Source organism: Rhizobium pisi (assembly GCF_003938655.1).
In the GTDB taxonomy this organism is placed as follows: Bacteria; Pseudomonadota; Alphaproteobacteria; order Rhizobiales; family Rhizobiaceae; genus Rhizobium; species Rhizobium pisi.
Genome location: NZ_RJJT01000004.1, coordinates 172,077 through 228,561, shown reverse-complemented (window position 1 = coordinate 228,561; position 56,485 = coordinate 172,077). Strand labels below are relative to the sequence as shown.

The 56,485-nt window shown below is 62.1% G+C and carries 52 protein-coding genes (2 of these 52 only partly in view); 19 read left to right on the top strand and 33 right to left on the bottom strand.

The window, feature by feature from the left end; genetic code table 11:
* The 3 genes from EFD55_RS07420 to dxs all read left to right on the top strand — a co-directional run.
* Nucleotides 1-186 carry the end of an SDR family NAD(P)-dependent oxidoreductase gene (locus EFD55_RS07420; RefSeq protein ID WP_125843960.1) on the top strand. Its footprint begins 582 nt before the window's first position, so 186 of the gene's 768 nt are visible here — the last part of the coding sequence; its start codon lies off the left edge, out of view; the stop codon is at nt 184-186.
* Between the two features lie 130 nt (nt 187-316).
* A complete protein-coding gene (locus EFD55_RS07415) occupies nt 317-1,240 on the top strand; it encodes a pirin family protein (protein WP_125843959.1) in 924 nt (307 codons plus the stop codon).
* A gap of 165 nt (nt 1,241-1,405) precedes the next feature.
* The gene (dxs, locus tag EFD55_RS07410) at nt 1,406-3,322 is read left to right on the top strand and encodes a 1-deoxy-D-xylulose-5-phosphate synthase (RefSeq protein ID WP_125843958.1); all 1,917 of its coding nucleotides are present in this window, start codon (nt 1,406-1,408) and stop codon (nt 3,320-3,322) included.
* A gap of 187 nt (nt 3,323-3,509) precedes the next feature.
* Here the strand turns inward: dxs and EFD55_RS07405 are convergent, their stop codons facing one another.
* The gene (locus EFD55_RS07405) at nt 3,510-5,447 is read right to left on the bottom strand and encodes a methyl-accepting chemotaxis protein (RefSeq protein ID WP_125843957.1); all 1,938 of its coding nucleotides are present in this window, start codon (nt 5,445-5,447) and stop codon (nt 3,510-3,512) included.
* Nucleotides 5,448-5,664: 217 nt separating this feature from the next.
* Nucleotides 5,665-6,669, bottom strand: coding sequence for a DUF4424 domain-containing protein (locus EFD55_RS07400; protein WP_125843956.1), 1,005 nt, complete (start codon nt 6,667-6,669; stop codon nt 5,665-5,667).
* Between the two features lie 132 nt (nt 6,670-6,801).
* On the opposite strand from EFD55_RS07400, the gene EFD55_RS07395 reads away from it, so the two are divergent.
* Nucleotides 6,802-7,548 carry a TlyA family RNA methyltransferase gene (locus tag EFD55_RS07395; RefSeq protein WP_125843955.1) on the top strand — a complete coding sequence of 249 codons (747 nt, stop codon included), beginning with the start codon at nt 6,802-6,804 and terminating at the stop codon, nt 7,546-7,548.
* Nucleotides 7,545-8,795, top strand: a complete 1,251-nt coding sequence (locus EFD55_RS07390; protein WP_125843954.1) for a class I SAM-dependent RNA methyltransferase — start codon at nt 7,545-7,547, stop codon at nt 8,793-8,795. Before EFD55_RS07395 ends, EFD55_RS07390 begins: the two co-directional genes overlap by 4 nt.
* A 9-nt stretch (nt 8,796-8,804) precedes the next feature.
* On the opposite strand, the gene EFD55_RS07385 is transcribed toward EFD55_RS07390, so the two are convergent.
* From EFD55_RS07385 to EFD55_RS07370, 4 genes are all read right to left on the bottom strand, one after another.
* Nucleotides 8,805-9,278 (bottom strand): SRPBCC family protein, encoded by a 474-nt coding sequence (locus EFD55_RS07385; RefSeq protein ID WP_125843953.1) that lies wholly within the window; start codon nt 9,276-9,278, stop codon nt 8,805-8,807.
* Nucleotides 9,279-9,282: 4 nt separating this feature from the next.
* Complete coding sequence (locus EFD55_RS07380) at nt 9,283-9,618, bottom strand: ArsR/SmtB family transcription factor (protein WP_245438416.1); 336 nt, start codon at nt 9,616-9,618, stop codon at nt 9,283-9,285.
* 126 nt (nt 9,619-9,744) lie between these two features.
* Complete coding sequence (locus tag EFD55_RS07375) at nt 9,745-10,500, bottom strand: crotonase/enoyl-CoA hydratase family protein (RefSeq protein WP_125843951.1); 756 nt, start codon at nt 10,498-10,500, stop codon at nt 9,745-9,747.
* A gap of 10 nt (nt 10,501-10,510) precedes the next feature.
* Nucleotides 10,511-12,289, bottom strand: a complete 1,779-nt coding sequence (locus EFD55_RS07370) for an acyl-CoA dehydrogenase family protein (protein WP_125843950.1) — start codon at nt 12,287-12,289, stop codon at nt 10,511-10,513.
* 262 nt (nt 12,290-12,551) lie between these two features.
* Between EFD55_RS07370 and EFD55_RS07365 the strand changes: the two genes are divergently transcribed.
* A complete protein-coding gene (locus tag EFD55_RS07365; protein WP_125843949.1) occupies nt 12,552-13,547 on the top strand; it encodes a transporter in 996 nt (331 codons plus the stop codon).
* Nucleotides 13,548-13,600: 53 nt separating this feature from the next.
* On the opposite strand, the gene EFD55_RS07360 is transcribed toward EFD55_RS07365, so the two are convergent.
* Together EFD55_RS07360 and EFD55_RS07355 are read right to left on the bottom strand one after the other, a co-directional pair.
* Nucleotides 13,601-14,083: a BA14K family protein gene (locus tag EFD55_RS07360; RefSeq protein WP_125843948.1), complete on the bottom strand. Its 483-nt coding sequence runs from the start codon at nt 14,081-14,083 to the stop codon at nt 13,601-13,603.
* A gap of 144 nt (nt 14,084-14,227) precedes the next feature.
* A complete protein-coding gene (locus EFD55_RS07355) occupies nt 14,228-15,472 on the bottom strand; it encodes an aromatic ring-hydroxylating oxygenase subunit alpha (protein WP_125843947.1) in 1,245 nt (414 codons plus the stop codon).
* 415 nt (nt 15,473-15,887) lie between these two features.
* Here EFD55_RS07355 and EFD55_RS07345 point away from each other — a divergent pair, with 415 nt between their 5' ends.
* The 3 genes from EFD55_RS07345 (at nt 15,888) to EFD55_RS07335 (ending at nt 19,112) form a co-directional block, all read left to right on the top strand.
* Nucleotides 15,888-16,496: a DUF6656 family protein gene (locus EFD55_RS07345; RefSeq protein WP_125843946.1), complete on the top strand. Its 609-nt coding sequence runs from the start codon at nt 15,888-15,890 to the stop codon at nt 16,494-16,496.
* A gap of 170 nt (nt 16,497-16,666) precedes the next feature.
* Nucleotides 16,667-17,641 carry an L-threonylcarbamoyladenylate synthase gene (locus tag EFD55_RS07340; RefSeq protein ID WP_125843945.1) on the top strand — a complete coding sequence of 325 codons (975 nt, stop codon included), beginning with the start codon at nt 16,667-16,669 and terminating at the stop codon, nt 17,639-17,641.
* Between the two features lie 34 nt (nt 17,642-17,675).
* Complete coding sequence (locus EFD55_RS07335; RefSeq protein WP_125843944.1) at nt 17,676-19,112, top strand: FAD-binding oxidoreductase; 1,437 nt, start codon at nt 17,676-17,678, stop codon at nt 19,110-19,112.
* Nucleotides 19,113-19,130: 18 nt separating this feature from the next.
* Here EFD55_RS07335 and EFD55_RS07330 read toward each other — a convergent pair whose 3' ends face one another.
* The gene (locus tag EFD55_RS07330) at nt 19,131-22,466 is read right to left on the bottom strand and encodes a DUF1217 domain-containing protein (RefSeq protein ID WP_125843943.1); all 3,336 of its coding nucleotides are present in this window, start codon (nt 22,464-22,466) and stop codon (nt 19,131-19,133) included.
* Between the two features lie 299 nt (nt 22,467-22,765).
* Here EFD55_RS07330 and EFD55_RS07325 point away from each other — a divergent pair, with 299 nt between their 5' ends.
* Nucleotides 22,766-23,332, top strand: coding sequence for a DUF6101 family protein (locus EFD55_RS07325; protein ID WP_125843942.1), 567 nt, complete (start codon nt 22,766-22,768; stop codon nt 23,330-23,332).
* A 116-nt stretch (nt 23,333-23,448) separates the two neighbouring features.
* Here EFD55_RS07325 and ubiA read toward each other — a convergent pair whose 3' ends face one another.
* From ubiA to EFD55_RS07300, 5 genes are all read right to left on the bottom strand, one after another.
* Nucleotides 23,449-24,408, bottom strand: a complete 960-nt coding sequence (gene ubiA / locus EFD55_RS07320) for a 4-hydroxybenzoate octaprenyltransferase (protein ID WP_125843941.1) — start codon at nt 24,406-24,408, stop codon at nt 23,449-23,451.
* A gap of 162 nt (nt 24,409-24,570) precedes the next feature.
* Nucleotides 24,571-25,383, bottom strand: a complete 813-nt coding sequence (locus EFD55_RS07315; protein WP_125843940.1) for a MipA/OmpV family protein — start codon at nt 25,381-25,383, stop codon at nt 24,571-24,573.
* Between the two features lie 111 nt (nt 25,384-25,494).
* Entirely contained in the window at nt 25,495-26,076 is a 582-nt protein-coding gene (locus EFD55_RS07310) for a histidine phosphatase family protein (protein WP_125843939.1), read from the bottom strand.
* Between the two features lie 49 nt (nt 26,077-26,125).
* Entirely contained in the window at nt 26,126-27,385 is a 1,260-nt protein-coding gene (locus tag EFD55_RS07305) for a cyclopropane fatty acid synthase (protein WP_125843938.1), read from the bottom strand.
* 133 nt (nt 27,386-27,518) lie between these two features.
* On the bottom strand, nt 27,519-29,828 hold the full coding sequence (locus EFD55_RS07300) for a Tex family protein (RefSeq protein ID WP_125843937.1): 2,310 nt from the start codon (nt 29,826-29,828) through the stop codon (nt 27,519-27,521).
* A gap of 218 nt (nt 29,829-30,046) precedes the next feature.
* Here EFD55_RS07300 and glyS point away from each other — a divergent pair, with 218 nt between their 5' ends.
* Nucleotides 30,047-32,230, top strand: a complete 2,184-nt coding sequence (gene glyS / locus EFD55_RS07295; RefSeq protein WP_125843936.1) for a glycine--tRNA ligase subunit beta — start codon at nt 30,047-30,049, stop codon at nt 32,228-32,230.
* Between the two features lie 56 nt (nt 32,231-32,286).
* Nucleotides 32,287-32,775, top strand: a complete 489-nt coding sequence (locus EFD55_RS07290) for a 2-thiouracil desulfurase family protein (protein ID WP_125843935.1) — start codon at nt 32,287-32,289, stop codon at nt 32,773-32,775.
* A gap of 79 nt (nt 32,776-32,854) precedes the next feature.
* Here EFD55_RS07290 and EFD55_RS07285 read toward each other — a convergent pair whose 3' ends face one another.
* The 10 genes from EFD55_RS07285 to EFD55_RS07240 all read right to left on the bottom strand — a co-directional run bounded on the left by EFD55_RS07285 (nt 32,855) and on the right by EFD55_RS07240 (nt 43,760).
* Entirely contained in the window at nt 32,855-34,678 is a 1,824-nt protein-coding gene (locus tag EFD55_RS07285) for a methyl-accepting chemotaxis protein (protein ID WP_125843934.1), read from the bottom strand.
* Nucleotides 34,679-35,115: 437 nt separating this feature from the next.
* A complete protein-coding gene (locus EFD55_RS07280) occupies nt 35,116-35,577 on the bottom strand; it encodes a plant virulence effector HPE1-like domain-containing protein (RefSeq protein ID WP_125843933.1) in 462 nt (153 codons plus the stop codon).
* A gap of 93 nt (nt 35,578-35,670) precedes the next feature.
* Entirely contained in the window at nt 35,671-36,954 is a 1,284-nt protein-coding gene (gene purD, locus EFD55_RS07275; RefSeq protein ID WP_125843932.1) for a phosphoribosylamine--glycine ligase, read from the bottom strand.
* A 79-nt stretch (nt 36,955-37,033) separates the two neighbouring features.
* On the bottom strand, nt 37,034-38,968 hold the full coding sequence (locus EFD55_RS07270) for a DUF2207 domain-containing protein (RefSeq protein WP_125844105.1): 1,935 nt from the start codon (nt 38,966-38,968) through the stop codon (nt 37,034-37,036).
* Nucleotides 38,969-39,006: 38 nt separating this feature from the next.
* The gene (locus EFD55_RS07265) at nt 39,007-40,269 is read right to left on the bottom strand and encodes a 3-phosphoshikimate 1-carboxyvinyltransferase (RefSeq protein ID WP_125843931.1); all 1,263 of its coding nucleotides are present in this window, start codon (nt 40,267-40,269) and stop codon (nt 39,007-39,009) included.
* 194 nt (nt 40,270-40,463) lie between these two features.
* Nucleotides 40,464-41,015, bottom strand: a complete 552-nt coding sequence (locus tag EFD55_RS07260) for a LemA family protein (RefSeq protein WP_125843930.1) — start codon at nt 41,013-41,015, stop codon at nt 40,464-40,466.
* Between the two features lie 61 nt (nt 41,016-41,076).
* On the bottom strand, nt 41,077-41,628 hold the full coding sequence (locus tag EFD55_RS07255) for a P-loop nucleotide/nucleoside kinase family protein (protein ID WP_125843929.1): 552 nt from the start codon (nt 41,626-41,628) through the stop codon (nt 41,077-41,079).
* Complete coding sequence (locus EFD55_RS07250) at nt 41,625-42,581, bottom strand: glycine--tRNA ligase subunit alpha (RefSeq protein WP_125843928.1); 957 nt, start codon at nt 42,579-42,581, stop codon at nt 41,625-41,627. The genes EFD55_RS07255 and EFD55_RS07250 overlap by 4 nt, the downstream gene beginning before the upstream one ends.
* A gap of 108 nt (nt 42,582-42,689) precedes the next feature.
* On the bottom strand, nt 42,690-42,881 hold the full coding sequence (locus tag EFD55_RS07245; RefSeq protein ID WP_125843927.1) for a hypothetical protein: 192 nt from the start codon (nt 42,879-42,881) through the stop codon (nt 42,690-42,692).
* An 18-nt stretch (nt 42,882-42,899) separates the two neighbouring features.
* Nucleotides 42,900-43,760, bottom strand: coding sequence for a S49 family peptidase (locus tag EFD55_RS07240; protein WP_125843926.1), 861 nt, complete (start codon nt 43,758-43,760; stop codon nt 42,900-42,902).
* 170 nt (nt 43,761-43,930) lie between these two features.
* Between EFD55_RS07240 and EFD55_RS07235 the strand changes: the two genes are divergently transcribed.
* Entirely contained in the window at nt 43,931-45,271 is a 1,341-nt protein-coding gene (locus EFD55_RS07235) for an Nramp family divalent metal transporter (protein WP_125843925.1), read from the top strand.
* Nucleotides 45,272-45,283: 12 nt separating this feature from the next.
* On the opposite strand, the gene EFD55_RS07230 is transcribed toward EFD55_RS07235, so the two are convergent.
* On the bottom strand, nt 45,284-46,060 hold the full coding sequence (locus tag EFD55_RS07230; RefSeq protein WP_125843924.1) for a tRNA1(Val) (adenine(37)-N6)-methyltransferase: 777 nt from the start codon (nt 46,058-46,060) through the stop codon (nt 45,284-45,286).
* Nucleotides 46,061-46,067: 7 nt separating this feature from the next.
* Nucleotides 46,068-46,295: a putative signal transducing protein gene (locus tag EFD55_RS07225; protein WP_125843923.1), complete on the bottom strand. Its 228-nt coding sequence runs from the start codon at nt 46,293-46,295 to the stop codon at nt 46,068-46,070.
* Nucleotides 46,296-46,403: 108 nt separating this feature from the next.
* Between EFD55_RS07225 and EFD55_RS07220 the strand changes: the two genes are divergently transcribed.
* The 4 genes from EFD55_RS07220 (at nt 46,404) to moaB (ending at nt 50,893) form a co-directional block, all read left to right on the top strand.
* On the top strand, nt 46,404-47,420 hold the full coding sequence (locus EFD55_RS07220) for a polyprenyl synthetase family protein (protein WP_125843922.1): 1,017 nt from the start codon (nt 46,404-46,406) through the stop codon (nt 47,418-47,420).
* Nucleotides 47,421-47,553: 133 nt separating this feature from the next.
* Nucleotides 47,554-49,386, top strand: coding sequence for a tetratricopeptide repeat protein (locus EFD55_RS07215; protein ID WP_125843921.1), 1,833 nt, complete (start codon nt 47,554-47,556; stop codon nt 49,384-49,386).
* 56 nt (nt 49,387-49,442) lie between these two features.
* Entirely contained in the window at nt 49,443-50,342 is a 900-nt protein-coding gene (locus EFD55_RS07210; RefSeq protein WP_125843920.1) for a 4-(cytidine 5'-diphospho)-2-C-methyl-D-erythritol kinase, read from the top strand.
* Complete coding sequence (gene moaB, locus EFD55_RS07205) at nt 50,342-50,893, top strand: molybdenum cofactor biosynthesis protein B (protein WP_125843919.1); 552 nt, start codon at nt 50,342-50,344, stop codon at nt 50,891-50,893. The genes EFD55_RS07210 and moaB overlap by 1 nt, the downstream gene beginning before the upstream one ends.
* Before the next feature lie 41 nt (nt 50,894-50,934).
* Here moaB and EFD55_RS07200 read toward each other — a convergent pair whose 3' ends face one another.
* Nucleotides 50,935-51,249, bottom strand: a complete 315-nt coding sequence (locus tag EFD55_RS07200; RefSeq protein WP_125843918.1) for a hypothetical protein — start codon at nt 51,247-51,249, stop codon at nt 50,935-50,937.
* 166 nt (nt 51,250-51,415) lie between these two features.
* The gene (locus EFD55_RS07195; RefSeq protein WP_125843917.1) at nt 51,416-51,934 is read right to left on the bottom strand and encodes a glycosyltransferase family 2 protein; all 519 of its coding nucleotides are present in this window, start codon (nt 51,932-51,934) and stop codon (nt 51,416-51,418) included.
* A 140-nt stretch (nt 51,935-52,074) separates the two neighbouring features.
* On the opposite strand from EFD55_RS07195, the gene EFD55_RS07190 reads away from it, so the two are divergent.
* Nucleotides 52,075-53,232 (top strand): PA0069 family radical SAM protein, encoded by a 1,158-nt coding sequence (locus EFD55_RS07190; RefSeq protein WP_125843916.1) that lies wholly within the window; start codon nt 52,075-52,077, stop codon nt 53,230-53,232.
* A 168-nt stretch (nt 53,233-53,400) separates the two neighbouring features.
* Nucleotides 53,401-54,090, top strand: a complete 690-nt coding sequence (rnhB, locus tag EFD55_RS07185; protein ID WP_125843915.1) for a ribonuclease HII — start codon at nt 53,401-53,403, stop codon at nt 54,088-54,090.
* A 63-nt stretch (nt 54,091-54,153) separates the two neighbouring features.
* On the opposite strand, the gene EFD55_RS07180 is transcribed toward rnhB, so the two are convergent.
* The 5 genes from EFD55_RS07180 to EFD55_RS07160 all read right to left on the bottom strand — a co-directional run.
* Nucleotides 54,154-54,645: a F0F1 ATP synthase subunit B gene (locus EFD55_RS07180; RefSeq protein ID WP_125843914.1), complete on the bottom strand. Its 492-nt coding sequence runs from the start codon at nt 54,643-54,645 to the stop codon at nt 54,154-54,156.
* A 3-nt stretch (nt 54,646-54,648) separates the two neighbouring features.
* Nucleotides 54,649-55,272 (bottom strand): F0F1 ATP synthase subunit B, encoded by a 624-nt coding sequence (locus tag EFD55_RS07175; RefSeq protein WP_125843913.1) that lies wholly within the window; start codon nt 55,270-55,272, stop codon nt 54,649-54,651.
* Between the two features lie 78 nt (nt 55,273-55,350).
* On the bottom strand, nt 55,351-55,578 hold the full coding sequence (locus tag EFD55_RS07170) for a F0F1 ATP synthase subunit C (RefSeq protein WP_003545854.1): 228 nt from the start codon (nt 55,576-55,578) through the stop codon (nt 55,351-55,353).
* A 67-nt stretch (nt 55,579-55,645) separates the two neighbouring features.
* Nucleotides 55,646-56,398, bottom strand: a complete 753-nt coding sequence (locus EFD55_RS07165) for a F0F1 ATP synthase subunit A (protein WP_125843912.1) — start codon at nt 56,396-56,398, stop codon at nt 55,646-55,648.
* A 64-nt stretch (nt 56,399-56,462) separates the two neighbouring features.
* Nucleotides 56,463-56,485, bottom strand: partial view of an AtpZ/AtpI family protein gene (locus EFD55_RS07160; protein ID WP_125843911.1) — the end only. It continues 316 nt past the right edge of the window; the window shows 23 of its 339 coding nt (coding positions 317-339); its start codon lies off the right edge, out of view; the stop codon is at nt 56,463-56,465.

Genomic DNA, 56,485 nt, shown 5'->3' with positions numbered 1-56,485 from the left:
CTGCGCGAGGTCGCCGACCTGCAGGCGCTCGGCGTCGATGTTTCCGACGCCGCCATCGCCGCGCAGCAGGGGCGGATCGGCGAACCCGAAGATGTGGCGCGGGCCGCCCTTTATCTGGCAAGCGACGAATCGAACTTCGTCAACGGCGCCCACCTCTTCGTCGACAACGGCTTTACCGCGATCTGAGCCGGCGCTCTTTCGCAATGAACCGCAAGGCGCTATTTCTGATCGATGCGCCTGCTGCGTCATTCAAAATGCTACAGCGTCCTCTGCGCGTCTGAAAGACGCGCGGTGCGATAGCGACAGGAGATCCGTCATGTCCTTCTTTCCTGGTAAAGACCCCCTGCCCGGCGATGCCTTCGCCTGCGACGCGATCGAGAACCTGATCATCCCGCGCACCAGCGACATCGGCGGCTTCCAGGTGCGGCGCGCGCTCCCCAGCAGGCAGCGCCGGCTCGTCGGCCCGTTCATCTTCTTCGACCGCATGGGGCCGGCGATCCTGAAGCCGGACGAGGCGCTCGACGTGAAGCCGCATCCGCATATCGGGCTGTCGACGGTCACCTATCTCTTCGACGGCGAAATCCGCCATCGCGACAGCCTCGGCACCGAAAAAGTCATCCGCCCCGGAGACATCAACCTGATGACGGCGGGGCGCGGCATCGTGCATTCGGAGCGTACACCCGACAATCTTCGCGGTCATCCGCTGCTGATGTCGGGGCTGCAGACATGGCTGGCGCTACCCGACGACAAGGAGGAGATCGATCCCTCCTTCGCCCACACGGAAAAGACCGAAATGCCGCTGATCGAAACAACAGGCGTGCGCGGACGTGTCGTCATCGGCTCGTTCGAAGGCATGACGTCGCCCGTCCGTGTTTTTTCCGACACGCTCTATGTCGATCTTAACCTGCAGCCGGGCACCCGATTTCCCTTCGGCGCGGGCCACGAGGAGCGCGCCGTCTACGTGCTCTCCGGCGATGTCGTCATCTCGGGCGACCGGTTCGCCGCCGACCAGCTGCTGGTCTTCCGGCCGGGCGATGCGATCACGCTCGAAGCCGGCAGCGAGGGTTGCCACCTAATGCTCTTCGGCGGCGCGGCCCTGAATTCGAAGCGTTATATCTGGTGGAATTTCGTTTCTTCCTCGAGGGAACGGATCGAAAAAGCCAAGGAGGAGTGGCGTACCGGCCGCTTCGATATCGTTCCGGGCGACGAAGAGGAATTCGTGCCTTTGCCGGAAAGCTGAACCGCCCCGCGCTGACGAATTAGAGCAGGATATCCTTCGAAAACCGCTCACACTTTTCGTTATCATGCTCTAAGGTGAAAACCTTCGGTTCCTGAAATGCGCTTGTTTTGCCGTATTCTAATCGAATAAAGCGAGACAAGGAAAAGCAAGAAAGAGCGCCCGCCCGTGACACAACTGCCGAAGACCCCCCTGCTCGACCAGGTCAATTATCCCGCCGACCTGCGCAAGCTCGAGGATCGCGACCTGCCGCAGCTTGCACGCGAGGTCCGCGACGAAATGATTGATGCGGTGTCGCGCACCGGCGGTCATCTTGGCGCCGGTCTCGGCGTGGTCGAGCTGACGATCGCCATCCACAGCGTCTTCGACACGCCTGATGATCGGCTGATCTTCGACGTCGGCCATCAATGTTATCCGCACAAGATCCTGACCGGCCGGCGCGATCGCATCCGGACGCTGCGCCAGGAGGACGGGCTTTCCGGCTTCACCCGCCGGGCGGAGAGCGAATATGATCCCTTCGGGGCGGCACATTCTTCGACCTCGATCTCGGCCGGTCTCGGCATGGCGATCGCCGCCGACCTCGACAAGGCGGACCGCCGCGTCATCGCCGTCATCGGCGATGGCGCGATGTCGGCCGGCATGGCCTATGAGGCGCTGAACAATGCCGGCGCGCTCGACGCGCGGCTCATCGTCATTCTCAACGACAATGACATGTCGATCGCGCCGCCGACGGGCGCGATGAGTGCCTATCTCGCCCGCCTCGCCTCGGGTCGCACCTATATGGGCTTCCGCGACTTCGGCAAGAAGCTGACGGCCTATCTCGGCAAGAACATCGACCGGGCGATCACCCGCGCCGTCGAGCATGCGCGCGGTTACGTCACCGGTGGCACGATGTTCGAGGAGATGGGCTTCTATCATATCGGGCCGATCGACGGGCATTCCTTCGATCACCTGCTGCCGGTCTTACGCAACGTGCGCGACAATGCGCGTGGACCGGTGCTGATCCATGTCGTCACGCAGAAGGGCAAGGGCTATCCGCCGGCGGAAGCTGCGGCCGACAAATATCACGGCGTCAACAAGTTCGACGTCATCACCGGCGCCCAGGCACGGGTCAAGCCGAATGCGCCGAGCTATACCAGCGTCTTTGCCGAGGCACTGGTGCAGGAAGCGGCCCTCGACGACAAGATCGTCGGCATCACCGCGGCCATGCCGAACGGCACCGGCCTCGACAAGCTCGCCGAAGCCTTTCCGTCGCGCTGTTTCGACGTCGGCATCGCCGAGCAGCATGCCGTGACCTTCGCCGCCGGCCTTGCGGCGGAAGGCTACAAGCCATTTGCGGCGCTCTATTCCACCTTCCTGCAGCGCGCCTACGACCAGGTCGTGCACGACGTGGCGATCCAGGGCCTGCCGGTGCGTTTTCCGATCGACCGCGCCGGTTTCGTCGGCGCCGACGGGCCGACGCATGCCGGCTCTTTCGACACCGCTTTCCTTACCACCCTGCCCGGCTTCGTGGTCATGGCAGCGGCCGACGAGGCCGAACTCAAGCACATGGTGCGCACGGCGGTGGCCTATGACGCCGGACCGATCTCGTTCCGCTATCCGCGCGGCGAAGGTGTCGGCGTCGATATGCCGGCGCGTGGTGAAATCCTGCAGATCGGCAAGGGCCGGATCGTCAAGGAAGGCACCAAGGTGGCGCTGCTCTCCTTCGGGACACGTCTTGCCGACTGTCTGCTCGCCGCCGAGGATCTCGACGCTGCCGGGCTTTCGACGACGGTCGCCGATGCACGCTTCGCCAAGCCGCTCGACCACGATCTGATCCGCCAGCTCGCCCGCCACCACGAGATGGTGATCACCGTCGAAGAAGGCTCGATCGGCGGCTTTGGCAGCCAAGTGATGCACTTCCTCGCAACCGAAGGCCTGCTCGACAACGGGCTGAAGGTACGCTCGCTCGTGATGCCCGATATCTGGATGGAGCAGGCCAAGCCCGAGGCGATGAATGCCCATGCCGGGCTCGATCGCGCCGGGATCGTCTCGACGGTGTTCCGGGCGCTTGGGCGCGGTGTTGCGGTTGGGGTTGCGGGATAACGCAATTGACGGGCGTGCCGTAAGTGCCCCCCATCCGCCTGTCGGCACCTCTCCCCCTAAACGGGGAGAGGGTTAGGGTGAGAGGCAGTTCTTGCCCCCGAGTGCGCCGTTTCGCCCAATAAAAAAGGGCGACGCATCGCTGCCCCGCCCTTCCATTTAACGTCCCTTTCCCTAAACAGACGCGCCGTCAGAACTCTGTCCAGTCTTCCTGGACCGCAGCCGCAGCACTTGCCTGCCTGCCGCCGAAGGCCTTGGCGACGGTGCGGGTCAGTGCGCGGGCCGGAGAGGCGACCGGGCGGGCGTTCGTGCCGGCGACGGCTGCGCGGGTTGCTGAGGCGATCTGGCCGAGCTTGAACTGATGCAGCAACTCGTCGAGAGCGTTTGCCTCCTGGGCGAGCGCATGGCTTGCCGCGGTCTGCTCCTCGACCATCGCAGCGTTCTGCTGCGTGCCCTGGTCCATGTTGTTGACGGCGGTGTTGATCTCCTGCAGCCCGATTGATTGTTCGCGCGAAGCGGTGACGATCGCGCCGACATGGCGGTTGATCTCCTGCACCTCGGCGACGATCGCTTCCAGCGCCTTGCCGGTCTCGCCGACGAGGGAGACGCCGGCAATGACCTGCTCGCCCGATGTGGTGATCAGCGCCTTGATTTCCTTGGCGGCATTGGCCGAGCGCTGGGCGAGCTCGCGCACTTCCTGGGCGACGACGGCAAAACCCTTGCCGGCATCACCGGCGCGGGCCGCTTCCACGCCCGCGTTGAGAGCAAGCAGGTTGGTCTGGAAGGCAATGTCGTCGATGACGCCGATGATGTTGGAGATTTCGCCCGAGGATTTCTCGATCTGCTGCATGGCGGAGACAGCCTTGCGGACGACATCGCCTGATTTTTCAGCGCCAAGGCGGGTGCGCTCGACAAGATTGCCGACATCCTCGGCGCGTTTGGCGCTGTCGCGGACGGTCGTCGTCACTTGCTCAAGTGCTGCGGCGGTTTGCTCGACGGCGGCAGCCTGCTGCTCCGTGCGGTGGGCAAGATCGTCAGCCGCCGAGCGGATCTCGCCGGCGCCCGCATTGATCGCGGAGGCATTGCGGCCGACCGACTGCAGAGCTGCCTGCAGCTTTTCGACGGCGTTGTTGAAGTCGTTGCGCAGGCTGTCATATTGCGGCGCGAACGGCGTCTGGATACGCGCGGCGACATCGCCGACGGCAAGGCCGGCAAGGCCGCCCGCCAGAGCGTCGATGGCATAGCGGATCTCGCCTTCCTCGCGCGCCTTCTGTTCGTCGCTTGCCTGGCGCTGGCGCTCGGCTTCGTCACGCATGCGGTCGGTCTCGCCGGAAAGCCGCAGTTTTTCGATCGCCGCCTGCTTGAAGACCAGAACCGACTGGGCCATGCGGCCGACTTCGTCACCGCGATCGGTGGCGGGAACTTCGATATCGTTCTGACCGCCGGCAAGGCGATCCATGGCGGTCGTCATGCCGACGATCGGGCCGACGATGGTGCGCGACATGAGCCAGGCGAGCACGGCGGCGGCAAACGAGGCGATGATGCCGCCGGCAAGCAGTGTCGTCTTCAGGTCACTATTGGCATCGGCCTGAACCGTGGCAAGCGCATCCGACTTTTCGCGTGCGGTCGCCTTGATCTTGGCGGAGGCCTGGCGGAAGCCGTCGAGCTGGCCCTTGGCGGCGTTGACGCCGATCTTGACGACCTCCTCGATTGGCGTGTCGGTCTCCTTGCGGGCCTTGGCCTGCGGCTCGGCGAGCTCATGGAAGTAGAGGTCGGCGGCCTTCTGCATGCCGTCGATCATCTCGACCAACTGGGGCTCGGCGGCAGCCGTCTGCTTGGCGGCGGCGATCGCCTTCAGCATGCGCTCGCGATTGGCGAAGATATCGGCGTAGGTGCTGTCGCTGCGGAACAGGATGAAGCCGCGCAGATTGACGGCCTGCTCGAGCATCGCCTGCAGCGCGTCGTCGATCTGGTTGACGAGCAGCTCGGACTTTTCCTGCTCGGCAGAAGCGGCTGCGGATGCCGTCGCCTTGGAATAGACGAAGACGGAAACGGACATGAAGATGAGGATGAGAGCTGCGAACGTGGCCGCAAGCTTACCGTTCAAGGATATGTTTTTAGTGGACATCGATGAATTTCTCCTGACGACAGTCTACACGGCGAGAGGCAGGTCGCGCGAAACGCGCAACCGCAGGGACGTCTGAATTGGGAACATGATTGGCGGAAAACGCCTGCGCCTTCATGGCGTGAAGCAGTTTGCACGAACCGCTGCAATCGAGCCGAACCTATGCGGGCAGGCTTTAAATTTGTTTAATTGTGCGGCGCAGCAGCGCCGAGGCCAAGAATTATTGCGCTTCCGGAGGGCTGAGGATCAGGATGTCAAGGTCCTTCTCGGGATCGAAATCCTCCGCCGTCATCCGGAAGGCGGTCGGACCGATCTTCTGAACGTTATTGCCGCAGAAGCTGATCAGATTGCCGGACTTGCCCTTGTCGATCGTCAGCTGGAAGCGCCTGATCGGTCCCGCCCAGTTGGCGCCGGTCGACAGAACATAAGAGATCCAGCTTTCCGTATAGTTCGCGCCTCCGGCCTCCGCTTCCCGGGCGCGCTGCTGGGCGACCCTGGTAAAATCACCATCCAGGCAATATTTGCGGGAATATTCCTCGAAACGCTCACCTTTCGGCTCACCGTCTTCGAGGAAGCTGATCGCCACGGTACCGCCGACGGCCGGCTTGTAACGATGCTCAACGTTGACCTTCTTCTTCGCCGGAAAGGTGGTGCGCCACCAATAGGTCGAGCGCAGCGTCCAGAGCGGCACGAGAGTAATTTTCTCGGCACCGTTGCTATCGCCCTCCGCCATGGGATAGACGAGGCCACGCACAATCCAGTCCTTCCGGACGGTTTCGGGAAGCTTTGCGAGCGCCTCGGTCGTCTTCTGGCTGAAAGGCAGGACGGGAATGCCATATTTGGCGAATTCGTCGGTCACATCGATGCCGAGCGAGACGACGCGCTGCTGTAGCTTGGCGGTGATTGGGCTGCCGTCCTGCACGGTGGAGAAATGCAGGAAATTATCGCTGTCATAATCGGAGATGGCGGAATTGTTGTCCACCTGACCCGTGATGTCAGGCATTGGGAAAGCAACCAGGCTTTCGACATCCTTGTCGGAGGTGTTCTCGAACACGTAGTCGACGCGCACTTCCGACGCGGAAATGAAAAGATCCTCCTCCGCCATGCTGACATCGTCGGACTGGGCGAAGATCAGCCCGCCGGTCTTGACCTCGGCCATCGTATCGTTCGCGAGCGCGGGCGATGCGATCCCCGCCGCGACAAGAAGAGTGAAGAGCTTCAGCATAAAACACCCCGTGCCTGCGGCCCGCCCCGCATTTCGCCGCGGCAGGATTATCGCCTAAAGCTTTTGAGGGTCAATGACGGTTTCCGGAACAAAATACTTGCAACCGGCGGCTTTGCCGGTCATTCACAGCCGATGTCCGATCAAAACAGCCAACGCCTCGACCAGCTTCTCGTCACCCTCGGCCTCTTCGCCAGCCGCTCGCGGGCCCGCGACGCCGTGCAACGCGGCACCGTGAAGATCGGCGGCCAGGTGGTGACCAAGGCCGGCGCGCTCTTCGGCGAGGACGCCGTCATCGAGATCGACGATCCGGCGCAGGACTATGTTTCCCGCGCCGCACTCAAGCTGACCGCCGCTCTCGACCACTTCCGGCTCGATCCCGCAGGGCATCACTGTCTCGACATCGGTGCTTCCACAGGCGGCTTCACCGAGGTGCTGCTGCAACGGGGTGCCGCGCATGTCACCGCGATCGATGTCGGCCATGGGCAGATGCATCCGCGTATCGCGACCGACCCACGCGTAACGAACAAAGAAGGCCTCAACGCCCGCAACCTGACGGCAGATGATATCGGCCATCCCGCCACCTTCATCGTGTCCGACGTCTCCTTCATCTCGCTGAAGCTTGCGCTTGCGCCGGCCCTCGAGATCGCCGGGCCGGGCGCCGTCGCCGTGCTCCTGGTCAAGCCGCAGTTCGAGGCGGGGCGCGAGGCGATCGGCAAGGGCGGGCTGCTGAAGGACCCGTCGTCTGCTCCCACTGTTGCTGCGGAGCTGGAACGCTGGTTCGTCGAGGACATGGGCTGGAAAAGCCTCGGCCTCATTCCCTCCCCGATTTCCGGCGGCGACGGCAATCAGGAATTCCTCCTGGCAGGATTGAAACCATGAGCACCGAAACCGTCACGATCGAGAAGCTCGGCGCCCAGGGCGACGGCATCACCAGCAGCGCCGGTGGACCGGTCTATGTACCCTTTTCCCTGCCCGGGGAAACCGTGGCGATCGCCCGGGTCAAAAGCCAGGGCACGATCATGTCGATCACGACATCCTCGCCCGACCGGCAGGAGCCGGCCTGCCGGCATTTCGGCCCCGACGGCCTGAACGGCACCTGCGGCGGCTGCACGCTGCAGCATCTGGCGGATAGTCCCTACCGCGCCTTCAAGCGCCAGCTGGTCATCGATGCGCTGAAATCCAAAGGGCTGACGCCAGAGGTCGCTGAAATCGTTCCGGCCCGGCCGGGCGAACGGCGACGTGCGGTTTTTGCGGCGCGCAAGACCGAGAAGGACATGCTGATCGGGTTCAACCAGGCCGAAAGCCATCATATCGTCGCGATCGAGGAATGCCCGATCTCCGCGGCAGGCATCATTGCCCGGCTGCCGGCGATCAAGGCGATCGCCGCTTCGCTGGCGACCAGTGCCGAACCCTTCCGCGTCACCGTGCTCGAAACGCTCTCCGGCCTCGATGTCGCCGTCGACGACGTGAAGAAATTATCGGACCCGCAACGGCGCAAGGCGGTCGAAACCGTGCTCAACCTGCGCGGCATCGCCCGTGTCACTCTTAATGGCGAAATCCTCATCGAACCGTCCAAGCCGCTCATCGATTTCGGCGGCGTCCAGGTGTCGCCGCCGCCGGGTGGCTTTGCCCAGGCGACCAAACCGGCGGAAGAAGCGATGGCGGAACTGGTGCTTGCCCATACCGGCAAGGCCAAGCGGATTGCCGATCTCTTTGCCGGCGCCGGCACGTTTTCATTGCGGCTGGCGCGGATCGGCCGCGTGCACGCCGTCGAAGCCGAAGCGAAGGCGCTCGCGGCGCTCGATCTCGCCGCGCGCAACACACCCGGACTGAAGCCTGTCACCGTCGAGAAGCGCGACCTTTTCCGTCGCCCTTTGATGACGCAGGAGTTCAAACCCTATGACGCCGTCGTCTTCGATCCGCCCCGCGCCGGCGCCGAATTCCAATGCAAGGAGCTTGCCCGATCGGCGGTGAAGAGGATCGTAGCCGTCAGCTGCAATCCGCTGACGCTGGCGCGCGATCTCGCAATCCTCGTCGAAGGCGGCTACCGGATCACCGGAGTGACGCCGATCGACCAGTTCCTCTGGACATCGCATGTCGAGGTGGTGGCGACGCTGGAGAAGTAGGCTTCTCCATCAGTTCACCGCTTCGCTTTCGAGGAAGACGCCGAGCTGATCCAGCTGGCCGGCAATGCCCGACTGGCGGTATTCCACCTTGTCGCCGCCATCGAGGATGGTGATCTGTTCAGTGACAACGACATGGGTGCCGCTCTTCATCGGCGCGATGGTGACCGTCGTCAGTGACGAGGATATGCGCCGGCCGTTGTGCGACATCGTATAGGTATAGACGATGCCGCGATCCTCGACGATGTCCTCATAGCGGGCATCGGCAACATATTCGTCGCCCCTGCCGAACTGGAAGCGGCTGACATCGCGGCCACCGACGTGGAAATCATTCTCGATATAGGTGGTGGAGAAATTCTCGCCTGGCGAAATCCACTGCAGGCGCGCCTTCGGATCGGACCAGGCGGAAAAGACCCGCTTGGCGGAGGCTTCATAGGTGCGCTCGACGGAGAAGGTGGAATGGAGGGTGCTGCGGTCTTCCTCCATGTTCTTACTTCCTTGTCTCTGGTTCTCTTTCAGTTTCCGGCCCGTCCGGATTGGCTTTCAGGTAGTCGCCCAGCCTGTCGAGGCTTTGCTCCCAATGAGTCCGGCGATCGTTGATCCAAGCCTCGGCTGAGCGGAGGACCGCCGGTTCGATATGGCATGTCCGCACGCGCCCGATCTTTTCGGAGCGCACGAGGCCGCTCGCTTCCAGCATCTGCAAATGCTGGAGCACCGAGGGCAGCGCCATCTTAAGCGGCTCGGCCAGCTCCTTGACGGAGGCCGGCCCGCTGCAGAGGCGGTCTACCATGCTGCGCCGGGCCGGATCGGCCAGCGCCTGGAACATCAGATCGAGTGGTTTTGATTGGTTAGGCATATACCTAACTATAGAAGCGCAGCGACAAGAGTCACGAGATAGTTAGGTCAACACCTAAGCTTCCGGCGCCACGGAAAATCAGCCTGTTTGAGGGCCTCAGCGGCGCATGAAGGCCTCGAAAGCCGCCCGGGCCTCGGCACTTTTCAGCCGCGCCGAGAAATAACGAGCCTCCTCGTCGATGCGGGCGATGATCTCGCCACGGTCGCCACGAATGAGATCGCGGGCGATGCGCATCGCCTCCGGTGGCTTGGCTGCGAGCTTTGCAGCAAGACCAAGTGTCAGGGCATCGACCTCGCCTGACTCGACAACCTTCCAGACTAGACCGGCTTCCCTCGCCTCCTCGGCCGAAAAACCTTCGCCGGCGGCAAGCATGGCGAAAGCGCGCTGATGGCCCATCAGGCGCGGCGCGACGAGGCTGGAACCTGCCTCCGGCACCAGCGCCAGATCGACGAAGGGCGTGCGGAACTGGCTGCGGCTCGATGCGATGGTCAGGTCGCAATGAAGATGGATTGTCGTGCCGATGCCGATCGCAAGGCCGTCGACACCGGAGACGACGGGTTTTTCGGCATTCACCAGAGCATAGAGGAAATCAAGGATTTCCTGCTCCAGGCCGCGACCGCCCATTGCGGCAGCGAGAAAATCATTCAGGTCGTTGCCGGCCGAGAAGCAACCCTCAGTGCCGAGGAAGGCGGTGGCGCGGATGCCGGGATCAGCATTGGCCGCGTTCAGCGTATCGGCCATTTTGCGATACATGGCGCGGGTGATGGCATTCTTCTTTTCCGGCCGGTTGAAGCGGATGAGCTGGACGCCGGGATAGGCAGAAGGTTGCTCGACGACGATATGATCGGTCATTGGGGGCTCCTCAGGCAAGCAGGATGCGGGCGGCGGCGAGGCTTGCCGCGCCATTGACGACCCGGTCGCAAAGGGCTGCGGTCTCGGCGAGCAGGTTTTCGGCTGCAAAGCGGCAGAGCACGACGCGGCCCTCGCCTGCTCCATCGCTGCTCTCGGCGAGCGCGCCCTTGGCGAGATAAGAGCCGGCGAGCACGAGCCCGAACAAGCGTTGATAGGGCGTTGCACCCGAGAGCGCCTCGGCGGCCTTGCCATCGGCAAGCATTTTCAAGAGCCAGGCGGTCGCCTCGTCGAGGTCGGCGATAGCGGCGTCGAGCCTGGCGGCGGTTTCACCGAAACCATGCAGATTGGAGTTGCGGACAGCGCCGGCGATCTCTCGGAGTTCGGCGATGAAGCCCTTCACCTGATCGCCGCCGGAGAGCTGCAGCTTGCGGGTGACGAGGTCGATCGCCTGGATGCCGTTGGTGCCCTCGTATATCGGCGCGATGCGGGCATCGCGAAGATAACGCGCGGCACCAGTCTCCTCGATGAAGCCCATGCCGCCATGGACCTGAATGCCGAGGGAGGCGACCTCGACGCCGGCATCGGTCGAGAAGGACTTGGCGATCGGCGTCAGCAAAGCGGCGCGCTCCTGCCAGTGCCGGCGATCGTCGCTTGCCCGGTGGGACATGTCGATCGCGTGGGCGCAGGCATAGGAGATGGCGCGCGCCCCTTGCGTCAAGGCTTTCATGGTCAGCAGCATACGGGCGACATCGGGATGTTCGACGATCGGGCTCATGCCGGCGCCGCTCCAGCCGGGCGCCCTGCCCTGCGTGCGTTCCCTGGCATAGGCGAGAGCCTTCTGCGTGGCGGCTTCGCAGATCGCGACACCCTGCATGCCGACAGCAAGGCGGGCGTTGTTCATCATCGTGAACATGCAGGCGAGCCCCTTATTCTCCTCGCCGACCAGCCAGCCCACAGCACCTTTTTCATCACCGAACTTGCCGTCGCCATAGATCATCGTGCAGGTCGGCGAACCGTGGATGCCGAGCTTGTGCTCCAGCGAGTGGCAGAAGAGATCGTTGCGGGGACCGAGGGAACCGTCGTCGTTCACCAGGAATTTCGGCACCAGAAAAAGCGAGATGCCGCGTGTGCCGGCCGGCGCATCCGGCAGGCGGGCAAGCGCCAGATGGATGATGTTCTCGGCCGCATCATGTTCGCCCCAGGTGATGAAGATCTTCTGGCCGAAGAGACGGTAGCTGCCGTCGTCGCGGCGCTCGGCGCGGGTCTTCAAGACGCCGAGATCGGAACCGGCATGCGGTTCCGTCAGGTTCATGGTGCCGGTCCATTCGCCTGACACCATCTTCTCCAGATATTTGTCTTTCAGCACGGCGCTGCCATGGGCGCTGACGGCCTCGATCGCACCCATCGTCAACGTCGGGGCGAGCGCGAAGGCCATGGAGCCGGAATTCCACATTTCGAGGGCTGCGACGTTCAGCATATGCGGCAAGGCCTGGCCGCCGAACGCTTCCGGCGCCGTGAGGCCGTTCCAGCCGCCGGCGATCCAATTGCGATAGAGATCACGCCAGCCGTCCGGCAGCCTGACCTCGCCATCGGCCAGACGGGCACCCTGGCGATCGCCGATTTCGGCGAGAGGGGCCACTTCCTCTGTGGCAAAACGTCCCGCCTCGGCGAGAATGGCGTCGACCAGATCTTCGCCGAGATCGCCGAGCAGTCCTTTTGAAAGCGCCTCGCCCATGCCGGCTACGTGCTTCAACGTAAACGCGATTTCCTCGACGGGCGCTTTATACATGGTATTTTTCCTCCTGAGATCGCCTGCGCAAGGCAAACCCTCCGGGTTCAGAGCTAATTGATTTTTACGTAAACGTCAATTTCGATTTCCGCAACCGCTGTGCGATAATTCGCCCGCCATGGCGCATGGCTCTTGCGCCCTTGCACAAATGAACGTCATGGAGAATCTCTAGTGCATAACGTGATAGAGGGTGCTTAGCGCGTCCAACTGGACGCGCTGCGCCCTGAGAAATGAAATCGCCTTCGCAAAGGATCGGCGAACAATGGATACATTGCCCGTCAACATACCCGGTTTCGTCTGGGCCTATCGTTTCTCGCCTGAGGAAAAGACCGCGGTGCGGTTGAACAACAGCGCGACCGTGGCAGAGCTGACCGCCGACAATTGTTTCTACTGGCTGCATCTCAACCTTGTCGACGCCCGCGTGCCGGCACTGCTCGATACCCTGGACGGATTGACGGAGGACGCGAAATCGGCGCTGACGACGCGCGATACGCATGCGGCCATCACCGTCGACGAGCAGATGCTCTACGGCACGCTCGTCGATTGCCAGCGCGATTTCGCCCAGGATACCAACAATCTCGGCTGGCTGCATTTCGCCATGTCCGACCGCTTCATCATTACCACCAGACTGCAGCCGCTGCGCAGCGTCGAACGGGCGCGCGCGTTGATCGAGAAGAATCCGGGCAAATTTTCGCGGCCGGTCGATCTCTTCGAACTGCTGGTCATCGAATTCCAGCGCACGCTGATTGCGATCGTCATCGAACTCACCGAAGAGCTGAACCTGATCGAGGACATCGTCTACGACAACGCACCACGCGACGAACGCCGGCGCCTGGCGCCGGTGCGGCGTACCGTGGTCAGGCTGCATCGGCATCTGCGCACGGTGCTGGCGCTGATGCGCCGGGCCGCAGCGACCGATGACGATGAGATGCCCTTCGGCTTCGACGACGTAGCGCGGCGACTGACGAGCCGGCTGGAAACGGTCGACCACGATATCTATGCGCTGCAAGACCGGGCACGCCTGCTGCACGAAGAAATCGATTCGAAACAATCCTCCGAAACCAACCGCCACCTCTATTTGCTGTCGATCATGACGGCCTTCCTGCTGCCGCCGACCCTGGTGACCGGCTTCTTCGGCATGAACACGGCAAACCTGCCCTTCGCCGTCGGCGACTACGGCACGGAATACGCCGTCGCCCTCATCATCGCTTCCATCGCTTTCGCGTGGTGGCTGCTGAGGCGCGTGGATATTCTTTGAATGCAAAACGCCCGGCGTGACCGCCGAGCGTTTGGCAGTTCAGCAGGCAGGCATCAATAAGGCGAATAGCACTGCTGGCGCGGGCCGTTTTTGGGCTGGAACGTGTTGTCGTAGGCCCGATAGGAACGGTAGCGGTTTGCGCACCAGGCCACGTGAGCCGAGCCCATGCTAGGTGCGGGCGCGACATAACGCGGCTGCGCGGCAACGGCGCCGCCGATGATCACACCGGTGCCGAAGGCAGCGAGCGGATACCAGTAGCCGTTATAATGGCGATATCCCGGACGGTAATAGCTATATCCGCGATAACCGCCATACCAGCCGGGCCGGTAATAGGCGCCCGGGCGATAGCCAGGCCGATAGCCGGGCCGGTAATAATCGCCGCGATAATAACGGCGGTACTGGACGCTCTCGACCGCGGAGGATTTTTCCACCTGCGGAGCAGTGGGCATCTGGATTGCTTGCGACGGCACGAAACCTGTCAGAACGACGGCGGCGGCCAGCACTGCGGTCGCGATCTTGTTTCTCAGCCCGATCATTGCTTCATCTCCCATTCAACAGCGATCACCGCCTGCCCAGCAATGCTTTGACGCCAGAATGGTTCCAAAAGCAGCCGGGGCCGGCTGCTTTTCCTTTTAGATCAGCTGAACTGAACCAGACATTAACTGGTGCGGACAGCGAAATCAGGCAACGGCCGAGATTTTCGCCTGATCGCCCTGCAGGCGGTTCACCATGAAGTTCGAATACCATTCGAGGAACTGCATGACACCGCCCTCGTGCACGGCGGAATAGGGACCGGGCTCGTAGGCCGGCGAGTGAATGCCGAAGGCGTTTTCCTCGACGATGCGGCGATCCTGGTCGTTGGTCTCCGTCCAGACGTGCGTCAGCTCTTCCAGATTGTAATCCACCCCTTCGACCGCGTCCTTGTGGACGAGCCACTTGGTCGTTACCGCCGTCTCGTTGGCACTGAGCGGCAGCACGCGGAAGGAGATGGCGTGGTCGCCGAGCAGGTGGTTCCACGTCGTCGGATAATGGAAGAGCAGCATGGTGCCGATACGGTTGATCGAGATGTCGTCGGACATCCGGCGCTTGACGGCGGGCTTGCCCGACATTGTGTAGCTCTCGGCATCCTCGATCAACGGCATGCGGGCGGTGCGGAACTGACCGTCCGGCGAAATCTGGAACTTGCTGGGCAGTCCGGCGGCTTCGCAGCGCTCCCAATGGCCCGCGATCTCCGGATCGTCGGCGCCGCCGTCCGTGCCGGTGACGCTCGGGGCTTCGGGATAGGTGCGGCAGAGTTCGGGATGGTTGGCGGCGCAGTGATAGCACTCGCGGTTGTTTTCCCAGACGAGTTTCCAGTTGCCCTTCTCTATGATCGTGCTCTGGAAGGCGACCTTGGTCTCGCCGATCCGATGCGGCGCCATATAGGGCTCGATCTTGTCGCGCATCGGCTGGAAATCCGGGGCGGTGTTGGCAAGGCAGATGAAAATGTAGCCTGCCACGCTCTCACAATGGACGGGCTTCAGGTTGAAGCCGCTCTTGTCGAAATCGTCGCCCATATGGCGGGCGAATGCGAGCTTGCCGTCGAGATCATAGGTCCACTGATGATAGGGGCAGACGAGACGCACGGAGGAGCCATGCTCCTTGGTGCAGACGCGCGAGCCGCGATGGCGACAGCTATTGTGGAAAGCGCGGATGACATTGTCGCGGCCGCGGACGATAACCACAGGATAAGTGCCGATCTGAACGGTGAAATAGGCGCCCGGCTTCGGCAGCTCGCAATCATGACCGATAAACAGCCAGTCGCGATAGTAGATCATCTCCATATCAAGCCGGAAATAATCCTCGTCGGTGTAGAACGGCTGCTCGAGGCTGAAGCCCTCACGGCGGTTCTTGAGCTGACGCAAAACGTTGCTGCGAATATCCATCTTTGTGTCCTCGTGCATCAGGCTGCCAGCCTTGAGAAGAAGGCCGGCGGAAGCGCGCCCGCTTCCTTCTCCTCGGGAGAATTGTTCACGGCGTCATTTAATCACCGAGCATGTCTGCCGCTTGGTTATAATGCGACATCGGCTTCGAAATTGACGACAGGATGCCGCAAGGCGCCACTGGCTTATTCTGGTCGATCGCATCGCCCGACTCTTCAGGCAATTATCGTCAATTGCGCCATGGCGTAAAGACCGGTTCGGCAAAGAGATCCGCTGCCTGATACCGACAGTCGTCGCATCTGCGACATATGCCGGTGCTTGCCTTAGCATTCCCTGGGTTGCCGGGCCGCTTTAACATCGCGTTAAGCATACCGCTCTATCCTCGTGGTGATTGCAGACTGACCGAAGAACGCGAACCATGGCCAAACTCCGTTATTTCGATGCGAAAGAAGCAGGCAAACTGCAGGAACCGCAGCTGATTGCGGCGCATTCCGAATTCTTACGCACCGGCCGCATCACACGCGAGCGGCGGCACTGGCTGGCCGAGGAAAAACGCTACCTCACCCATGAGGAGGTGGCGGCAAAAACCGGCCGCAAACTGCAGGTGGCCGGCGAGAAGACGCATCAGCACATCAACGGCTTCCACCGGTCGATCCAGTTTCCGAAGATGATCTTCCACCGGACGCTGGAGGACAGCCCGCATCTCGGCTATTGCCACGTCACCGCCGCGCGCACGAAATTCGCCCACTACGAAGAGGTGAGCTGGGCCTTCTACATCGCCAATTTCTATTCCGACATCGGCGAGAACGACAACTTCTTCGAACATATCGATGTCGGTTACTCCCGCATGTATTTCGCCGTCGCCATCAAACCGGGCGACAACTCCGCGGAAAGGATGACCATCGACAGGTCCGTGCGCGGCAACGGGCTGCTCTTCCGCACCCATGATCCGCAGGCGGCGATCCGCAACATCCTGCTGCTCGGCGCTCGCAACGAACAGCTGCGCGAAATCATCCGCCAACTCTAAAGCGCGTCGCGCCAAATCGGATTCATGCGGCGCGCTTTGGGTCTTCATTCGATGCATGTCGTTGTCCCAAAACCGCGCCACACTTTTGGGCGACATGCATTGGACGAACATCGCGATTGATCGCGGGCGACGGAAAGCCTAATGACTGCCGGGAAACCACCGGACGGGACATGGCACGCATAATCGACATTACGGCAGATAGACAGGCAGCGCTCGAAGCGGCCTGCGCGGCTCTTGCCGACGGCTTTGCAATCGCCGTGCCGACGGAGACCGTCTATGGTCTTGCCGCCGACGCCACCAATCCGGCAGCCATCACCCGCATCTACGAGACGAAGGGACGGCCGCGCTTCAATCCGCTGATCTGCCACATGGCCGATCTTGCGATGACCGAGGAGTACGCCGAATTCGATCCGGTTTCCCGGGTGCTCGCCACAGCTTTCTGGCCGGGCCCGCTGACCTTGGTGCTGCCGCTGAAACCTCAAAGCCCGATCCATTCGCTGGCAACCGCCGGGCTCGACAGCGTCGGCGTCCGCGTGCCGAAGGGTTTCGCAGGCGCGTTGATCGGCGCCTTCGGACGGCCGCTCGCAGCCCCCAGCGCCAATACATCAGGCCGAATCAGCGCAACGAGTGCCGCTCACGTCGAAGCCGATCTCGGAGCGAAGATCCCGCTGATCCTCGATGCAGGAGCGAGCGCCGTCGGCGTCGAATCGACGATCGTCAAGGTGGAGGACGGGCAGATGAGACTGCTTCGGCCGGGCGGGCTGGCGGCACGTGAGATCGAACGCGTCGCAGGCAAGCCGCTGCTGCGTGCGAACAAGGCATCGGCCGCAATCGAGGCGCCCGGCATGCTCGCCTCACACTACGCGCCCGGCGCTTCCGTGCGCCTCAATGCGACGGCGGTGGAACCGGGCGAGGCGTTGATCGCCTTCGGCAGCGCTGCTGTATCCGGCGCGGACGGTGCGCGGATCGTTCTCGACCTCAGCCCGCGCGGCGACCTTGCCGAAGCGGCGGCAAATCTTTTCGACTACATGAAGCGGGCCGATGCCAGCGGGGCGTCGAGCATCGCCTTTTCGCGAATCCCCGAAGAGGGACTGGGCGAAGCCATCAACGACCGCCTGCTACGGGCGGCCGCTCCCCGCGACTGAAAACCGCCAAGCATAGAGATAGAGAAGCGAGCCGATGACCAACGCCAGCATTTCCACCGAGCATCTCGACCGCTTCGCCGCCATCGTCGGCGACAAATACGCGCTTCGCGGCGAGGCCGACCTTGCTCCGCATCTGATCGAAAACCGTGGGCTCTATCACGGCTCCTCCCCTCTCCTCCTGAAACCGGGCTCGGTCGCCGAAGTCTCAGCGATCATGAAGCTTGCGACGGAGACCGGAACGGCGATTGTGCCGCAAACCGGCAATACCGGCCTTGTCGGCGGCCAGACGCCGCGTGAGGGCAAGTCCGATATCATCCTGTCGCTCGAGCGCATGAACCGGATTCGCGACGTCGATCCGGTGGCCAACGTGCTGGTGGTCGATGGCGGGGCCATCCTTGCCGAGGTTCAGAAGGCGGCCGAGGAGCATGGGCGGCTCTTTCCGCTGTCGCTTGGCTCGGAGGGTTCCTGCCGCATCGGCGGCAACCTTTCCACCAATGCCGGCGGCACGGCCGTGCTTGCCTACGGCAATATGCGCCAGCTCTGCCTCGGCCTCGAAGTGGTGCTGCCGACCGGCGAGATCTGGGACGGGTTGCGCCGCCTAAAGAAGGACAATACCGGTTACGACCTGCGCGACCTCTTCATCGGCGCCGAAGGCACGCTCGGCATCATCACCGGCGCTGTGCTGAAGCTCTTCCCGCAACCGCTCGGCCATCAGGTGGCCTTTGCCGGCCTGAATTCGGTCGAAGACGCGCTTGCCCTCTTCAACCTCGCCTCCAGCCTCTGCGGCGCCTCGCTCACCGGTTTCGAGCTGATGCCGCGCTTCGGCGTGGAGATCACCGCGCGCAACATCGACGGCGTGCGCGATCCCCTGGAAGCGGCCTATCCGTGGTACGTGCTGATCGATATTTCAACGTCGGACTCGGCCGAGACGGCGGAGCGGATGATGAACGCTCTGCTGGAGCAGGGATTCGAGGCCGGCCTGGTGCTGGATGCCGCGATCGCCTCGTCGGTGGCGCAGCAGAAAGCGCTCTGGCACATGCGCGAGAGCATGTCGGAAGCCCAGAAGCCGGAAGGCGGCTCGATCAAGCACGATGTTTCCGTGCCGGTCTCGCGGATTCCGCATTTCATGGCGGAAGCCGAAGAAGCGGTGATGGCGGCAATGCCCGGAGCCCGCATCTGCGCCTTCGGCCATATGGGCGACGGCAACATCCACTACAATATTTCCCAGCCGCTCGGCGCCGACAAGGACGCCTTCATCGCCCGCTGGCACGAGATGAACCACATCGTTCACGGGCTGGTGCTTGCTCATAACGGCTCGATCTCAGCCGAACACGGCATCGGCCAATTGAAGCGCGACGAGCTGGCGACAATCCGCCCGGCGATCGAAATCGAGCTGATGCGCCGCATCAAACGCACCTTCGATCCGGCAAACATCATGAACCCGGGAAAAGTGGTCCGCCTCGATCCTTGAGGCCGACGGTCAGGGCGATCAGCTTTTCTGCGTACCGCCGCCGGTCAGGAGCTGTAGTGCCGGTGACTGTTGCGTATTGTTCTTGACGTCGTACATCGCGGTGAACCGCCGCAACAGCTTGTCGACCTTCTTCGGATCCTGAAGATCCTCGAGCTTGACGAAGCGGCCGACAAGATCGGCCTGCTTGGCGACATCCATGCCGGATATCTGCGTCGGCAGGCTGTAGGCGGTGGTGATCACCTGGTAGAGCGCCTTGTCGCCGAGGATCGAATAGATCGAGGTGATGCTCGGGGCCTTGCGGCTGAAATAGAGGGCGAGACGGACACCGTCGTTACTTTGGCCCTGCTGGGTTTCCATCGTCTGCTGGACGAAGAGCTGCTGAGTGTGGTCCTCGGCGGCCTTGTTCTGGATGGCGCCGATCTTGGCGCGGGTGAGGTTGCCGTCCTTATCGAAGTTGAAGGCAGCGACAATATCCTTGAAGCGCGCGTCAGCCTTGGTGTTGAGGTAGCTCTTCTTGTCATCCGGATCCGAGGTGAAGATCTTCTTCAGCGTGGCCTTGTCGTAATTCTTCGGGTCGAGGTTGTTCGCCTTGAGCACCAGACCAGTCAGTCGGCTGTCATTCAGGAAATCGTCGAGCGACTTCACTTTTGCCATGCCCTTGGCGAAATAATCGACCTCGGCCGTCGCATCCTTCGATGCCTTGTCCTTCACCGGCCCGGCCTTCAGCAGCATGGTCATATGCGACTTGTAGTCGGTGGCGTACTTGGCCATGGTCGCGTCGGGCAGAGCCTGGAAGGGTGAAGCCGCCTTGCCGTCGGGACCGAAGTTGAAGGCGCGGGCCATCTTGGTGATGCGGTCATCCTTGAGGGACGCGATATATCCCTTCGGATCGTAGGCATCGCTGGTCAGGATCTTGCGCATCATCGACCGCGGCACGTCCTGCTCCGTCAGGCCAAAGGCCTGCAACGCCACGTGATAGGGATCCGGCAGATTATCATTGCTCTTAGTGAAATCAGCCGTCGCATTGGTGCGCAGGAAATCATTGACGGTCTTGATATCGGAAAAGTCCAGCAGGCTGTTGCTGGGGGCCATCATGGTTTTGTAGTTGGACGCTACCTCGTCGATCGCCTCGTCGCGCTCATCGTCGTAGCGTGCAGCATAGTTGTCGTTGGTGGCCTGGGCCTGATCGGCGTTCTGAACCGAGCTGAGAGCCGGAAGGGATCCGTCGGCAGCAAAGTTGAAGTCCGCGTTGAGATCGGCATGGCCGGCTGCAGCTGCAGCCGTGGGATCGGTCAGAATGCTCTTCAGATCGGCGTCCGAGATATCGAAAGGCAGATCGTAGGTGCTTTTCAGAAAATTGGTGATGGCGGGATCAGCCAGCAGCTCGTCGACGTTGCCGATCGACGTCATCCGGGCAGAATAGTCGTCCGTGCGTGCCGAAGCGCTAAATTTCGTGCTGTTGATCTGGCTGGCCGTCTGCGCAGCCATGCCGTCCTTGAGCGAGCCGTCCGCCTTGAAATTGAAGGCGGCGGCGACGTCGGCATAAGTGCCGGTGCCACTCTGGTCGGTCAGGATAGCGCGAAGAGCGACATCGCTGACCGTCGACGGGATGCCATAGGCGTTGCGCACGAAATTGTTCAGTTTGCGATCTGCCAGCAACTGATCGACGTTGGAGATGCCCGCGATCGTCGATTGGTAATAGACTGCTGCACTATCGGCCTTGCTGGCCGTGCTCGCGCTCTGAGAGGCGCTCTGGGAGGCATGAAGGGTCGCGACCGATCCGTCCGCCTTGAAATTGAAGAGGTCGTGAACGTCGCCATAGCCTTGGGCGGCAGCAGCCGAAGGATCGACCAGGAAAGTCCTCAAGGTCGCATCGGAAACGCTGTCTGCGATCTGCATGCTGTTTCTGAGGTAGCTCACCGCAACCGGATCGGACATGATGTCATCGACATTGGTGACATTGCCGATCATGCTGTTGAAGTGTGCTGCGTTCGCCGCCGACTTGTCGGTGGTCGATTTCTGTTGCGCCGCTGTCTGGATCGCGGATCCGTTGATCGAGCCGTCCGCCTGAAAGTTAAAGGCGGCGTTGATGTCGGCATGCCCCTGAGCCGCGGCATAGGACGGATCGGTCAGGATGTTCTTCAAATCGGCATTGCTGAAACTCGTGCCGAGACCGTAAGCATCCTTGATGTAACGCGCCAGAACGCTGTCTGAGAGGAGATCATCAACATTGGTGATGGCGCTCGATTGAGAAGTCACCGTGTAATAATTGCTGGTGCTTGAGGCAGCCGACTGCAGCTTGTTCGCCTGGTCGATCGACTGAACACGCACGGTGTTCGAGGTCGTGCCGTCAGCCTTGAAATTGAAGGCGTTATAGACATTGGTAAAGCCCATCAGCTGGGCATAGCTTGGATCGGTGAGCACCATGCGCAGCGCTGGGGCCGTAAAGTCAGCCCCCATGCTGTAGGCCGTCTTGATGTAGGAGGTCAGGCGGTTGTCCGCGACCAGATCGTCGACATTGGTGATCGTACCGATCTTGGCGGTGTAATAGGCCTTGTTGTAGTCGGCCGCCGTCTTGCTGACGTAGTAGACATCCGAACCGACCGAATTGTCGATGATGAGCGATTGGGAGTTCAACGTATAGGTCTCGATGACCGAGGCCTTCTGCGCGGCGGTCTGCGCCGTGCCGGTGACGGTGCCGTCGGCGTTGAAGCTGAACTGGGCGGCCAGCGCCTTGTATTTGTCGCCGCCTTGCGTATTGACCACGCTCGAGGGGTCGCTGAGATCGCTCGTCAGCACCTGCCGCAGGAAATCCTTCGACGCATAGGTGGGATCGATCTTGAAGGTCTTCAGCACATAGGTGCGCAGCCGGGTGTTGTTGACGAGATCGTCAACGGTCTGCACGGAGTCGATATTGTTGCTGTAATAGGTGCTTTCGGCAGTGGCGGCGTTGTCGGCATCGACAAAGGATTGCTTGTAGAGGCCGATGAGATCGTCCTCCTGCGCATCCGTCTGCACATCCTTTTCAGGCGAGTTGAAATTGAAGGCAGCGGCGAATTCGCGGTAACGCGTGTCGGAGAGCTTGTTGGCGTAGCTGTTGGGATCGGTGAGATCGCTTTCCAGCACCTTCTTCATGAAGGCCTTGGCGTAGGTCATATCCTCGAGGCCATAGGCCTTCATCGCATAGCTGTAGAGCTTGTAATCGCCGAGGAAGTCGTCGACGGTTTTGACCTTATTGATATTGTCCGCATAGTACTGGGCTTCCTTCTTGACGGTCGACTGCGACGCAACCTTGGCGAGGCTGGACGTCATATCCTTCGACAAAATCGAATATGCGAGGGAAGCCGTAATCATGAAAAGCGCCCTTTTCGGCAAATTCTTTAAGAGAATCACGCACTGCTGGTGACGGCATTTTGCCACGAAAAACTTACCTGAGGCTTACCCCAGGATGTGCCGCTTCAGGACACCACACCGTTCACCTTCCGGAAACCCTGCCGGATTCGGTTTTGATAACCATCGCAGGAGGCAAAGTTTTCTTAACCGCAATTTTTAAGCTGTACGGAACGGGGCACGCCTATTGTCGGCCATAGAGGACGAAAAGTCCCAAGGAGAAGACCGGAAACGGCTCTCAGGTAAGACAAGGGTAGAATGAAATGAACAATCCCGTTATGAAGCCCGCATGGGCTGGTACGACGTTGCGCCTCGATCCGTCCCGCTTTCCCCAGCAGGTCAGCTACGCCATCCATGATTGTTCGGATGACGTCAACATCACCATAGACGAGCGCGGCGCAGTCCTGCGCAAGGTCCTTCCCTCCAGCGGCCTACCACTCTCGATTGCGCTGCCGAAGCGCGTCTTCAAGGGTGTCGCCGCCCGCGCCATCGACCATGGTGACGGCGAGGTCACCGTGACGCTCGAACTCCACCACGCAGACCCGGAACTCTGCGTTCCACTGCTTGTCGCCCATGATCTCAGCGATATCGCCGCCGACTGGCGTAGCTGGTCCGAAGCCTTCCGCATCCCGATGCTGATGGTCGAGGCCGACGGCGTCGCCCGTCCGCTCGAAGACCATATCGGGGCCTTGCGCACCAGCGACCTCAAGCCGCGCCGCCGCCATTCCTACTTCGCCAACCGCCGTCCGCGCTTCCTCGTGCGCCGCACCACCGGCCGGCTGGGCGTCGCCATGAAGATCGAAGGCAAGGAAATCATCGCCCGCAACTAAAGCGCCACGCATCGAACTTGATGCGCGCAACGCTGCGCACTTCCGGGCGACATGCTTCGGAACCATTTTGAAACCCGGCGCCTGCGCCGGGTTTATCGTTTCATGCATCGTCCCATTCAGGGAATGGCGAAGAGCAGCGAGAGGAAAAGGCCGAAGAAGATGATGAGGCCGACGCGGTTGTTCGACTTGAAGAGCGCCAGGCATTGGGCCGGATCGTTGATATCGAGCCGGATGATCTGCCAGCCGAACATGCCAGCCGCACCGATGAGGCCCAGGAAGGCAATCAGGTTGGCGCCCGCGAGCGCGAAAGCCAGGAACATTAGCACCAACGTCAGCCCGTAAAGGCAGATCAGCCATTGCCGCGTTTTGTCGCCGAAGAGGCGGGCGGTGGAGCGCACGCCGATCAGCTCGTCGTCCTCCTTGTCCTGATGCGCATAGATCGTATCGTAACCGATTGTCCAGGCGACGGAGGCGGCGTAGAGCAGGATGGCGGCGAAGGAGAGGCCGCCCAAAATGCCGGCCCAGCCCATCAGCGCGCCCCAGGAGAAGGCAAGTCCCAGGAAGAATTGCGGCCAGTCGGTAAAGCGCTTGGCGAAGGGATAAAGCGCCACGATGCCCAGCGAAAGCACGCCGAGGAAGACGGTGAGCCAGTTAAACTGCAGCAGCACGAAAAGGCCGACCAGCGCCTGCAGGCCGATGAAGATCTTCGCCCGGGCGCGCGTGACGCGGCCGGAGGGGAGCGGACGCGAGCGCGTGCGGGCCACTTCCATGTCGATCTTGTGGTCAACGAGATCGTTGTAGGTGCAGCCGGCGCCGCGCATGGCGACCGCGCCGATGAAATACAGGAAAAGATGGGACACTAGCAGGCTGCCGGAATAAAGCCCCTCGTCAATCGCCGCATTGGCGGCAAGTGTCGCCGACCAGAAGCACGGCCACATCAGGAGTTGCCAGCCGATAGGGCGATCCCAGCGCGCAAGCTGCGCATAGGGCCAGAGCCATTGCGGCAGGATCCGGTAGACCCAGTTGTCGGAAGGCGCGTCGGAGACGCGGTCATTGAAGTTGTCGGTATCTTCCATGCCGCCCATCTAGCGATGGGCCGGCAATCCGGTCAAGAAGCGATCACCGCGCCGCGACCGCATAATTCCTTAAATCGGAATCAATCCAAGGGCATATCCCGTGGCAATTCAAAGCGATACAGCGCCGCTTGCGCGCCCAAAGGGACGCGCAAGCGGTGTCAATCACTGCAGCGAAAAATTGAACTTGTAAGTCGCCGAGACGCCGATCAGGACCTGGTTCTTGGAGCCGCGCTCGCGCACGAGACTGCTGTCGGCGGCGGGACCGGCCAGCCGCTTATATTCCAGGAAGGAACTCGCCGAGAGGTTTTCCGTCGCCTTCCAGGTGAGCGCCGTACCTGCACCGTAGGACTGGATGCCCGACGACGGCTTATAAGGATCAAGCCCGCTTGCCGCCGCCTGCTTGGCGTTGACGCCGTAATAAGCGTCGTAATAGCCGCTGGTGGCGAATGTCGCGCGCGGGCCGCCGGATAGTTGCAGGTCCGGGGCAATATCGGTGAAGGCATCGACGGCGAGATCGGCGACGACGCCGTCATGGGCGCGGATGCCCTGGCGAACCTCGGCGCGGGCGCGAAGGAAATCGGTCGGATAGACCTCGACGAATCCGCCGGCTTCCGCCCCCCACTTTACCTTCTTCATACCCTTCAGTTCATGGCCATCGCCGTCGTCACGCGACGGTACGAACCGGCCGACAATGCCGGCGCGGAAGGCGCCGTTGTCGATGAGAGCGAAGGAAGGATTGTCGTTGCGCGAGGAAAACCGCGGGCCGGAGCCCTGCCGGCCAACTGAGATCAGCGGGCTGAACTTGAATTCGTTACGCGACGAGCCCTCGAATTTCGGAGCGGAGAAGCCGGCGACGCCGACGTTCAGATACCAGTCGCCGGACCAGAAATGTTGGCCGCTTTCCTGCGCGGCGGCTGATCCAAAAGAAGAAAGGGCAATAGCCAAAGAAATCGATACGACTGATCGATGAAACACGTCCGCACTCCAGAAAACGCAAAAACAAAGCCGCGGAGGGCGGCAGCCGCTACACTTATCCCGATCTCGTTACCCCAATGTTAACCACGGCAGCGAGATGAGGACGGCTTTCTAACGCTGGTTCCAGCGGCGGATGACCGGTTCGCTCAGGTCGTGCTCGTAGCCGAGCACGCTGATGCTTGTGGTATCGAGCACGAAACGCGCGCCGTCTTGCGGCGGCAGGCCGAGCCAGCGGGCGGCGAGCACACGCAGGAAATGCGAACTCGAAAAGATCAGGATGGTAGCGGCTTCCGCGCGAAGCGCATCGATGACAGCATCCGCCCGTGCGCCGACATCGGCTGCCGTTTCGCCACTCGGGCAGCCGTCGCGAAAAAGCTGCCAGCCGGGGCGACCCGCAAGGATCTCCTTCGTCGTGATGCCTTCATAAGCGCCGTAGTTCCATTCGGCGAGATCCCCTTTGATCACCGCACCCGAGCCGAATCCGGCAAGCGCGCAGGTCTTCCGGGCCCGCTCGGAGGGGCTCGACCAGACGGCGGAGAAGGAGAGGCCCGCCAGCCGTTCTGTAAGCTTGCCGGCAGCGGCCTCGCCGTTCGCCGTCAAGGGAATATCGCTGCGTCCGGTATGGCGCCCGGACAGGCTCCATTCGGTCTCACCATGACGAACCAGATAGATCTCGGGAAATGGGCTGCTCATCGACACGTCCTTTCATGATGGCCGGTCTCTCGGCGAAGGCGCTGCTGGATCAGAACGTCACCTTCTCGAGCGGCGCACGCCTCGCCTCGAATTCCCTCAGCTTGGCTTCGTTGCGCGCGATGTAATTGCGATTGTCGGGAACGGCGAACTGGTTCTTGGCGATCTGGATCTGCAGGATGAAGAGCTCGTCGAAGCGGAAGCCCATTTCGGAACCCGCCAGATAGAATTCCCACATGCGGAAGAACTGTTCGTCGTAAAGCGCTACGGCCTCACCTTTGCGCGCCACGAAACGCTCGCGCCAGTGGCGCAGCGTATAGGCATAGTGCATTGGCAGGATTTCGATATCCTTGACCAGGAGCCCCGCCTTTTCGAGCGGCGGAACGACCTCGCCCACCGAGGGAATATAGCCGCCGGGGAAGATATACTTCTCGATGAAGGCGTTGGTGGCGAAGCTCGGCTTCGGACGGCCGATCGAGTGCAGGACCATGACGCCGTTGTCGTCGAGCAGGTCGAATACTTTGCGGAAGAAATTGCCGTAGTTGCCGATACCGACATGTTCGAACATGCCGACCGAGACGATGCGGTCAAACTTCCTGCCCGTCATGCTGCGATAGTCCTGCAGCTCGAAACGCACGCGGTCGGCAAGGCCGCGCTTTTCGGCGCGCGCGCGGGAAACCTTGAGCTGTTCCTCGCTGAGCGTGATGCCGGTGAAGTCAGCCCCTTCCGTTGCCTCCGTCAGGTACATGCCCATGCCGCCCCAGCCGGAACCGATCTCCAGGATGCGCTGGTTCGGCTCGAGCAGGAGTTTGGCGGCGATATGCCGTTTCTTGGCAAGCTGCGCCTCGTCAAGGCCGATACCAGCCGGCTCGAAATAGGCGCAGGAATATTGCCAGTCCTCATCGAGGAAAAGGTCGAAGAGCTTGGCCGATAGGTCGTAGTGATGGGCGACGTTGTGCTTGTTGCGATTGACAGGCACGCGGCTTTTCAGCTGCTGCCAGGCAATGCGGCCGAGGAGTAGTGCCGCCATCTTGAAATCGAAGATTTCGTTGGTGGTGTTCTGCTTCACCAGCGACAGGAAATCGTAGATGTTACCCTGTTCGAGAATGAACCGGCCTTGCATGTACATTTCGCCGAGCTTCATGGTCGGGTCGCGCCGGATGGCGTCTTCCGCCTCCTGATCGGCAAGGCGGGCGACAACGGTTTCACCCGTGCCGTCGCCGACCACGTGAGTCTCGCCATTGGCAAGGGTAAGTTTCAAAGAACCCTTGCGGATGATTTGCTGGACGATCGATAAGAATGCCGACGCCATTGACGCCTCGCAAATGTGACAGGATGGTCACATCAACTTAGGCGATCTCTTTCGCCTTACAAGCGCCGGATTTAGCACTCCGTTCAGAACGCTGCCAAACTGTTGCATTTTTGCCGATGTGGTGGCTAAGCCATTATTTTCGCTTCATGGCTTCGGCAAGTGCCGCGCCGAAGGCACCCTGACTTTCCGGCTTCGGTGTGGCGGGCCGACGCTCGTTCTGCGGCCCGGAACCGGAATTCCCGCGAGAATCACCACGCGGCGGCGGCGCTGAAGAACCGTCATCGCGCCGCATGGAAAGACCGATGCGCTTGCGCTTGGCATCGACTTCAACGACCCGCACCTTGACAACATCGCCCGCCTTGACGACCTCGTGGGGATCCTTGACGAAGCGATCGGCGAGCTGGGATACATGCACCAGACCATCCTGGTGCACACCGATATCGATGAAGGCGCCGAAGGCGGCGACATTGGTCACTGTGCCTTCCAGCACCATGCCGGGCTTCAAGTCGGAAATTTCGTTGACGCCCTCTGCGAAGGTCGCGGTCTTGAAGCTCGGGCGCGGGTCGCGACCGGGCTTCTCCAGTTCCGAGATGATGTCCTTGACCGTCGGCAGGCCGAATTTCTCGTCGATGAACTGGCGCGGATCGATCGATTTCAGGACGGCGCTGTCGCCCATCAGCGCCCTGAGATCGCGGCCGCAGGCAGCGACGATCTTCTTGGCGACGCCATAGGCTTCCGGGTGGACCGAGGAGGCATCGAGCGGCTCCTTGCCATTGGGGATGCGCAGGAAGCCGGCGCATTGCTCGAAGGTGCGGCCGCCGAGGCGAGCAACCTTCATCAGATCGCGTCGTGTTTCGAAACGGCCCTCGCTGTCGCGGTGGCGGACGATTGCGTCGGCAATCGAAGGCCCGAGCCCGGAGACGCGGGCGAGCAGCGGCGCGGACGCGGTGTTCAAATCGACGCCGACGGCATTCACGGCATCTTCCACCACGGCATCGAGCGAGCGCGACAGCTTCTGCTGGTCGACATCGTGCTGATACTGGCCGACGCCGATCGACTTCGGCTCGATCTTGACGAGTTCGGCCAGCGGATCCTGCAGACGGCGCGCGATGGAGACCGCGCCCCGCAGCGAGACGTCGAGATCGGGGAATTCGGCGGCCGCCGTTGCTGAGGCGGAATAGACCGAGGCGCCCGCTTCCGACACGATGACCTTGGTCGGCTTCGGCGCCGGCAGTTCGGCCAGCATGTCGGCCACCAGCTTTTCCGTTTCGCGGCTGCCGGTGCCGTTGCCGATCGAGATCAGCTCGACATTGTGCTTGCGGATCAGCGATGCGAGCTCGATCTGGGCGCCGCGCACGTCGTTCCGAGGCTGGAAGGGATAGACGGTCGATGTCGCTACCACCTTGCCAGTGCCGTCGACGACAGCGACCTTGACGCCGGTGCGGATGCCGGGATCGAGACCCATCGTCGCGCGCGAGCCGGCGGGTGCCGCCAGCAGCAGATCCTTGAGATTGCGGGCGAAGACATGGATCGCCTCTTCCTCCGCCCTCTCACGCAGCTCCCGCATCAGGTCGAGCGAAAGCGACATGGAAAGCTTCACGCGCCAGCTCCAGCTTGCGACCTCCATCAGCCAGCGGTCGCCGGGGCGGCTTGCGCCGATCTCATAGGCGGCCGCGATCATGCGTTCGACCGGCTTGTTAGGAGAGACGGTCTCGGCATCCGCCTCGATCGTCAGCGTCAGCACCTCTTCGTTCCAGCCGCGCAGCATGGCGAGCGCGCGGTGGCCGGGTGCGGTCGCCCAGCGTTCGGAATGGTCGAAATAATCGGAAAACTTCTCGCCCGTCGCCTGCTTGCCGTCGACGACCTTGGCCTTAAGCAACGAGGCCTGGCGCATATGGGCGCGCAGCCTGCCAAGCAGATCGGCATTTTCGGCAATGCCTTCGGCGACGATGTCGCGGGCGCCTTCCAGCGCCGTCTTCACGTCGGGCACATCAGCAGTGATGAAACCTTCGGCCAGCACGGCCGGTTCCTTGGCGCGCTCGGCGAGGATTGCCTCGGCGAGCGGGCCGAGGCCGCGTTCGCGGGCGATCTCGGCGCGGGTGCGGCGCTTCGGCTTGTAGGGCAGATAGAGGTCTTCGAGCTCGGCCTTGGTTTCGGCGCCGGCGACCTTGGCCATCAGCTCGTCCGTCATCTTGCCCTGACCGGTGATCGATTCGACGATCGCATCGCGGCGGGCTTCGAGTTCGCGGAGATACACCAGCCGCTCGGCCAGATTGCGCAGCTGCGTATCATCCAGCCCGCCCGTCACTTCCTTGCGGTAGCGCGCGATGAAGGGCACGGTGGCGCCCTCGTCCAGCAGCTCGATCGCGGCTTTGGCCTGGTCGGGCCGGGCGTTGATTTCGGCAGAGATGCGGGCTGCGAGGAAACGGAGGTCAGCGGCCATGGGATTTCCTGTTTCGACTGAGGTGGCGGGACCATAACGGCGAAAAGCGGCAAGGCAATGTTGGAGTTTGCTGCCCGGCGCCGATCCACAGGAAAGCATGCCGGAAAGGCGGCGATTTTGCGGTTGTGCAGATGCGGCATTCTTTGCTAGCAGAAGCAACGTTTTGACCCGGCGCCCAAGCCATCCCTCCCCTCTCGCGGGAGGCAAGGAAATTCGACATGCCAAACCTTCTTCTCGAACTCCGCTCCGAAGAGATTCCGGCCCGCATGCAGCGCAAGGCTGCCGGCGATCTGAAGAAACTCGTCACCGATGCGCTTGTCGAAGCCGGCCTGTCCTATGAGGGCGCGCGCGAATACTGGACGCCGCGGCGGCTAACCCTCGACATTCACGGCCTGACGGCGCGTTCCGCCGACGTGCGCGAGGAGCGCAAGGGACCGCGCACCGACGCCAACGAGAAGGCGATCGAAGGTTTCCTGCGCGGCGCCGGCCTTTCCTCGGTGGCCGAGGCGCAGGTGGTGAGCGATCCGAAGAAGGGCGATTTCTATGTCGCAGTCATCTCCAAGCCGGGCCGCGCGACGGAAGAGATCATCGCCGAGGTGATGCCCGGCATCATCCGCGATTTCCCATGGCCGAAATCCATGCGCTGGGGCAAGGCCTCCTCCAAGCCCGGCGCATTGCGCTGGGTGCGGCCGCTGCAATCGATCGTCTGCACCTTCGGCCCGGAGCATGAAGAGACCGTCGTCATCCCCTTCGAGATCGACGGCATCACCGCCTCCAATGTCACTTACGGCCATCGCTTTCACGCGCCCGAGGCAATCACCGTGCGGCGCTTCGACGACTACGTCGCGAACCTGGAAAAGGCGAAGGTCATCCTCGACGCCGAGCGGCGCAAGGACAACATCCTGCACGACGCACGCGACATCGCCTTTGCCAACGGGCTTGAGCTGGTGGAAGACGAAGGCCTCCTGGAGGAGGTCTCCGGCCTCGTCGAATGGCCGCAGGTGCTGATGGGCTCCTTCGAGGAGGATTATCTCTCCATCCCCTCCGAGATCATCCGTCTGACGATCAAGACCAACCAGAAGTGCTTCGTCACCCGCAAGCAGGGCGGCGAGACGCTTTCGAACAAGTTTATCCTCGTTTCCAATATCCAGGCCAGCGACGGCGGCAAGGAAATCGTCCACGGCAACGGCAAGGTGGTGCGGGCCCGGCTTTCGGACGCGCTGCATTTCTGGAAGCGCGACCAGGGAAACATGCCGGATCTCGAGACGCTGGAAGCTTCGGCCGAAAAATTCGGTCTCGATCTCACGAAGCCGCTCGACCAGCGCATGGCCAAGCTCGATGCGCTCGATGTGACGTTCCATGCCAAACTTGGAACGCAGGGCGCGCGCGTCGCCCGCATCCGTGCGCTCGCATCCGAGCTGGCTGGTATCACCGGCGCTGATGCAGCGCTCACCGATCGCGCCGCGGTGCTGGCGAAGGCCGATCTGCGCACCGAAGCCGTTGGCGAATTCCCAGAACTCCAGGGCTTGATGGGCCGCAAATATGCGGCGCTTCAGGATGAAAACGCCTCTGTCGCGCTCGCGATCGAGGATCACTACAAGCCGCAAGGCCCATCCGATCGCGTGCCTGCCGATAAGGTAGCGATCACCGTCGCACTCGCCGACAAACTGGACACGCTGATCGGCTTCTGGGCGATCGGCGAAAAGCCGACGGGTTCAAAGGATCCCTTCGCACTGAGGCGTGCAGCACTCGGCGTCGTCAGGATCCTGCTGGAGCGCAATGTCAGACTGCCGCTGCTGAAGATCGCGCGCCAGACATCGGTGCTCGCCAAGGCGAGCGGCGAGGCGGAGTTTTCGTTCGCAGGCGATCCGGCCGAGACATTCGCCGACCTCCTCTCCTTCTTCCATGACCGTCTCAAGGTCTATCTGCGCGATCAGGGCGCCCGCCACGATCTCATCGACGCCGTGCTGACCCCGGAGGCCGACGACCTGTTGATGGTGGCGCGCCGCGTCGAAGCGCTGACGGCCTTCATCACCTCGGAGGACGGCAAGAACCTGCTCGCCGGCACCAAGCGCGCCACGCAGCTGCTCGCCGCCGAGGAAAAGAAGGGCACGGTGATCGCAGACGCCGTCTCGGACGCACTCTTCAAGCTCGATGCCGAAAAGGAACTGTTGGCCGCGATATCAGGCGCATCGAAAGAGGCGGCGGATGCTGTCGCCCGAGAAGACTTCCGCTCGGCGATGGAAGCACTTTCCAGGCTGCGCGCCCCGGTCGACCGCTTCTTCGAAGATGTGCTCGTCAACGACGAGGACGCCGCCATCCGCGCCAACCGCCTCGCCCTGCTGCGGTTGATCCGCGAGGCAACGGGAACGGTTGCGGATTTCTCGAAGATCTCGGGGTGAGAATGACCACCATCGGCGTGCTGGCATTGCGGCCGCCGAGACGCTATTCATGAAGCATGCAAAACAAAATCCTCGTCAGCGCCTGTCTCATGGGTCAGGCCGTTCGCTATGACGGGCGGGCGAAGCCATTGCTTCATCCGGTAATCGAGACATGGCGGGCAGAAGGGCGGCTGGTGACCATCTGTCCGGAGATGTCGGCAGGCATGCAGGTGCCGCGGCCGCCCGCGGAAATCCTAGGCGGAGCGACCGGCGAAGAGGTGCTGGCTGGCAAGGCGCGGGTTGTCGAGCTGACGGACGCCGATGTGACGGAAGAGTTCCTGCAGGCGGCGGAGAATGCCGTGGCGCTCGCCAGGCAGGCCGGCTGCCGCTATGCGCTGCTCATCGACGGCAGCCCGTCCTGCGGATCCGATTTCATCTATGACGGCACGTTTTCCGGCCACAAGCAGGCCGGCAAAGGCGTGACGGCGGCCGCGCTGAAAGCTGATGGCGTCGAGGTGTTTTCCGATCGCGAGATCGAGCGGCTGATCGATCGTATCGCGCAGTAAGCTTCAAAAGGCACGGCCGCCGGAGAACCGACGGCCGCTAAGAATTTGGTGATAAAAAGGCGTGTTGCCTTCGCGCCGTTTAAGCAGCACGGCGACCTTGATGTATGGCCGAGGCATTGCTTTCGCCACTCACGCGGAAGCCGCGGATGAGGTCGATCAGTTCGTCGGTGTCGCTGGCCAGCGTTTCGGCCGATGCCGTGGTCTCTTCAGCCATGGCGGCGTTCTGCTGGGTGGCGGCGTCGAGCTGGTTCATCGACGACGAGATTGAGCGCAGCGTGGTGTCCTGCTCGGAGGCGCTGTGGGCGATCTTGGCGACGATCTCATTGGCGGCCTTGATCTGGTCGGAGATCCGCTTCAGCGCCTCGCCTGCCTCGCCGACCAGACGAACGCCGTGGTCCACCTGAGTGGAGGAGCGGGCGATCTGATCCTTAATCTCCTTGGCCGCGGCGGCGGAGCGCTGGGCAAGTTCGCGCACTTCCTGGGCGACGACCGCGAAGCCCTTGCCGGATTCGCCGGCGCGGGCAGCCTCGACGCCGGCATTCAGCGCCAGAAGGTTGGTCTGGAAGGCGATCTCGTCGATGACGCCGATGATCTTGGTGATCTCCGAGGACGACTTCTCGATGCCGCTCATCGCTTCGATCGCCTGGCTGACGATTGCATCGCTATGAGTGGCTTCGGTGCTGACGGCGTGGACGCGCTTGCTCGCCTCGTGGGCGCCATCGGCGGTCTGACGGACGGCGACGGTGAGTTCATCGAGCGCGGCCGAGGTTTCCTCCAGGCTCGCAGCCTGGCGTTCGGTGCGCTGCGACAATTCGTTGGAGGCGCGGCGGATTTCCTCCTTGCTGGTGCCGATATCGCTACCCTTGGCGCTGACCTTGGCCATGGCAGCTTCGAGATGCGACAGCGCATCGTTGAAGTTATCGCGAAGGGCGGCGTATTTCTGACCGAGATCGGCGCAGCGGACAGTGAGGTCGCCGCGGGCGATCATCTCCAGCGCCTTGCCGATCGTTGCCACAACCCGAGCCTGGAGCGTTGCTTCATCCTGCTGTTGGCGAAGATTGTTTTCGCGCTCGTTTTCCAGCGCCAGCTGCTGGGCCGCCTCGCGATCCGACATCGCGTGACGTTCCCTGATCTTTTCCTGCAGCGACTGCGTCGCCTTCGCCATCATGCCGACTTCATTGTTCATGCCGGTATGCGGAATGGCGATGGAAACGTTTTCTTCGGCGACAGCTTTGAGGGCGGCATGGACCTTGTTGAGAGGTCCCGATATGCCGCGGATGACAAAATAGGCGGCCGCCATGGCGAGGAAGAACAGTATGATGCTGCCGGACAGAGCGGTCAGGATCGTGCCGTTCACCTGAGCATCGAGATCGTCCATATAAACGCCGGTGACGACGACGACCTTCCAGGGGTCGAAGGCCAAGGCATAGGCCGTTTTGCGGAAATCGCCGGCAGGATGGCCCGGTTTGGCGGTAGAATAATATTCGACGAGACCGCCGCCCTGCTGTCCCAGCTTGACCAGCTCTTCGCGGTAGAGCTTGCCTTTGCTGTCCGGCTGACCCTTCGAGACCTGCCCGACCTTCGAGGCGTCGTAGTGGAACATCATCTGGATGTCGTAACTGTAGCCGAAGAAATAGCCGTCAGGGTCGTACTTCATCCCGTTGACGGTGGCATAGGCCCGCTTCTGAGCATCCTCGAGCGTCATTTCACCTGAAGTGACCTTGGCCTGGTAAAGCTTGAGAACGGAGACGGCCGACTGAACCTCAGCGCGGAGCATGTCATAGCGCTCCTGGTAGATCGCATTGACCGAGGAGCGGATCTGCAGGGACGTGGCGATCGCAAACGCTACCATCAGGCCGATGACCAGCAATATGAGCTGCTTCGATATCTTTAGGTTTTTCATGAATCCTCGCAACGGGAATGGGCAAATACATTCCGGTGCGGTCTTCTACCGCCTGTGCGAGCGCCGAAGAGGACGACGCGTCTACCGCTGCTAAAACAACATGCTGCGACCGGCGAGTAAGAATTGACGCCTACCCTATAAGAAATCTTTAATTTAATTAAAAACGCGACAAAATTTCCCTAAAAATCAGGGGGCAGAGTTACAAGGCAAAACTGCAGATTTTCATCCGTCGGTCGAACATCACTCGTTTTCGAATTCTCAAGCGACCGGCAGCGCTCCAAAACAGGAATGCACCCTCGCTGCTCATCGAGGGTGCATTCGGTCCACCGGTGGTGGAACCCCAATCGATCGAAACCTTGATCAGGCGGGGCAGGGAACTTCTTGTTCTTACGCAACTCCGGACGCAAAACCGCTGCGCACTTTTGCTGGAATTGCTTCTAAAACCGCAGCTTGAATTCGGAGGCGTCGAGGGTGGCCGGCTGTTCAGCCATGCCTGCCACAACGGGCTTGGCATCGCTGCCGATGACGGCCGCGGTCGTGGCGTTCATGTCGATTTCCTCGGCAGGCACGACCGAGGGCTCGGCAGCAACCAGGGCTTCAGGGGTTGCCTTGCTGACGAAGAGCACGGGCGAGCCGCCCATCCAGCCTTCGGTGCGATAGATCTTCTTTTCGCCGCCGACGTCGCGGATCTCGCTCGCCTCGACGACGCCGGGCTTCAACTCCGGCACGGTGTAGTCCTTCTTGGTAACGTCGATCTGGAGCGGCGGGCAATTGCTGCAGGATTGGGTGAGGATGCTGCTGTCAGCGCTGGGGGCAGCCTTGCCGATCACCTCGATAGAAGATGCCATCGCCGAGCCCGCCATCAGCAGGATTGCCGCACCGAAGAAAATCTGACGCATCAATGCTACTCCGTCTCACTATAGGAGCGATATAGCGCAGCTTTGTTTCTATCCCGTCAGGGGAAAAGGTAAAAATTTAAAGAACGCGACGATTTATACTTTATCTGGGGCTGTTTCGCGCTCGATCGCACGCCAGCCGATGTCGCGCCGGCAGAAGCCGTTTTCCCACCTCACCTTGTCGAGCAACGCGTAGGCACGGTCTCTCGCCTCGCCGACCGTGCCGCCTGACGCCGTGACATTGAGCACGCGGCCGCCGGTCGCAACCAGCGCGCCGTCCTTCAGGCCTGTGCCGGCATGAAACACCTTCTCACCGTCGCCCGCATCCGGCAAAGAGAGGATCGGCGTGTTCTTCTCGTAGGCGCCGGGATAACCCTTCGAGGCCATCACCACCGTCAGCGCCGGATCGTCGCTCCATTCGGCGCTGACCTGATCGAGCGTGCCGTTGGCTGCCGCCAGCAGCAGCGGCAGAAGATCGCTCTTCAACCGCATCATCAGCACCTGGCATTCGGGATCGCCGAAACGGACATTGTATTCGATGAGCTCCGGACCCTTCGCGGTGATCATCAGCCCGGCGAAGAAGACGCCGGAGAAGGGATGGCCGCTTTCGGCCATGCCGCGCATCGTCGGTTCGATGATCTCCTTCATGGTGCGCTCGACCATCTCGGCGGTCATGACAGGCGCCGGCGAATAGGCGCCCATGCCGCCGGTATTGACGCCGGTATCACCCTCGCCCACCCGCTTGTGGTCCTGGGCGGTTGCCAGCGGCAGCGCATGTTTTCCGTCGCAGAGGCAGAAGAAGCTCGCCTCCTCTCCGTCGAGATAGGCCTCGACGACGACTTCGGCGCCGGCAGCGCCAAAGGCGCCCTCGAAGCAGTCGTCCACAGCAGCCAGCGCCTCATCCAGCGTCATCGCCACCGTTACGCCCTTGCCGGCAGCAAGGCCATCGGCCTTGACCACGATCGGCGCACCCTGGGTTCGGATATAGGCTTTCGCCTTCGGCGCATTGTTGAAGCGCTGGTAGGCGCCAGTCGGAATGTCGTAGCGGGCGCAGATATCCTTGGTGAAACCCTTCGAGCCCTCGAGCTGGGCGGCGGCGGCGGAAGGACCGAAGACCGCAAGGCCATCGGTGCGCAGCCGGTCGGCAAGGCCGGCGACCAGCGGCCCCTCCGGGCCGACGACGACGAAATCGATCGCCTTGTCCTTGCAGAAAGACGCGACGGCTTCGTGATCCTCGACGTCAACGGACACCAGGGCAGCGTGTTCGGCGATGCCCGGATTGCCGGGTGCGGCGTAGAACTCCGTCATCACAGGCGATTGCGCCAGCTTCCACGCGAGCGCGTGCTCGCGTCCGCCCGATCCGATCAACAGAACCTTCATGCGCGACCCTTTTCTGTTTCGTCTGGCCTGGTCCGACTGGCGGTTAAGGGCGAAGAACCGAAAGGTCAAGCGGGAAAGCTTACCAGCCCCCGCCTCCACCGCCTCCGCCACCCCCGCCGGACGAGCCGCCGCCGGAAAAACCGGAGGACGAACTCGATGGCGGCGGCGAAGGAATCGTCGAGGCGATGGTCGAGGCCATCGAGGAAGAGAAGCCGCCGATGCGATCGGAGAAGCTGCCGCTGTTGAAATTGCCGGAGTACCAGGCCGGCGCATAGGCAGCGGCGGCACCTGCGGCCGCCGCCGCGAGCCAGGTTTCGAAGGCGCGCGACCAGGGCTTCTCGACGCCGAGCGCCACCGCATAGGGCAGCAGCGTCTCGAAATGTTGCGGCGACATGTCAGGGGCGCCCGCGGTGTTCATGCGGTCCTTCTCGGCAAGCGTCAGATACTGGCGCAGGCCGTCTATGCCGTCCATCATCTTGGCGCCGAGCGGGGTCGGTGCGCCCATGATGAAGACATAGAGGATGTTCAGGAGCACGATGCCGCCGACGGCAAAGAGCATCGGCGTTTCATGCAGCTCCATCAGTGACGAGGCGAGCGCCAGGACCACGGTTGCCAGGATGCTGATGCCGACGAAAACACCGATCGCGGTGGCGATGATGGCCAGGATCTTGCCGAACAGCGACTTGCCGCGATGCAGCGACCTGACGAAGCCGGCGACGAAAACCGCAACAAAGACCGAAATAGCGATCGGAATCAGCATCAGCGCGATCGTATCGGGCTCCAGCGAACCATAGACGAACAGCACCACGAGGGCTGCGGCGCTGAGCGCGATGCCGCCTGAGGTGTAACCCAGGTTGGAATTGTAGTATTTGCCGCGATGCTCCTTCTCGATCGCCGAGCGGAAGGCCTGGCCAACGGATTTCACCCGCTCGCCATTGGCCTTGTCGATCGTCAGCGTCGAGCCGGTGCCGCCGGCAACCTTCAGCAATTCGGTCTCGCCGGCCTGGAATTTCTCCTTGCCGAGCGGTTTGCCGGTGCCACGGATGACGATCGAATTCTTCAGGTCCTCGAGCTTGACGTAACCGCGCACAGCAAGATTGAGCGCAGTGGCGGACAGCGCCGTCCAGCCTTCGCCAGAGAAACCTTTGTTGTCGATGTAGTTGACCAGCGCTGGCGAGATGCCGTCTGGCGCATCCCAGCGCGGAACGACGACGCCGCGGGCGGGATCGCGGCCGACCTTCAGCCAGGAGCGCGTGTAGTAAGCGAAGACGAGGAACAGGCCGCCGAAGCCGATGAAATAATTGCGGTTGTCCTTGAGCCACCAGCTGCTTTCCATATCGGCGCTCGGCGGATCGATGGCGCCCTTCGCCATCTTGATCGAGAAGGTCAGGCCTTCGCGCGCACCAAGCGGCTCGGTCGTCGAAAAGACCAGACCGGCGCCGGTTTCACTGACGCGGGCATTCTTGCCTGTCGCGCCCTCCGGGCCGGTGAAGAAGATCGTGTCGGTGGCGCCGACGCCGGGCGGCAGCTTCACCGTCGCCGTGGCCGAGCGGATCGGGAAGATCCAGCCATTGCCGGTGACATTCCAGTAGAGTTCGTCATGATCGTCGAAATAGCGGATCTGGCGGTTGGTTCTGTAGGTGAAAGCATATTGGTGACGACCCGGAGTGACCGTCACGTCGGCAGAGCCTGCATAGATGCGGATGCCGCCCGAAATTGATTCCGTGTGCCAAGGCTCGTCGGCACCATCGCGCTTGACCGACACCATATCGAAATCGACGCTGCGGCGACGGCCCGACGCATCGGTGAAGTAGAGCGGGAAATCACGGAAGATGCCGTGATTGATCTGGTTGCCTTCGGCGTTGACGGTGATCGTTTCCGTCACCGTCATCGCGCCCCTCTTTTCGAGCGCGATATCGGAGGCGAAGCTGTCGATGACCTCGGCGGCAAACGCCGCCGGAGCCGCAAGCATCAACAGCAGCGCAAAGCAAAATCCGAAAAACCGACGCCCCATCCCTGTCCCCCCGGCGGCAGCCTCGGCCGCGCGTTCCGTCAATCGTTATCCTGATATGTCACGCCGAGTGCCGCGAGCGTCCGCCAGTAGGCGGGGAAGGTCTTGCCGACACAATCGGGATCGAGAATGGTGATGCCAGCGATCTTCAAGCCAGCGAGTGCGAAGCTCATGGCGATGCGATGATCGGCGAAACTATCGATCTCCGCCGGCAGGCGCTTGCCCGCAAGGGCCGGATCGGACTGTACGATCAGATCGTCGCCCTCTTCGCGGGCAAGATTCGGATCGATGCGTGTCAGCCCGGTCGAAAGCGCGCGGATACGGTCGCATTCCTTGACGCGCAGGTTGGCGATGCCGACGAAGCGGACCGGCGTCTCGTTGAAGGCGGCAAGCACGGCAAGCGTCGGAATGGCATCTTGCATCTGCGAGCCGTCGATTTCGGCCGGCAGATGCGGAAACCTGGCGATCATGTCATAGGCGCGGGCATCCGGCTGCGAGAAAGCTTCGGCGGGAACGCCGAGATCGATCGCGCCGCCGGTCAGGACTTCGGCGGCCCAAAGATAGGTCGCGGCCGAGGCATCCGGTTCGACGATGAAATCGGCGGCATGGTAGCCGGTCGGCTCGACACGCCATGTGACGGGGCTGGTCTTCTCGACCTTGGCGCCGAAGGCCTTCATGGCCGCCGTGGTCAGATCGATATAGCCGAGCGCGCCGATATCCTCGCCGACGAGTTCGATATCGACCGGCCGGTCGCCGCCCGCCGCCATCATCAGCAGGGCCGAGACGTACTGGCTGGAGAGGCCGCCATCGATGCGGATGCGGTCAGCCTGGAAGCGTCCGGTGCCCCTGACGGTGACCGGCGGGCAGCCGGTCTCGGCCGTGGCATCAATACCGAGCGCGCACATCGCATCGACCAGCGGGCCGATCGGGCGCTTGCGCATATGCTCGTCGCCATCGACGATGACGGTGCCGTCGACCAGAGCCGCGGCGGCCGTGAGGAAGCGTGTCGCCGTGCCGGCATTGCCGAGGAAGAGCGGCGCCTTCGGCGGCAGCAGCCTGCCGCTGCCGGTGACGACGAAGGTGGTATCATCGGGCTCGTCGATCGTAACACCCATGGCGCGCAGCGCATCGGCCATATAACGCGTATCGTCGCTCTCCAGCGCCCCGGTCAGCCGGCTGGTGCCTTTCGCAAGGCCCGCGAGCAACAGGGCGCGATTGGTGATCGACTTGGAACCCGGCGGCATGGCGCGGCCCGAAAGCGGCTTGCCCGGCGGGATGATCGTTAGTTTGGCTGTGCGTGTCATGCTGTTCTTCCGTCCATAAGGCAGCCCTAAAGCGCGTCGCGATCTTTCAGATTCGCTTGTCGCGCTTTAGCTCTTTGGTTTTGCGCATGTCGTCATCGCAAAACCGCTGGACACTTTTGCGCGACATGCTTTAGCCGGCCGCAAATCTGCCCTTGCTCTTAATCGCTTTTTTGCAAAGGCAAAATGCCGGATCTTCAGAATTTCACGGTCGGGACGGCGCGATCGGCCTCATTGGTGATTTCGAAATATTCCCGCTTGGCGAATCCGAACTGGCCGGCGACAAGATTGGAGGGGAAGCTTTCAACCTTGACGTTGAGATCGCGGGCCGCACCATTGTAATAACGCCGCGCCATCTGCAACTCGCCTTCCATGGTTTCCAGCGAGGCCTGGAGCTCGGCAAAGTTCTGGTTGGCCTTGAGATCCGGATAGGCTTCGGCAAGCGCGATGACCCGGCCGAGCGCCTGGCCGAGCAGCCCTTCCGCCTGCGCCCTGCCCGCGACATCACCTGATGGAACGGCCTGCGCCTTGTTGCGAAGTGAAACCACCTCTTCGAGCGTGGTCTTCTCATGGGCGGCATAGCCCTTGACCGTCTCGATCAGGTTCGGGATCAGATCGGCGCGGCGCTTGAGCTGCACGTCGATGCCGGACCAGGCTTCCTCAGCCATCTGCCGCGAGCGAACCAGGCCGTTATAAATAAAAACGACGTAGAGTACGACCAGAACGATGACGCCAAGCGCAATATACATCGCGAATCCCCCGCAACGAAGTAATGTCCGGGCGGAGACTACGCAGGTTTCCCGGCTGCCGTCAAACGCCGATATCGGCGAGGATTCGGGCCATCGCCTGATCCGGTGAAAGGTCTGTCGTGTCGATTTCGATGGTGCGTTCAGCCAGTCCGCGCAGCAGTTTATAGTTTGCCCGCAGCCGCCGCAGCATCGCAATATCCGTAAGCTTGAGCGCCTCGGATCGACCGGGAGAAGCAAGGCGCCTGGCATTCTCCTCCGGGGCGCAATCGAGCAGGATCGCTACGAGATCGGCGCCCCTTGCGGCCGCCAGATCGCGGTACCAGGAGAAGGTCGCGCTGTCATCTTCGTCGTCCGACAGGGCATCGGTAAAGACGAAGCTTTCAGCCGGGTCGGCGCGCACGGCATGATCGAAGACTGCCTGTCGAATCTGCCTGCGCAACGAGGCATGCAGCGGATCGCTGCGGGAGAACAGGGCCTCGGCCGGATTGAGCAAGGTGTGATTGTCGACGAGCCGCGCGCTGAGCCTTTTAGCCAGCAAGCGGCCAACGGTCAGCTTTCCCGTGCCCGGCCAGCCGTTGATATGGATGATATGGCCGGCGAGCTTCTCCGTCACGCTGCCTCTTTGGCCAGGTTGACGCCGCCGGCATCGGTCAGCAGAAAGGCTTCGCCGCAGGCCTTCGCGAGGGTGCGCACACGCAGGATATAGCTCTGGCGCTCCGTCACCGAGATGACGCCGCGGGCATCGAGCAGGTTGAAGACGTGGCTTGCCTTGATGCAATGGTCATAGGCCGGGAAGACGCATTTGTGCAGGCGCTGGTTGGAGTTGTCGCCCGGGGCGCCGGCATCGAGCAGTGCCCGGCATTCCTTCTCGGCATCGACGAAATGGCGATGCAGCATCTCGGTATTGGCGAATTCGAAATTGTGACGCGAATATTCCTGCTCGGCCTGCAGGAAGACGTCGCCATAGCTGATCTTCTCGTCGCCCTCCCGGCCGTTGAAATTCAGGTCGTAAACATTGTCGACGCCCTGGACATACATGGCGAGGCGCTCGAGACCATAGGTCAGTTCGCCGGCGACGGGCGAGCATTCGATGCCGCAGACCTGTTGGAAATAGGTGAACTGCGAGACTTCCATGCCGTCGCACCAGCATTCCCAGCCGAGGCCCCATGCGCCGAGCGTCGGGCTTTCCCAATCGTCCTCGACGAAACGGATGTCATGCAGCAGCGGATCGAGGCCGATCGCGGCCAGCGAGCCGAGATAGAGCTCCTGAAGGTTGGGCGGGTTGGGCTTCAGGATGACCTGGTACTGGTAATAATGCTGCAGGCGGTTCGGGTTTTCGCCGTAGCGGCCATCGGAGGGGCGGCGTGACGGCTGGACATAGGCCGCCTTCCAGGGCTTGGGGCCAAGCGCGCGCAGCGTGGTGGCGGGGTGAAAGGTGCCGGCGCCGACTTCCATGTCGTAGGGCTGCAGCACCGCGCAACCCTTGTCCGCCCAGTAGCTATGCAGGGTCAGGATCAGCGCCTGGAAGGAGCGCTTCGGGTTCATATGGTCTGGGATAGCTGACATCAAACGGCACCGATTGCTTGGGAATTATCGGCGCGACAGGTGCCATGGAGGGCCGCAACGGTCAAGACTTTTGCGGCGGCGGACATTTTCGACGCACACCGAAGCGCCTTATTCGTCCTCGCGCTTCAGCCGGTATTCTCCAGTCGCCGGATCCTTGACCAGGGTCCCGATCGCGCCAGTTTGGCGCTCCTTTTCAGCACGGCGCGACTTTTCGGCGAGCTTGCGGGCATCGGAGACGAAGCGGCGGTAGAGCCACCAGGCGGAAAAGACCAGGATCAGGATAGTAATAAGTTGCGGCATGGCCTTCTCTTGCTCTCCTTAAAGCCCGAAACGGCTCCACAATGCTCTCTCTTCCGCCGCTTCGACAAGCCCCGTCGCGAGGCCGGACGCCGCGCCTTCGAAGGAGACCGGCGAGACGCCGGGAATGCGGCGGCCAAACAGGCCGCGGCCGGCGGTGACAAGCTCTAGCTTGGCTTTCTGACCGTAGCGCCTCTTCAACTCCTGGCGCATGTCGCCGAGGCCATCGATGAGGCCGAGCTCGAGGCCGCGCGTGCCGCTCCAGAACAGGCCGGAAAAAACCGTCGCATCGTCCTTCAGTTTGCCGGCGCGACGCTCGCGCACCATCGATATGAAGACCTGGTGGATCTCGAGCTGCAGGCTCTTCAGGTACTCGATATCCTTCTCCTTTTCCGGCTGGAAAGGATCGAGGATCACCTTGTTTTCACCCGCCGTATAGACGCGGCGCTCGACGCCGATCTTTTTCAAGAGTTCGGGAAAGCCGAAGCCGCCGGAGACGACGCCGATCGAGCCGACGATCGAGGTGGCGTCGGCGATGATCTCGTCGCCGGCAAGGGCGATCATGTAACCACCGGAGGCGGCGACGTCCTCGACGAAAACAAGCACCTTCTTCTGCTTTTCGCGAGCGAGCTCGCGAATGCGGGTGAAGATCAGGCGCGACTGCACCGGCGAGCCGCCCGGCGAATTGATGGAGATGGCAACCGCCGGCGCGTCCTTCATGGCGAAGGCCTTTTCCAGGACCGGCGCGACATTGGCGAGATTGAGGGTCGGGCGGAACTGGCCGCCGCCGCTGATGATCGCGCCCTGCAGCCGGACGACCGGGATGGTGATGCCGTCCTTGCGGAACCGTTTAGGCAGCAGCTTTCTCAAGAATCCGGCCATTTCCCATCCTTCGCTTCGGGTCGCACGATCGTCACCCATGTATGCGTTGGAACGCCAAACGCAATGGCCGTGTTCTGGAAATCACCGAGTTTGATTTTCCTGTTGCGAATGACTTGCATTATCATTCTAATCCGTCATAGTGCGCGGACGATAAAACAGGTGGAAATCGCATGGACGTCCTCAATCCGAATGCAAGAAGCGGCTGGCGGCACGAACGCGGAGAGGCATCGCTGTCCGATGTCTACCGCACCGTCGGAACCGGGCGTCCCAGCTCGAGGTGGCGAAGGGCCGCCGCCTTCGCCGGACCGGGCTACATGGTGGCCGTTGGCTACATGGACCCCGGCAACTGGGCGACCTCGCTCGCCGGCGGCTCTAAATTTGGCTATGCGCTGCTGACCGTCGCCCTGCTTTCCAACCTGATGGCGATCGTGTTGCAATCGCTCTGCGCGCGCCTGGCGATCGCCTCCGGCCGTGATCTTGCGCAGGCCTGCCGCGACGCCTTTCCCAGATATGTTTCGGTGCCGCTCTGGGCTTTCGCCGAGATTGCCATCATCGCCACCGACATCGCCGAGGTGATCGGCACCGCGATCGGCCTCAACCTGCTGATGGGCATCCCCCTCGAACTCGGCGTGCTGATCACCGCGCTCGACGTCTTCGTGATCCTCTTCCTGCAGAAGCTCGGTTTCCGCTGGGTGGAAGCCTTCATCATCGCGCTGCTCGGCGTCATCGCGGTCTGCTTCGGCGTGCAGATCCTGCTTGCCGACCCGCAATGGGGCGCCGTCCTCACCGGCTTCTTCCCGACCACCGAAATCGTCAGCAATCCGGAGATGCTCTATCTGGCGCTTGGCATTCTCGGCGCGACCGTGATGCCGCACAATCTCTACCTCCACTCCGGCATCGTGCAGACGCGGGCCTATGGCCATACAGTGCCTGAGAAGAAGGAGGCGCTGACCTATGCGACGATCGACTCGACGGTCGCACTCTGTTTTGCGCTGCTGATCAACGCCTCGATTCTGATCCTGGCGGCGGCCGCCTTCAATGCGCATGGCAGGACCGATATCGTCGAACTCGGCGAGGCGCATTCGCTGCTGTCGCCGCTGCTGGGTCTTGCGATCGCGCCGACCTTGTTCGGCATTGCACTTCTCTGCTGCGGCCTCAACTCGACGGTGACGGCAACGCTTGCCGGCCAGATCGTCATGGAAGGCTTCCTGAAGATCAAGCTGAAGCCCTGGGTGCGCCGCCTGATCACCCGCGCCATCGCCATCGTGCCGGCGGCGATCGTCACCATCTGGTATGGCGACCAGGGCACGGCGCGGCTGCTGATCCTGACGCAGGTGGTGCTCAGCCTGCAGCTTTCCTTCGCCGTCTTCCCGCTTGTCATGTTCACCGCCAGCAAGGCCAAGATGGGCGAACTTGTGGCGCCGCGCTGGCTGAGCGGCATTGCTTACGTGATCGCGATTGTGATCGCTGTGCTGAACGTCAAGCTGCTCTCCGACTTCGTCACCGGCTAAAGCAATTTCAGCCTAGAGCCTGTCATAGGCCGCCCGGCCATTGTTGAAATCATCGACGAGAGGGGAGAACCTGTGGCTCCCCTCTTCGTGCATGATGAGCGGCGCGCGCAGCGACAGACGAGCCCTCGATCCCTTGATTGCGGTCACCAGGATGCGGACGGCGTTTTCACGCTCACGCGGATGAACGGCGGTGATCTCGATGCCGCCGAAGCGCCGGCCGCAGGCAGTAATGATCTCGGCGATCGATTGGGGCCTTGCGATCAGCGACAATTGCCCGCCCGGGATCATGATGGCGCCTGCGGTGCGGACCCAGCTTTCGAACAGGCCGTCGGTCATCGCATGGGCTTCGGCCTTCAGCGCATCCGGCGTGCGCCGGTCGCCGGCATCGTTGAAGGGCGGGTTCATGATGACGTGGTGGAAGCTCTCGTCGAGGAGGCCGGCCTCGTTGCGCGCCTTGGCGGTCAGCGTCACATCGGCCTCGACGACGCTGACGCGGCCGGCGACATGGGCATTGCCGGGCAGGAGGATGCTGCGGCGGGCATAATCGGCCATCTCGGCCGAGCGTTCGAATAGCACCACTTGCGTATCGGCAAGGCGCGAGGCGACGGCAAGGCCGGCTGCACCCGCACCGGCGCCGAGATCGGCGACCCGGACCGGACGGTCGTCGGCGACGAGAGCCGCAAGCAGCATCGCGTCCATGCCGGAGCGATGGCCCCTGCCCTTCGGCTGCAACAGATGGAAGGCGCCGCGATGGAAGGCATCGATGGTTTCGGCAGGCTTCCCGGTCATCAGGCGCTCACTTCTTCTCGCGCAATTCGCCGCCGAGACCGGCGTCGATCAGGATGCGGCGCGCCCGATCGGCCATGTCCTCATCCACCAGAAGACGACGCGGCAGCATGCCGAGCGAGCCCTCCAGCACGCTCATTCCCTGATCGGCGATGAAGCAGTGAATTCCCGCATCCTTCATCAAGCTCTCGGCAAAAGAGAGAAGAACAGGATCGTTGGCACGGATAAGTTCATGCATTTGCCGTCATTTTCCTTCCAATTTCGCCCAGCGCGACAATTCACCCCTTGCCGCGTCCACCGCCCCTTTCTATTGTCAGCTGTAATGAATGAACAGGAGTCCGGGTCGTTGGGCGTGGTCATACCGCTTGAAGAAAGCAAAAACAAACTGGCATCCATAAAGCCATTGGTCGATCTCACCAAGGCCGACATGGAGCGGGTGAACCAGCTCATTCTGTCCAAGGCCGGCTCCGACGTGCAGATGATCCCCGAGGTGGCGAACCATCTGATCTCATCCGGCGGCAAGCGGCTGCGGCCGATGCTGACGCTGGCTGCCGCCTCGCTGTTCGACTACAGGGGTGAAAACCACATCAAGCTCGCCACATCGGTCGAGTTTATGCACACGGCAACGTTGCTACATGACGACGTCGTTGACGAAAGCGACCTTCGCCGCGGCAAATCGACCGCGCGGATGATCTGGGGCAACCAGGCAAGCGTGCTGGTGGGCGATTTCCTGCTCGGCCAGGCCTTCCGCATGATGGTCGATGTAGGCTCGCTCGATGCGCTCGACGTCCTGTCTTCCGCGGCCTGCGTGATCGCCGAAGGCGAGGTTCTGCAGCTTTCCGTCGCCAAGAACATGGAGACGACCGAGGATGACTATCTCTCCGTCATCCGCGCCAAGACGGCGGCTCTGTTTGCGGCTGCCGCCGAAGTCGGGCCGATCGTCGCCGATGCCGGCAGATCCGGCCGAAACGCGCTGAAATCCTATGGCATGAATCTCGGCCTGGCCTTCCAGCTCGTCGACGACGCTCTTGATTACGGCGGCAAGGCGGCCGATCTCGGCAAGAATGTCGGCGATGATTTCCGCGAGGGCAAGATCACGCTGCCCGTCATCCTCGCCTATCGCCGCGGCACCGAAGACGAGCGCGCCTTCTGGCGCGATGCGATCGAGGCCGGCAACAGCACCGACGCCAACCTGGAAAAGGCGCTAGGGCTGATCACCAAATATGGCACGCTGGGCGACACCATCGGCCGTGCCGTCCATTATGGCACCATCGCGCGGGACGCACTTGCGCCGCTTCCCGATACGGTATGGAAATCCGCCCTGATGGAAGTGATCGATTTCTGCATCGAGCGCGTTAATTAATCGAACATCCTCGGTTGCAGTCTGATTTTCTTGCGGCGGCGCTTCAAAAAAGCCATCCTGTTATGAATCAGTGATCGCAACTGGTTTTGCGACCGGCACCATGGCCGGGACGCTCTCGAAGAAAGGTTTCCGAATGCGGCAGAGATTTGCCATCCGTCTTCTTACGAGCGCAGCGCTAGTGGCTGTCCTTTCGCTCGGCGGCGTCGGCGGCGTGAGTGCCGAGGATGCGGTCAAGGCCAGCGATGCCCCCAAAGCCGACAACTTCGATGCCGATAGCGTCACGACCTTCTCCGGCGCCTTCCTTGCCGCACGCACGGCCGATGTCGATCACGATTACGAAACAGCGATCGAGCTCTACAAGAAGGCGCTGCAGATCGAGCCCGGCAATCCGGAGATTCGCCAGCGACTGATGATCTCGCTGCTACTCAGCGGCGACATCAAAGAAGGCGTCAAATATGCCAACGACCTGAAGGGCGATCCTTCCGTCGAGCGCATCACCACGATCGTGCGCGGCATGGATGCCGTGCGCCGCGGCGACTACAAGACCGCCGAGGCCATCCTGAAATACAAGGGACCGAACGATCTCGACCGGATGATGAACGACCTCCTGCTTGCCTGGGCCCGCGTCGGCGCCGGCCGTGGCAAGGAAGCGCTCGCCATGGTCGAGAAGATGAAGGGACCGGATTGGTTCCGCATCTTCCAGAATTACAATGCCGGCGCGATTGCCATCGTCAGCGGCGACGTGAAATCCGCCCGCCAGCATCTGAACGATGCCGTGCTCGACAAGGAGGGGGGCGCGACGGCGCCCGACACCTTCATGCGCGCGGTGATGGCGCTTGCCCGCCTCGAAGCCACGCAGGGCAACAAGCAGAAGGCGCTCGACGCCGTTTCCGTCGGCGACAACCTGTTGCCGAACTATGCGCCGCTGAACGCGCTGCGCGACAGCATCGAGAAGGATGAGAAGCAGGAGCAGCAGGTCAAGACGGCCGAAGAAGGGGCTGCCGGCGTGCTCTTCTCCGTCGGCGGCGCGCTGAACCGCGACGGCGCTGAGGATATCGTCTCGCTTTACCTGCAGACGGCCAATGCGCTCGACCCGAACAGCGCCGATACGCTGGTATTACTCGGCGGCATTGCCGAGAAGCAGAACCAGATGGACCGCGCCATCGCGCTCTACAAGAAAGTGCCTGACAATTCACCGATGCGGCGCATCTCCGAGCTGCAGCTCGGCCTTGCCCTTGCCCAGGGCGGCAAGGTGGACGAGGCGCGCAAGCACCTGCAGGCTCTGATCGCCTCCGACCCGAAGGATATCCGCAGCTACCTCGCCTATGGCAGCGTGCTGTCCGATGCCAAGGACTACGAGGCGATGGCCACCAATTACGACAAGGCGGTCGAAGCGATCGGCCCCCTGCCCGGCCGCGCCAACTGGAGCGTCTTCTTCCAGCGCGGCATTGCCTATGAGCGGCTGAAGAAGTGGGACCAGGCGGAACCGAACTTCCGCAAGGCGCTGGAACTCAATCCCGACCAACCGCAGGTGCTGAATTACCTCGGCTATTCCTGGATCGACATGAACCGTAATCTCGACGAAGGTCTCGGCATGATCAAGAAAGCCGTCGACCTTCGCCCCGACGACGGCTACATCATCGATTCACTGGGCTGGGCCTATTTCCGGCTCAATCGCTTCGACGATGCCGTCGAAGAGCTGGAGCGGGCGGCGCAGATCAAGGCCGGCGACGCGACGATCAACGACCATCTCGGCGATGCCTACTGGCGCGTCGGGCGCAAGCTCGAAGCCGTCTACCAGTGGAACCGGGCACTCAGCTCCGAGCCCGAGGCTGCCGAAATTCCGAAAATCAAGGACAAGATCGCCAACGGCCTGCCGGCCGGCAGCGACGATGCCAAGGCGGCCGACAAGAAGCAGCCTGACCCAGCACCCGTCACTCCGCCGCCGGTCGATAAGAAATCCTGACGGGCGGCCGCGTGCCTGAAGAAGGCTTGGCGGGTTCGAGATCAGAGAAATAGAGCATGATGCCGTCCGAAAACCACTCACACTTTTCGGCATCATGCTCTAGCGTCACCGAAGAAGCGCGCGCGAAGATCAACCTGGCCCTGCATGTGACGGGCCAGCGGTCGGATGGCTATCACCTGCTCGACATGCTGGTGACCTTCGCAGGTCATGGCGACCGCCTGAGTTTCGCGCCATCGCAGACCGATGCGTTCACTTTATCGGGCCGTTTCGCTGTAACGCTCGCCGGCGACGGCGGCACGAACCTGGTGCTGAAGGCGCGCGACCTGCTGCGCGAGGCGGTCGGCGCCCTCGCCTTCCCCGTCCGAATTCACTTGGAAAAGAACCTGCCGATCGCCTCCGGCATTGGCGGCGGCTCGGCCGATGCGGCGGCAGCGCTGCGCGGGCTGATGCGGCTCTGGGGCGCGACGCTGCCCAAGGAGACGCTCGCCGCGCTCGCGCTGAAACTCGGCGCCGACGTGCCGATGTGCCTGGAGAGCCGGCCGCTGATTGCCCGCGGCATCGGCGAAAAGATCGAACCCACGCCCGATCTGCCCGCCCTTGCCATGGTGCTTGCCAATCCGCTGAAAGGCGTCTCGACGCCCGACGTTTTCCGTCGGCTGACGACAAAGAACAATCCGGCCTTGACCCTGCCTCGGACTGGCGACTGGATTGCTGCGATCGCAGCTGCCCGCAACGACCTGGAGCCGCTGGCGCGCCAACTGGTGCCGGAAATCGGTGAAATCTCGGCCCTGTTGCAAGCCAGCGGCGCGCTCATGACCCGCATGTCCGGCTCCGGCGCCACCTGCTTCGGGATCTTTGCGAGCATGAGTGCGGCGGAAGAGGCCGCCGCGACCCTTCACGGCGAGCGGCCTGACTGGTATTTCCAAGCAACGGGAACGGTTTCGGGAGGCGCATAATGGCAAGTCTGAACGAAAAGCGGCCCTTCATCGCTGTCGGCATCGCGATTCTCACCATCTCGGACACCCGCACGGCTGAGACCGACAAATCAGGCGATACGCTGGCAGAGCGAATCTCCGAAGCAGGCCATCGGCTGGTTGACCGGGCGATCGTGCCCGATGATCGGGAAAAAATCGCCGCGCGGGTGAAGGCCTGGACTGACAGCAAAGACATAGACGTCGTCATCACCACTGGTGGCACCGGCTTTACCGGCCGCGATGTGACGCCCGAGGCGCTGGAGCCTTTGTTCGAAAAGCGGATGGAGGGCTTTTCCGCTATCTTCCACCGCATCTCCTACGAGAAAATCGGCACCGCGACGATCCAGTCGCGCGCCACGGCAGGCGTTGCCAATTCCACCTTTATCTTCGTGCTGCCGGGCTCGCCCGGCGCCTGCCGGGATGCCTGGGACGGCATTCTGAAAGGACAGCTCGACTATCGCAGCGCGCCGTGCAACTTCGTCGAGATCATGCCGCGGCTGGACGAGCACCTGAGACGCGGCGCAGCCAAGTAGACTGCCTGTTTTCGGTGCGCTGGGAATCACCGGCACCTCGCCTATGTGGCAATGCCCGGCAGAGCGGGCATCGTATCCCAGCTGTCACCCGACAGCAGGATGCAGCTCACGCCGTGAACATCCGTCACGATGAGTGTCCAGGTGCCGCTTTCGGCGGCATAGACCTCAAGAATGGCGTTCTGGTTGATCAGTCCGACTGCCGTGAGCTTTTCGGCGAAGTTCTTGTCCAGGAAATTGACGATTTCGGGTCGGCCTGCGCAACTGCGCATCGTCTGCGATGCTGCCGAATGCGGATGCGCGATCACCAATGTCGGCAATATGACGGCCAGCAGGCCGTAGATCATACCGCGTACCATGACGCACCTCCTTTCGCCGGGAACCCGGCAGAAGAGGAGATTTTCGCTGACCTGTTCTGCCGTTACCGGCATCCATGGCCTTCCGTTGCGAAGCGAGGCGCTTCGACGGCGCCATAGGGAAATTATAGCGCGAAATCGTATCGGGCGCCATCTTTACGCGCGACACCTACCGCGCGGTGCGGGCGACCCAGGATGGAATCAGTTCGCTCGAGAGCTTCCGCGGTTTCTGGCCCTTCACGAATTCGGCAAGCGGCATGCCGCTTTTGGCGATGGCGAGCGCCTGCTTCTTCGGCAGGAGAAAGCCGAGCTCCAACGGCGGCACTGTTCGGCCGACACGCTGGAAGAACGGGCGCCGGTAGCCGCGCGACGCGGTAAAGCGCGCCGGCAGCTTGTTCAGCGCCACATATTCGGCGATCTCATCGATCCAGCCCGCCTGGGGTCTCGCGCCCGGCTCGACGAAAAGCAGCCATTCGCCGCGGGCCGATCGGACGATGTCCTTGATATCCCATTCAGAATGGAAACGGCAGCCGGCCGCATCCGCCACCCTCGAGGTGCCGTCGCGCGAGCCATGGTCGAGCACGATCACATCGCTCACAAGCCCCTCGACCGCGCCGGTTACCAATACCGACAGGGTCTGGGCAAGCTCGGATTCCTGATCCAGACATTCAAGAACAACTGTCAACATCGGCTATCTATAATGCGCCGCACAAATTTTTACCAGCAACGTTTCCCTCATTTTGTTCTTGCATTGTTCTCCTTTTGCCGATAGGAATTTAATCATCAAAACGGGCGGAGGCGATAGCTTCTCCGCCACGGGAGAATCCGATGAGAGAGCAGTCCCTGGCAGGGCAGGCCGCATTCGCGCCTGCCAATACGGCAGATATTGCCGATGCGATGATCGTGTCCTCCGGTCTCAGGATCGAAGTCGACCGCCGGCGCGGGCGCGGGGCCGGACTGAATCCGACAGGACGGTTCGAGGCATTGCAGCGGGAGACCTTCGACGACGGCTGGCAGAGCCTGGAAGAGCTTCCGCCTTTCAAGACGGAAGTGCAGGTCGAGAAGCCGCGCACGGCCATCACCCGCAACGAATCGCCCGATATTTCCTTCGACCGCTCGATCAATCCCTATCGCGGCTGCGAGCATGGCTGCATCTATTGCTTCGCCCGGCCGACCCACGCCTATATGGGGCTCTCCGCCGGTCTCGATTTCGAGACGAAGCTGTTTGCCAAGCCCGATGCGGCAAAACTGCTGGAGCGGGAGCTCGCCAAGCCGGGCTACAAAGTGCGGGTGATCGCAATCGGCACCAATACCGACCCCTATCAGCCGATCGAGAAGGAATGGCTCATCATGCGCGGAATCCTCGAGGTTCTGAACAAGGCGAACCATCCGGTGTCGATCGTCACCAAATCGGCGATGATCCTGCGTGACCTCGACATCCTGCAGGAGATGGCAAGCAAGAACCTGGTGCGCGTTGGCATTTCGGTGACGACGCTCGACCGCAAACTTGCCCGGACGATGGAGCCCCGCGCCGCCACGCCGCCGCGGCGCCTGGAGACGATCCGTGCGCTCGCGGAGGCAGGTATCCAGACGGCTGTGATGGCCGCTCCGCTCATCCCGGCGCTGAACGACCACGAGTTGGAGCGTATCCTCGAATCGGCCAAGGCTGTCGGCGCCGCGGAGGCAAGCTATGTCATCCTTCGGCTACCGCTCGAAGTCAGCCCGCTCTTTCGCGATTGGCTGCTGCAGCATTATCCGGACCGGTACCGGCATGTGATGTCGCTGGTGCGTTCGATGCGTGGCGGCAAGGACTACGATGCCGACTTCGGCAAGCGCATGAAGGGTGCGGGTCCCTATGCCTGGCAGATCGCGCGCCGGTTTGAAATGGCAGCCAGGCGTTTCGGCCTGACGCGACGCAGCGTGCCGCTGCGCGACGATCTGTTCGTGCCGCCCGATGGCAGCGGCGTGCAGCTGTCGCTACTCTAATTTTTCCAGCTTGCGCATCGCGTCTCAAGAAAACCGCCCTGTTTTCGAGCCCCGAGCGCAATTCCCGCGGATGGCCCTGACCGCCACCATCCGCCGGACCCAGTCCCCGGCCGCCGCCCTGATCCGGGGACTTGCGGGAAATCGGGTTGGCGTGCGAGTTTCAGCCGCATGAAACGTCGCACGCCACCCGATTCTCCCCTGCTTTTCGACACAGCTCCGCTGGTGCCGGATTTCCGCCTGGAACTGAAAGCCCGCAAGGCCGGGCATTGGCCGGTCGCCGGCGCCGATGAGGCAGGCCGCGGACCGTTGGCCGGGCCTGTGGTGGCTGCCGCCGTCATTCTCGATCCGAAGCGTATCCCTGAGGGCCTCAACGATTCCAAGCAACTTTCCGCGCAACGGCGAGAGGAACTCTTCGTACAGATTCTGGCGACCGCGACAGTCTCCATCGCCTCCTCCAGTTCGACGCGCATCGACGAGACAGATATCCGCAAGGCGAGCCTCGACGCGATGCGCCGCGCCATTTGCAGCCTCGCCATTCCGGCAAGCTATGTGCTGACCGATGGACTTGACGTGCCGCCCGGCCTCGACTGCCCGGGACAGGCTGTGGTCAAGGGTGACGCCCGTTCGGTCTCGATCGCCGCCGCCTCGATCGTCGCCAAGGTGACGCGCGACCGGATGATGGCGCGCGCGCATGCCGTCTTTCCGGACTATGGCTTTGCGGCACATGCGGGCTACGGCACGGCGCAGCACCGCGCCGGCATCGAGAAGCATGGCCCCTGCTCCCTCCACCGGATGAGCTTCAGACCGTTGCGCAAGGGCGATGATGGTCCCGAGACGGACGAGCTGATCCCGGAGTAGAGTCGCTCAAAAGAAAAAGGCCGGGACAAGCCCGGCCTTTAATCTCATTCCATTCGAAACCGCTCAGTTGAGCCGCGTCTTGACCTGGCTGACGGCATTGCCGAAGAGCTCGGACTGGACCTTGGCATCGGCCCGCTTGGCAAGCACCGTTTCTGCAGCCGCGATCGCCAGATCGACGGCGGCGGAACGCACCGCCTTCATCGCATCGGCCTCGGCCTGCTTGATCTTCTGCTCAGAGAGCGCCGTGCGGTTGGCGACGAATTCTTCCGTCTTCTTCTTCGCTTCGGCGGTCAGCATTTCGGCTTCGCGCTCGGCGGCAGCGACGATATGAGCCGCCTCGGCTTCAGCTTCCTTGCGCTTGCGCTGGTATTCGGCAAGCAGATGCTGGGCCTCTTCGCGCAGGCGCTTGGCTTCGGCCAATTCGTTGCGGATCTGGTCGGCGCGATCGTCGAGCGACTTCGCCATCATGCCCGGAGCCTTCAGGTAGACGACGAGCGCCAGGAAGAGGACGAGCCCGACAAAAGCGAAGAAAGTCGCGTCAAAGTGAAATTCCATCGATCAAGCCTCCTTCTTGGCAGCCGCAACCGCGGCTGCGACATCGGCCGTGGCGACGGTGCCGCCGATCAGCTGCTCGACGACCGCAGAGGCCGTTTCCTCGGCAATGGTACCGACGTCGGCGAAAGCCTTCGCCTTGATGTCGGCGATACGGGCTTCGGCAGCCTTGATCTTTTCCGACAGGCTCGCCTCGACAGCGCGACGATCCTCTTCGGCCTTGACCTTGGCAGCGTCACGCGCGGCAGAGCCGATCGCATGCGATTTGGCGCGGGCAGCGGCCAGTTCACCTTCATAGGTCCGGACGGCGGCGTCGGCCTCCGCCTTCAGGCGGCTGGCCTCTTCCAGGTCCTGAGAGATGCGCGTGTGGCGCTGGTCGAGGATGGCCCCGATGCGCGGCGCAATGACCTTTTGCATAAGGAGGTAGAAGACGCCGAACGTAATCGCCAGCCAGAGCAGCTGGGACGCATAGGTCGTCGAATCGAAAGGCGGGAACGGGCCACGGGCGTGTTCGCCTTCGGCAACGCCGGTCTCGGTATGGACCTCGCCTGCGGCCGGAGCGGCATGCGCATCCGTGCCGGTCGCTGCCGCCGGTGCTTCTTCAGCGTAAGCCGGGGTCACAAAAAACATGCTCACCTCCAGGTGGACTGCAAATGCAAAGGATCACGGCTTGCGGTCCGCAGGCCGTGATCCATCTATTCGCCGATATCAGACGGCGAAGAGGAGGAGGAGAGCGACGAGCAGCGAGAAGATGCCCAGAGCTTCCGTAACGGCGAAGCCGAATACCAGACGGCCGAACTGGCTGTCAGCGGCAGACGGATTGCGCAGAGCGCCGGACAGGTAGCTGCCGAAGATATTGCCGAGGCCGAGAGCCGTACCGGCCATACCAAAGCAAGCCAGGCCTGCACCGATGTACTTTGCTGCTTCCGCTTCCATGTTGAACTCCTTTGAAATGGTTGTTGCGGCGAATGACTGACGCCCTTTGACGTCGATGTCGTTATCCTTAGTGCCCGCCCGGATGGATTGCGTCGTTAAGGTACATGCAAGTCAGTACCGCAAAGACGTAAGCCTGAAGGAAGGCGACGAGGAACTCGAGACCGGTCAGGGCGACGGTCATGATGAGGGGAAGAACGGCGCCGCCGACACCGAGAGCGCCCAGGGCTCCGAGCGAGGCGACGAAGCCTGCGAACACTTTGAGCGTAATGTGACCGGCGAGCATGTTGGCGAAAAGACGAACCGACAGGGAAATCGGACGGGAGAGGAAGGAGATGATTTCGATCGCGACAACAAGCGGCAGCAGAAGACCCGGCACGCCCGACGGCACGAAGACATTCAGGAAGTGGAAGCCATGCTTATAGAAGCCGTAGACGAGAACCGTACCGATGACGAGGATCGCCAGCGCGAACGTGACGATGATCTGGCTGGTGACCGTGAAGAAATACGGGAACATGCCAAGCAAGTTCGCCGTCAACACGAACATGAAGAGCGAAAAGACCAGCGGGAAGAACTTCATTCCCTGCTTGCCCGCGCCTTCCTTCAGCATGTTGGCAATGAATTCATAGGACATTTCCGCGATCGACTGCGAACGGCCCGGCACGATGGCGCGGTTCGAGGTCGCGAAATAGAGGAAACCTACGGCAACGGCGGCCGAAGCGGCCATGAAGAGCGACGCGTTGGTGAACGAGAAATCAATCCCGCCGATTTCAATCGGCACAATCTTGAAGATCTGGAACTGATGAGTCGGATCGTTGGACACCGCTTGTTCTCTCTCTTTGGCCCGTAGGACACGGGGTCATTGCACTGGACCGGGAAACCGGTCCTCATTTCTTGTCGTCGTTGCCTT

Coding starts and splice junctions, on each gene's coding strand:
- EFD55_RS07235 (WP_125843925.1), top strand. CDS start 43,931: ATGGACGTCCTCAATCCGAATGCAAGAAGCGGCTGGCGGCACGAACGC.
- purD (WP_125843932.1), bottom strand. CDS start 36,954: ATGAAGGTTCTGTTGATCGGATCGGGCGGACGCGAGCACGCGCTCGCG.
- EFD55_RS07390 (WP_125843954.1), top strand. CDS start 7,545: ATGAGCACCGAAACCGTCACGATCGAGAAGCTCGGCGCCCAGGGCGAC.
- EFD55_RS07415 (WP_125843959.1), top strand. CDS start 317: ATGTCCTTCTTTCCTGGTAAAGACCCCCTGCCCGGCGATGCCTTCGCC.
- EFD55_RS07175 (WP_125843913.1), bottom strand. CDS start 55,272: ATGTTTTTTGTGACCCCGGCTTACGCTGAAGAAGCACCGGCGGCAGCG.
- EFD55_RS07370 (WP_125843950.1), bottom strand. CDS start 12,289: ATGTATAAAGCGCCCGTCGAGGAAATCGCGTTTACGTTGAAGCACGTA.
- EFD55_RS07225 (WP_125843923.1), bottom strand. CDS start 46,295: ATGCATGAACTTATCCGTGCCAACGATCCTGTTCTTCTCTCTTTTGCC.
- EFD55_RS07190 (WP_125843916.1), top strand. CDS start 52,075: ATGAGAGAGCAGTCCCTGGCAGGGCAGGCCGCATTCGCGCCTGCCAAT.
- EFD55_RS07240 (WP_125843926.1), bottom strand. CDS start 43,760: ATGGCCGGATTCTTGAGAAAGCTGCTGCCTAAACGGTTCCGCAAGGAC.
- EFD55_RS07340 (WP_125843945.1), top strand. CDS start 16,667: ATGGCACGCATAATCGACATTACGGCAGATAGACAGGCAGCGCTCGAA.
- EFD55_RS07305 (WP_125843938.1), bottom strand. CDS start 27,385: ATGGCGTCGGCATTCTTATCGATCGTCCAGCAAATCATCCGCAAGGGT.
- EFD55_RS07200 (WP_125843918.1), bottom strand. CDS start 51,249: ATGGTACGCGGTATGATCTACGGCCTGCTGGCCGTCATATTGCCGACA.
- EFD55_RS07345 (WP_125843946.1), top strand. CDS start 15,888: ATGGCCAAACTCCGTTATTTCGATGCGAAAGAAGCAGGCAAACTGCAG.
- EFD55_RS07285 (WP_125843934.1), bottom strand. CDS start 34,678: ATGAAAAACCTAAAGATATCGAAGCAGCTCATATTGCTGGTCATCGGC.
- moaB (WP_125843919.1), top strand. CDS start 50,342: ATGGCAAGTCTGAACGAAAAGCGGCCCTTCATCGCTGTCGGCATCGCG.
- EFD55_RS07245 (WP_125843927.1), bottom strand. CDS start 42,881: ATGCCGCAACTTATTACTATCCTGATCCTGGTCTTTTCCGCCTGGTGG.
- EFD55_RS07365 (WP_125843949.1), top strand. CDS start 12,552: ATGGATACATTGCCCGTCAACATACCCGGTTTCGTCTGGGCCTATCGT.
- EFD55_RS07400 (WP_125843956.1), bottom strand. CDS start 6,669: ATGCTGAAGCTCTTCACTCTTCTTGTCGCGGCGGGGATCGCATCGCCC.
- EFD55_RS07300 (WP_125843937.1), bottom strand. CDS start 29,828: ATGGCCGCTGACCTCCGTTTCCTCGCAGCCCGCATCTCTGCCGAAATC.
- EFD55_RS07310 (WP_125843939.1), bottom strand. CDS start 26,076: ATGAGCAGCCCATTTCCCGAGATCTATCTGGTTCGTCATGGTGAGACC.
- EFD55_RS07195 (WP_125843917.1), bottom strand. CDS start 51,934: ATGTTGACAGTTGTTCTTGAATGTCTGGATCAGGAATCCGAGCTTGCC.
- EFD55_RS07210 (WP_125843920.1), top strand. CDS start 49,443: ATGATGCCGTCCGAAAACCACTCACACTTTTCGGCATCATGCTCTAGC.
- EFD55_RS07270 (WP_125844105.1), bottom strand. CDS start 38,968: ATGGGGCGTCGGTTTTTCGGATTTTGCTTTGCGCTGCTGTTGATGCTT.
- EFD55_RS07330 (WP_125843943.1), bottom strand. CDS start 22,466: ATGATTACGGCTTCCCTCGCATATTCGATTTTGTCGAAGGATATGACG.
- EFD55_RS07360 (WP_125843948.1), bottom strand. CDS start 14,083: ATGATCGGGCTGAGAAACAAGATCGCGACCGCAGTGCTGGCCGCCGCC.
- EFD55_RS07335 (WP_125843944.1), top strand. CDS start 17,676: ATGACCAACGCCAGCATTTCCACCGAGCATCTCGACCGCTTCGCCGCC.
- EFD55_RS07230 (WP_125843924.1), bottom strand. CDS start 46,060: ATGACCGGGAAGCCTGCCGAAACCATCGATGCCTTCCATCGCGGCGCC.
- EFD55_RS07395 (WP_125843955.1), top strand. CDS start 6,802: ATGTCCGATCAAAACAGCCAACGCCTCGACCAGCTTCTCGTCACCCTC.
- ubiA (WP_125843941.1), bottom strand. CDS start 24,408: ATGGAAGATACCGACAACTTCAATGACCGCGTCTCCGACGCGCCTTCC.
- EFD55_RS07260 (WP_125843930.1), bottom strand. CDS start 41,015: ATGTATATTGCGCTTGGCGTCATCGTTCTGGTCGTACTCTACGTCGTT.
- EFD55_RS07385 (WP_125843953.1), bottom strand. CDS start 9,278: ATGGAGGAAGACCGCAGCACCCTCCATTCCACCTTCTCCGTCGAGCGC.
- EFD55_RS07375 (WP_125843951.1), bottom strand. CDS start 10,500: ATGACCGATCATATCGTCGTCGAGCAACCTTCTGCCTATCCCGGCGTC.
- rnhB (WP_125843915.1), top strand. CDS start 53,401: ATGAAACGTCGCACGCCACCCGATTCTCCCCTGCTTTTCGACACAGCT.
- EFD55_RS07405 (WP_125843957.1), bottom strand. CDS start 5,447: ATGTCCACTAAAAACATATCCTTGAACGGTAAGCTTGCGGCCACGTTC.
- EFD55_RS07170 (WP_003545854.1), bottom strand. CDS start 55,578: ATGGAAGCGGAAGCAGCAAAGTACATCGGTGCAGGCCTGGCTTGCTTT.
- EFD55_RS07265 (WP_125843931.1), bottom strand. CDS start 40,269: ATGACACGCACAGCCAAACTAACGATCATCCCGCCGGGCAAGCCGCTT.
- EFD55_RS07280 (WP_125843933.1), bottom strand. CDS start 35,577: ATGCGTCAGATTTTCTTCGGTGCGGCAATCCTGCTGATGGCGGGCTCG.
- EFD55_RS07180 (WP_125843914.1), bottom strand. CDS start 54,645: ATGGAATTTCACTTTGACGCGACTTTCTTCGCTTTTGTCGGGCTCGTC.
- EFD55_RS07290 (WP_125843935.1), top strand. CDS start 32,287: ATGCAAAACAAAATCCTCGTCAGCGCCTGTCTCATGGGTCAGGCCGTT.
- EFD55_RS07355 (WP_125843947.1), bottom strand. CDS start 15,472: ATGGATATTCGCAGCAACGTTTTGCGTCAGCTCAAGAACCGCCGTGAG.
- EFD55_RS07325 (WP_125843942.1), top strand. CDS start 22,766: ATGAACAATCCCGTTATGAAGCCCGCATGGGCTGGTACGACGTTGCGC.
- EFD55_RS07380 (WP_245438416.1), bottom strand. CDS start 9,618: ATGTTCCAGGCGCTGGCCGATCCGGCCCGGCGCAGCATGGTAGACCGC.
- EFD55_RS07250 (WP_125843928.1), bottom strand. CDS start 42,581: ATGTCAGCTATCCCAGACCATATGAACCCGAAGCGCTCCTTCCAGGCG.
- EFD55_RS07215 (WP_125843921.1), top strand. CDS start 47,554: ATGCGGCAGAGATTTGCCATCCGTCTTCTTACGAGCGCAGCGCTAGTG.
- glyS (WP_125843936.1), top strand. CDS start 30,047: ATGCCAAACCTTCTTCTCGAACTCCGCTCCGAAGAGATTCCGGCCCGC.